Annotated in this window: 47 protein-coding genes, 1 tRNA gene and 3 pseudogenes (1 of these 51 running past the window's edge); 30 read left to right on the top strand and 21 right to left on the bottom strand. The window is 37.0% G+C overall.

Annotated elements, in window-relative coordinates:
- Window positions 1-608 carry the 5' portion of an alpha/beta fold hydrolase gene (locus A0J48_RS03575; RefSeq protein WP_200320397.1) on the bottom strand. The gene continues 253 nt to the left of window position 1, outside the view, so 608 of the gene's 861 nt are visible here — the first part of the coding sequence; its start codon is at window positions 606-608; the stop codon falls past the left edge of the window.
- 204 nt (window positions 609-812) lie between these two features.
- Here A0J48_RS03575 and A0J48_RS03570 point away from each other — a divergent pair, with 204 nt between their 5' ends.
- Together A0J48_RS03570 and A0J48_RS03565 are read left to right on the top strand one after the other, a co-directional pair.
- Window positions 813-1,973, top strand: coding sequence for a glycoside hydrolase family 10 protein (locus tag A0J48_RS03570; protein WP_200320395.1), 1,161 nt, complete (start codon window positions 813-815; stop codon window positions 1,971-1,973).
- 5 nt (window positions 1,974-1,978) lie between these two features.
- Window positions 1,979-2,398 carry a DUF2358 domain-containing protein gene (locus A0J48_RS03565; RefSeq protein WP_200320393.1) on the top strand — a complete coding sequence of 140 codons (420 nt, stop codon included), beginning with the start codon at window positions 1,979-1,981 and terminating at the stop codon, window positions 2,396-2,398.
- 485 nt (window positions 2,399-2,883) lie between these two features.
- Here A0J48_RS03565 and uvrA read toward each other — a convergent pair whose 3' ends face one another.
- Window positions 2,884-5,826, bottom strand: coding sequence for an excinuclease ABC subunit UvrA (gene uvrA, locus A0J48_RS03560; RefSeq protein WP_200320391.1), 2,943 nt, complete (start codon window positions 5,824-5,826; stop codon window positions 2,884-2,886).
- Between the two features lie 514 nt (window positions 5,827-6,340).
- Between uvrA and A0J48_RS03555 the strand changes: the two genes are divergently transcribed.
- From A0J48_RS03555 to A0J48_RS03540, 4 genes are all read left to right on the top strand, one after another.
- Window positions 6,341-6,862, top strand: a complete 522-nt coding sequence (locus A0J48_RS03555; protein WP_200320389.1) for a Csu type fimbrial protein — start codon at window positions 6,341-6,343, stop codon at window positions 6,860-6,862.
- Window positions 6,863-7,075: 213 nt separating this feature from the next.
- Complete coding sequence (locus A0J48_RS03550) at window positions 7,076-7,813, top strand: fimbrial biogenesis chaperone (RefSeq protein ID WP_200320387.1); 738 nt, start codon at window positions 7,076-7,078, stop codon at window positions 7,811-7,813.
- Window positions 7,814-7,924: 111 nt separating this feature from the next.
- On the top strand, window positions 7,925-8,545 hold the full coding sequence (locus tag A0J48_RS03545; protein ID WP_200320386.1) for a fimbria/pilus outer membrane usher protein: 621 nt from the start codon (window positions 7,925-7,927) through the stop codon (window positions 8,543-8,545).
- Complete coding sequence (locus tag A0J48_RS03540; protein WP_200320384.1) at window positions 8,526-8,879, top strand: Csu type fimbrial protein; 354 nt, start codon at window positions 8,526-8,528, stop codon at window positions 8,877-8,879. Before A0J48_RS03545 ends, A0J48_RS03540 begins: the two co-directional genes overlap by 20 nt.
- 187 nt (window positions 8,880-9,066) lie before the next feature.
- Here A0J48_RS03540 and A0J48_RS03535 read toward each other — a convergent pair whose 3' ends face one another.
- Together A0J48_RS03535 and A0J48_RS03530 are read right to left on the bottom strand one after the other, a co-directional pair.
- Window positions 9,067-10,083, bottom strand: a complete 1,017-nt coding sequence (locus A0J48_RS03535; RefSeq protein ID WP_200320433.1) for a serine/threonine protein kinase — start codon at window positions 10,081-10,083, stop codon at window positions 9,067-9,069.
- Window positions 10,084-10,231: 148 nt separating this feature from the next.
- Window positions 10,232-11,134 carry an alpha/beta fold hydrolase gene (locus A0J48_RS03530; protein ID WP_200320382.1) on the bottom strand — a complete coding sequence of 301 codons (903 nt, stop codon included), beginning with the start codon at window positions 11,132-11,134 and terminating at the stop codon, window positions 10,232-10,234.
- A gap of 192 nt (window positions 11,135-11,326) precedes the next feature.
- On the opposite strand from A0J48_RS03530, the gene A0J48_RS03525 reads away from it, so the two are divergent.
- Window positions 11,327-12,859, top strand: a complete 1,533-nt coding sequence (locus A0J48_RS03525) for an S-layer homology domain-containing protein (protein WP_200320380.1) — start codon at window positions 11,327-11,329, stop codon at window positions 12,857-12,859.
- Entirely contained in the window at window positions 12,856-13,239 is a 384-nt protein-coding gene (locus A0J48_RS26730; RefSeq protein WP_325078365.1) for an S-adenosylmethionine decarboxylase family protein, read from the top strand. The genes A0J48_RS03525 and A0J48_RS26730 overlap by 4 nt, the downstream gene beginning before the upstream one ends.
- Window positions 13,240-13,388: 149 nt before the next feature.
- Here the strand turns inward: A0J48_RS26730 and A0J48_RS03515 are convergent, their stop codons facing one another.
- From A0J48_RS03515 to A0J48_RS26725, 5 genes and pseudogenes are all read right to left on the bottom strand, one after another.
- Window positions 13,389-14,258 carry a DUF350 domain-containing protein gene (locus tag A0J48_RS03515; RefSeq protein WP_200320379.1) on the bottom strand — a complete coding sequence of 290 codons (870 nt, stop codon included), beginning with the start codon at window positions 14,256-14,258 and terminating at the stop codon, window positions 13,389-13,391.
- A gap of 12 nt (window positions 14,259-14,270) precedes the next feature.
- On the bottom strand, window positions 14,271-15,323 hold the full coding sequence (locus A0J48_RS03510; RefSeq protein WP_200320377.1) for a lipid II:glycine glycyltransferase FemX: 1,053 nt from the start codon (window positions 15,321-15,323) through the stop codon (window positions 14,271-14,273).
- Complete coding sequence (locus A0J48_RS03505; RefSeq protein ID WP_200320375.1) at window positions 15,320-16,765, bottom strand: spermine/spermidine synthase domain-containing protein; 1,446 nt, start codon at window positions 16,763-16,765, stop codon at window positions 15,320-15,322. The genes A0J48_RS03510 and A0J48_RS03505 overlap by 4 nt, the downstream gene beginning before the upstream one ends.
- Before the next feature lie 7 nt (window positions 16,766-16,772).
- Entirely contained in the window at window positions 16,773-17,423 is a 651-nt protein-coding gene (locus A0J48_RS03500; RefSeq protein ID WP_200320373.1) for a DUF4178 domain-containing protein, read from the bottom strand.
- 183 nt (window positions 17,424-17,606) lie between these two features.
- Window positions 17,607-17,723 (bottom strand): annotated as a pseudogene (locus tag A0J48_RS26725) (mechanosensitive ion channel family protein); the annotation flags it as partial.
- A gap of 96 nt (window positions 17,724-17,819) precedes the next feature.
- Between A0J48_RS26725 and A0J48_RS03495 the strand changes: the two are divergent.
- The 8 genes from A0J48_RS03495 to A0J48_RS03460 all read left to right on the top strand — a co-directional run bounded on the left by A0J48_RS03495 (window position 17,820) and on the right by A0J48_RS03460 (window position 29,529).
- Complete coding sequence (locus A0J48_RS03495) at window positions 17,820-18,737, top strand: histone deacetylase family protein (RefSeq protein ID WP_200320371.1); 918 nt, start codon at window positions 17,820-17,822, stop codon at window positions 18,735-18,737.
- A gap of 61 nt (window positions 18,738-18,798) precedes the next feature.
- A complete protein-coding gene (locus tag A0J48_RS03490; protein WP_200320369.1) occupies window positions 18,799-23,121 on the top strand; it encodes an AAA domain-containing protein in 4,323 nt (1,440 codons plus the stop codon).
- Window positions 23,102-23,950 carry a hypothetical protein gene (locus A0J48_RS03485; RefSeq protein ID WP_200320367.1) on the top strand — a complete coding sequence of 283 codons (849 nt, stop codon included), beginning with the start codon at window positions 23,102-23,104 and terminating at the stop codon, window positions 23,948-23,950. The genes A0J48_RS03490 and A0J48_RS03485 overlap by 20 nt, the downstream gene beginning before the upstream one ends.
- Before the next feature lie 164 nt (window positions 23,951-24,114).
- Complete coding sequence (gene gshA, locus A0J48_RS03480; protein ID WP_200320365.1) at window positions 24,115-25,257, top strand: glutamate--cysteine ligase; 1,143 nt, start codon at window positions 24,115-24,117, stop codon at window positions 25,255-25,257.
- 250 nt (window positions 25,258-25,507) lie between these two features.
- Window positions 25,508-25,975, top strand: a complete 468-nt coding sequence (locus A0J48_RS03475) for a tRNA (cytidine(34)-2'-O)-methyltransferase (protein WP_200320363.1) — start codon at window positions 25,508-25,510, stop codon at window positions 25,973-25,975.
- A gap of 583 nt (window positions 25,976-26,558) precedes the next feature.
- A complete protein-coding gene (locus tag A0J48_RS03470) occupies window positions 26,559-26,762 on the top strand; it encodes a hypothetical protein (RefSeq protein ID WP_200320361.1) in 204 nt (67 codons plus the stop codon).
- A 143-nt stretch (window positions 26,763-26,905) separates the two neighbouring features.
- Window positions 26,906-29,311: a peptidoglycan DD-metalloendopeptidase family protein gene (locus A0J48_RS03465; RefSeq protein ID WP_200320359.1), complete on the top strand. Its 2,406-nt coding sequence runs from the start codon at window positions 26,906-26,908 to the stop codon at window positions 29,309-29,311.
- Window positions 29,312-29,455: 144 nt separating this feature from the next.
- A tRNA-Met gene (locus A0J48_RS03460) sits at window positions 29,456-29,529 on the top strand.
- A 355-nt stretch (window positions 29,530-29,884) separates the two neighbouring features.
- Here A0J48_RS03460 and A0J48_RS03455 read toward each other — a convergent pair.
- The gene (locus A0J48_RS03455; RefSeq protein WP_200320357.1) at window positions 29,885-32,317 is read right to left on the bottom strand and encodes an exonuclease domain-containing protein; all 2,433 of its coding nucleotides are present in this window, start codon (window positions 32,315-32,317) and stop codon (window positions 29,885-29,887) included.
- A 74-nt stretch (window positions 32,318-32,391) separates the two neighbouring features.
- Window positions 32,392-34,536: an amylo-alpha-1,6-glucosidase gene (locus A0J48_RS03450; protein WP_200320355.1), complete on the bottom strand. Its 2,145-nt coding sequence runs from the start codon at window positions 34,534-34,536 to the stop codon at window positions 32,392-32,394.
- Window positions 34,537-34,872: 336 nt separating this feature from the next.
- On the opposite strand from A0J48_RS03450, the gene A0J48_RS03445 reads away from it, so the two are divergent.
- The 4 genes from A0J48_RS03445 (at window position 34,873) to A0J48_RS03430 (ending at window position 37,742) form a co-directional block, all read left to right on the top strand.
- The gene (locus A0J48_RS03445) at window positions 34,873-35,484 is read left to right on the top strand and encodes a peroxiredoxin (RefSeq protein ID WP_200320353.1); all 612 of its coding nucleotides are present in this window, start codon (window positions 34,873-34,875) and stop codon (window positions 35,482-35,484) included.
- Window positions 35,485-35,580: 96 nt separating this feature from the next.
- Window positions 35,581-36,129 (top strand): peroxiredoxin family protein, encoded by a 549-nt coding sequence (locus A0J48_RS03440; RefSeq protein ID WP_200320351.1) that lies wholly within the window; start codon window positions 35,581-35,583, stop codon window positions 36,127-36,129.
- 32 nt (window positions 36,130-36,161) lie between these two features.
- A complete protein-coding gene (locus A0J48_RS03435; RefSeq protein WP_200320350.1) occupies window positions 36,162-36,812 on the top strand; it encodes a glutathione S-transferase family protein in 651 nt (216 codons plus the stop codon).
- Between the two features lie 267 nt (window positions 36,813-37,079).
- The gene (locus A0J48_RS03430; RefSeq protein ID WP_200320348.1) at window positions 37,080-37,742 is read left to right on the top strand and encodes a glutathione S-transferase family protein; all 663 of its coding nucleotides are present in this window, start codon (window positions 37,080-37,082) and stop codon (window positions 37,740-37,742) included.
- Between the two features lie 67 nt (window positions 37,743-37,809).
- On the opposite strand, the gene A0J48_RS03425 is transcribed toward A0J48_RS03430, so the two are convergent.
- From A0J48_RS03425 to A0J48_RS03415, 3 genes are all read right to left on the bottom strand, one after another.
- Window positions 37,810-38,799, bottom strand: a complete 990-nt coding sequence (locus A0J48_RS03425; RefSeq protein WP_200320346.1) for a DnaJ C-terminal domain-containing protein — start codon at window positions 38,797-38,799, stop codon at window positions 37,810-37,812.
- Between the two features lie 526 nt (window positions 38,800-39,325).
- A complete protein-coding gene (locus A0J48_RS03420; RefSeq protein WP_200320344.1) occupies window positions 39,326-39,781 on the bottom strand; it encodes an AAA family ATPase in 456 nt (151 codons plus the stop codon).
- A gap of 144 nt (window positions 39,782-39,925) precedes the next feature.
- The gene (locus A0J48_RS03415; RefSeq protein WP_200320342.1) at window positions 39,926-41,215 is read right to left on the bottom strand and encodes a glucose-1-phosphate adenylyltransferase; all 1,290 of its coding nucleotides are present in this window, start codon (window positions 41,213-41,215) and stop codon (window positions 39,926-39,928) included.
- 306 nt (window positions 41,216-41,521) lie between these two features.
- Here A0J48_RS03415 and A0J48_RS03410 point away from each other — a divergent pair, with 306 nt between their 5' ends.
- From A0J48_RS03410 to A0J48_RS03390, 5 genes are all read left to right on the top strand, one after another.
- Complete coding sequence (locus tag A0J48_RS03410; protein ID WP_325078353.1) at window positions 41,522-41,821, top strand: type II toxin-antitoxin system HigB family toxin; 300 nt, start codon at window positions 41,522-41,524, stop codon at window positions 41,819-41,821.
- A 74-nt stretch (window positions 41,822-41,895) separates the two neighbouring features.
- Complete coding sequence (locus A0J48_RS03405; protein WP_200320338.1) at window positions 41,896-42,297, top strand: helix-turn-helix domain-containing protein; 402 nt, start codon at window positions 41,896-41,898, stop codon at window positions 42,295-42,297.
- 146 nt (window positions 42,298-42,443) lie between these two features.
- Window positions 42,444-43,592, top strand: coding sequence for an ATP-binding protein (locus tag A0J48_RS03400; RefSeq protein WP_200320336.1), 1,149 nt, complete (start codon window positions 42,444-42,446; stop codon window positions 43,590-43,592).
- A gap of 11 nt (window positions 43,593-43,603) precedes the next feature.
- Window positions 43,604-44,137, top strand: coding sequence for a DUF4276 family protein (locus A0J48_RS03395; RefSeq protein WP_200320334.1), 534 nt, complete (start codon window positions 43,604-43,606; stop codon window positions 44,135-44,137).
- Between the two features lie 222 nt (window positions 44,138-44,359).
- Entirely contained in the window at window positions 44,360-45,757 is a 1,398-nt protein-coding gene (locus A0J48_RS03390) for a glycoside hydrolase family 13 protein (RefSeq protein WP_325078390.1), read from the top strand.
- A gap of 299 nt (window positions 45,758-46,056) precedes the next feature.
- Here the strand turns inward: A0J48_RS03390 and pirA are convergent, their stop codons facing one another.
- From pirA to A0J48_RS03365, 5 genes and pseudogenes are all read right to left on the bottom strand, one after another.
- Window positions 46,057-46,281: an arginine synthesis PII-interacting regulator PirA gene (gene pirA / locus A0J48_RS03385; protein ID WP_200320437.1), complete on the bottom strand. Its 225-nt coding sequence runs from the start codon at window positions 46,279-46,281 to the stop codon at window positions 46,057-46,059.
- Window positions 46,282-46,530: 249 nt separating this feature from the next.
- Window positions 46,531-46,776 (bottom strand): HNH endonuclease, encoded by a 246-nt coding sequence (locus A0J48_RS03380; protein ID WP_200320333.1) that lies wholly within the window; start codon window positions 46,774-46,776, stop codon window positions 46,531-46,533.
- The gene (locus A0J48_RS03375; RefSeq protein WP_200320331.1) at window positions 46,776-47,960 is read right to left on the bottom strand and encodes a DUF2252 domain-containing protein; all 1,185 of its coding nucleotides are present in this window, start codon (window positions 47,958-47,960) and stop codon (window positions 46,776-46,778) included. Before A0J48_RS03375 ends, A0J48_RS03380 begins: the two co-directional genes overlap by 1 nt.
- A gap of 304 nt (window positions 47,961-48,264) precedes the next feature.
- Window positions 48,265-48,642, bottom strand: a complete 378-nt coding sequence (locus A0J48_RS03370; RefSeq protein WP_200320429.1) for a four helix bundle protein — start codon at window positions 48,640-48,642, stop codon at window positions 48,265-48,267.
- A 49-nt stretch (window positions 48,643-48,691) separates the two neighbouring features.
- A pseudogene (locus tag A0J48_RS03365) lies at window positions 48,692-49,801 on the bottom strand (RNA-guided endonuclease InsQ/TnpB family protein); the annotation flags it as partial.
- Between the two features lie 301 nt (window positions 49,802-50,102).
- Between A0J48_RS03365 and A0J48_RS03360 the strand changes: the two are divergent.
- The 3 genes from A0J48_RS03360 (at window position 50,103) to A0J48_RS03350 (ending at window position 54,697) form a co-directional block, all read left to right on the top strand.
- Complete coding sequence (locus A0J48_RS03360) at window positions 50,103-52,457, top strand: arylsulfatase (RefSeq protein ID WP_200320329.1); 2,355 nt, start codon at window positions 50,103-50,105, stop codon at window positions 52,455-52,457.
- A 271-nt stretch (window positions 52,458-52,728) separates the two neighbouring features.
- Entirely contained in the window at window positions 52,729-53,850 is a 1,122-nt protein-coding gene (locus tag A0J48_RS03355; protein WP_200320327.1) for a DUF262 domain-containing protein, read from the top strand.
- 211 nt (window positions 53,851-54,061) lie between these two features.
- Window positions 54,062-54,697, top strand: a complete 636-nt coding sequence (locus A0J48_RS03350) for an HNH endonuclease family protein (RefSeq protein ID WP_200320325.1) — start codon at window positions 54,062-54,064, stop codon at window positions 54,695-54,697.
- 62 nt (window positions 54,698-54,759) lie between these two features.
- On the opposite strand, the gene A0J48_RS03345 is transcribed toward A0J48_RS03350, so the two are convergent.
- Window positions 54,760-54,897 carry a hypothetical protein gene (locus A0J48_RS03345; protein ID WP_234300697.1) on the bottom strand — a complete coding sequence of 46 codons (138 nt, stop codon included), beginning with the start codon at window positions 54,895-54,897 and terminating at the stop codon, window positions 54,760-54,762.
- A gap of 54 nt (window positions 54,898-54,951) precedes the next feature.
- On the opposite strand from A0J48_RS03345, the pseudogene A0J48_RS03340 reads away from it, so the two are divergent.
- Window positions 54,952-55,287, top strand: a pseudogene (locus A0J48_RS03340) (helicase-related protein); the annotation flags it as partial.
- A 6-nt stretch (window positions 55,288-55,293) separates the two neighbouring features.
- A complete protein-coding gene (locus A0J48_RS03335; RefSeq protein ID WP_200320323.1) occupies window positions 55,294-56,133 on the top strand; it encodes an SWIM zinc finger family protein in 840 nt (279 codons plus the stop codon).
- Between the two features lie 528 nt (window positions 56,134-56,661).
- On the opposite strand, the gene A0J48_RS03330 is transcribed toward A0J48_RS03335, so the two are convergent.
- On the bottom strand, window positions 56,662-57,671 hold a 1,010-nt coding region (locus A0J48_RS03330), incomplete at its 5' end, for a phosphotransferase (RefSeq protein WP_234300696.1).

Raw genomic sequence — 57,671 nt, 5'->3', positions numbered from 1 at the left:
GCGCCCCGTTTGGCGGCTGCGTCTTTGTAGGCTTCTATATCTGTTGTGGTGAAGGCGTTTTTATTGAAGGCTGTACCTTGAATAGCTTTGGCTATAGCTTGATAGTCTGAGGCTTGGAGAAGCAGTTCCGGAAGTAGAGGAAGTTGAAATAAGAAGATATAATAACTGCGTAATAGTTGTTGAGGTGTACTTAAACCTTGGGCAAATTTGGCGGGATGGGGGAGGTTAAGTATAATTAGTTTTTCTACCATGTCTGGGTGAGCGTAGGCAAAATTCCATGCGATCGCACCACCCCAATCATGAGCGACTAAAATACAACTGTCGTATCCTAAACCTTTGATTACTCCTTCAATATCTTTGACAAATTCATCCATCACATAAGCAGATTGCGCTTGGGGCTTATCGCTATCGTTATAACCGCGTAAATCAAGAGCAACTACTTGATAATTTTCAGCAAAGACAGGAATGTGATGTCGCCATGAGTACCAAAATTCAGGAAACCCATGCAACATTAACATTAAAGATCCTTCTCCTTGGGTGACATAATGTAATTTAATGCCGTTGGTGGTGATGTAGGCGTGTGTCCAGGAATTTTCAATGATAGGCATAAGATTTGATGAAGTTACAACTTCTGTAATTTTTACTAAAAGTAATTATACAAAGTATTTTTAAGGAAAAAATCTATTCAAAGTTATACAAACTTGCACAAACAAGGCACAAATGGAAAAATGAAAAGCCTATAGGGCGCAATTATTTCATCATCCAAAATCCAAAATCCAAAATCTAAAATCCGAAATGGTCTTAGGGTGTAAATGAGTAAAGTAGAAATTCGTGGTGTCTGGTTAACCAGAACTGATAGTCAGGTTCTCAAGTCAAGACAAAACATTGTGGAAGCAATGGAATTTCTGGCATTGACAGGATTTAATGTGGTGTTTCCTGTGGTTTGGAATCAAGGAGTTACCTTGTATCCGAGTCCGACAATGTGGAAGATATTTGGGATAGAAATTGATTCCAGGTTCTTGGGGCGTGATCCTCTAGCAGAATTAATAGAAGCAGCGCGGCGGGTGGGATTAAAAGTCATCCCGTGGTTTGAATATGGTTTTGCTAGTTCCTACAATTTAAATGGTGGGATTTTATTACAACAAAAGCCAGAATGGGGAGCATATAATTACCAAGGTAAATTGTTAAAGAAGAATGGGTTTGAGTGGTTAAATGCTTTTGATTTTCAGGTGCAGGAATTTTTGTTAAATTTAGTTTTGGAAGTAGTTAATAATTATGATGTGGATGGTGTGCAGGGAGATGATCGTTTCCCGGCGTTCCCATCGGCAGGAGGCTATGACCCAGGAACTGTACACCGCTACCGCCAACAATTTCAAAAAAATCCACCACAAAACCACAAGGATAAACATTGGTTACAGTGGCGAGCAAATATTTTAACTGATTTTTTAGCATTGCTTTACCAAGAAGTAAAAGCAGTAAATCCTGATTTATTAGTGTCGATGTCTCCGAATATTTATGATTGGGGATTTAGGGAATATTTGCAAGATTCACCAACTTGGTTAAAACGGGGAATTGTGGATATTATTCATCCGCAAATTTATCGTCGTGATTTTCTCAGTTATAAATGTATTCTTAATAGGTTGGTTAATGAGCAGTTTACAGATGCAATGTTACCAAAACTAGCGCCAGGAATTTTGATTAAATTAGGAAAATATCGAATGAGTGCCAATTATTTATTAAAGGTGATAGAATATCATCGTCAGTTGGGAATTAATGGAGAAGTATGCTTTTTTTATGAAGGTTTGCGGGAAAATAATAATCAATTGGCAAAAGTTCTGAGAAAAGGACCTTATGCTGAGTCGGCTTTATTTCCGAATTTAGTAGATTTACAGGATATGAATGTGAGTTATCGCAGGTCTACTTCTATTTTGCAAAGATTAGAAAAACGGGTGAGAAAGTTTTTTCAGGTATAGAGTCAGTGGAAAAATTACAAACAAAACAGATTATCGAAATTCTCAAGCAAGATTTACCGACTTTGTTTGAGCAGGATATTTCATACAATATCTATTCACAGGATATCTTTTTTCGTGACCCGGTGAATAAGTTTAATGGTAAGTTTAATTATCGGATTATTTTTTGGACTTTGCGTTTTCATGGTCAGTTATTTTTTACGGAACTTGCTTTTGATTTACATGATGTGTGTGAGTCTGGGGAAAATACGATTTTAGCGACTTGGACTGTGCGGGGTGTGTTGCGTGTTCCCTGGAAAGCGCGGTTATTTTTTAATGGGTATTCGACTTATAAGTTGAATGATGAGGGGTTTATTTATGAGCATATTGATACTTGGGATAGGGAGCCTGGGGAGATTTTGCAGCAGTTTTTTAAGAAGGGGGAGTGATTGACTTTTTTGTCAGAATCAGGATGTCCAGGATTTAAGGATTTACAGGATTATTGTTACCATTAATTAGTTAAAATTAAATCCTTATAATTTTGACTAATTTTATTTAAAGCCTATTGACAGGTATTTATAAGTAAAATACGATTTCTGTATGTAAAGTGTTTTCACTTATAAATTTATGAACCAGTCTAATAATAGCGAACTTGCAAAGTCAAATGTGAAAAAATTGCTAATTTAGATGGAGTAATTACACCTGAAGAAACTCAAGTAATAGCAGCTATTCGTAAAAGGTTTAATTATCAGGTAGTTTAAGTCCTGAAATTTTTAAACAATTCTCAGAAGTGCGATCGCTGACTTGGTAACTGAATATGATAATTTCTCTTTCTTCCTTTCTTCTTTTGCGTCTTTGCGTGAGAATTTAAGATTTATGAAACGAACCGCAGAGGCACAGAGGACACAGAGGAAGAGTTTTTAAGGGTTTTGATTCAGACAACTGCCGGATATTGCTTCAACACCTGCCTCAAATATTCCCCAGTATAAGAACGCTGATTTTTGGCAACTTCTTCTGGTGTTCCGGCAACAATAATTTCTCCTCCTTTATCTCCTCCTTCTGGTCCCAAATCTATTACCCAATCAGAACAACGAATGACATCTAAATTATGTTCAATCACTAAAATCGAATTTCCTTTATCTACCAATCTTTGTAAAACATCCAATAATTTATGCACATCGTAAAAGGACAAACCTGTTGTTGGTTCATCAATTAAATAAAGTGTCTTCCCTGTTGCACGTCGAGATAATTCTGTGGCTAATTTCACCCGTTGCGCTTCACCACCGGATAAGGTTGTGGCTGGTTGTCCTAACTGCACGTAACCTAAACCAACATCAACTAAGGTTTGTAATCTGGTGACAGCTTTGGGAATGTTTTCACAAAATGCTAATGCTTCTTCAACGGTCATGTTGAGAACATCGGAAATTGATTTATCTTTATATTTAACTTGTAATGTTTCCCGGTTATATCTTGCACCTTTACAAACTTCGCACTGCACGTAAACGTCAGGTAAAAAGTTCATTTCTATGACGTTTACACCTTGTCCACTACAAGCTTCACATCTACCACCTTTGACGTTAAAAGAAAATTGTCCTGGTTTATATCCTCTGGTTTTGGCTTCGATGGTTTGGGAAAATACATCTCGAATAATGTCGAAAACTCCGGTGTAAGTTGCGGGGTTAGAACGGGGTGTTCTGCCTATGGGTGATTGGTCGATGACAATGGCTTTGTCAACGCAGTTTAAACCTTTGATTTCATCAATATCTTTGGGGAAAGGAACTCTTTTTAATAGATGATGTTGTAAAGCTGGATAAAGTAGTTCATTGATTAAGGTAGATTTTCCTGAACCAGAAACGCCGGTAACAGCAACAAGTTTACCCAAGGGAATTTCTACATCTATATTTCTCAGGTTGTTACGATGGGCGTTTTTAATTGTTAAAGTTCTACCGTTTCCTTCTCTTCTTTTTCCTGGTGTGTGAATAACTCGTCTTCCTGATAAGTAAGCACCAGTTAATGAAGCTTCGGCGTTTAATAAATCCTCTAAATTTCCCTGAGCAATGATATTTCCCCCATGAATTCCTGCACCGGGTCCAATATCAACTATATGATTGGCTGCACGAATGGTTTCTTCGTCGTGTTCTACGACTATTAATGTATTTCCTAAATCGCGTAATTTGGTTAGGGTTTTTAACAAACGTCCGTTATCTCTTTGATGCAAACCAATACTTGGTTCGTCTAAAACGTAGAGAACTCCTGTTAACCCAGAACCGATTTGTGTGGCTAATCTAATTCGTTGAGCTTCTCCACCGGATAATGTCATGGCTGGACGATCTAAGGTGAGATAATCTAAGCCGACATCTAATAAAAATTGTAATCTGGCTTTAACTTCCCTTAAAACTAAGTCAGCTATTTGCATTTGTCGGGGTGTCAATTTTAAATTTTCGATTCTTTCCCGACATTCCCGAATGGAAACGCTGGTTAAATCTAATATTCCATATTGTCCCAACTTCACGGCTAAGGCTTCTGGTTTTAATCTTTTGCCTCCACAAACTTCACAAGGTTGGTCTATTAAATATTCTTCTAATTTCTGTTTAACTAACTCCGTTCCCCCTTCATATTGTCTTTGCAAAATCGGAATCACGCCTTTAAAACTCTGCGTCCTCTGTGCCTCTGCGGTTCGTTTCTCTTCTCCATGCAAAACTATTTGTTGCTGTTCTGGTGTTAACTTACTCCACTGAGTTTGTAATTCAAACCCATAAGTTTGTCCTAAACTATATAGCAACTCTAAATAATAGGAATTTTCCTTTTCTGACCAAGGGGCGATCGCTGCATACATAGGTGAATCGGGGTTAGGTATCACCAATTCGGGAGCAAATCTTCTTAAAGTGCCAATCCCATGACAATGGGGACAAGCACCATAGGGAGAATTAAAAGAAAATAATCGTGGTGATAATTCTTCCATTACTGCCCCATGTTCTGGACAAGCAAAGTTTTCTGAAAATACCATTTCTATCGGTAATTCCTGTTCGGAAATACCTTGACTTTCTCCCCCATTTTCTATATACTTACTATGTTGTCGCTCCTGCGTTACCTTATTAGAGGTATCATTTAATACCTCAATTATGCTAATACCGTGGGATTGCTTAAGACAAGTAGTAAGAGAATCGACTAAACGTTCTTGAATTCCGTCTTTTTTAACTAACCTGTCAATAACTAGTTCTATATTATGTGTAATATTTTTATCTAACTCGATAGAATCTGAGAGTTCTAAAACCTCTCCATTTACCCTCACGCGAGCAAATCCTTGAGCAGCTAAACTAGATATGAGTTTGCGGTGAGTTCCCTTTTTCCCCCGGACGACAGGTGCCAGAATTTGGAAACGGGTACGGTCGGGAAGTGCGAAGATGCGATCGCACATCTCATCAATGGTTTGGGGTGCAATAGAGCGATCGCATTTCGGACAATGGGGTTCACCAGCGCGACCATAGAGCAACCGTAGATAATCATAAATTTCCGTGACTGTTCCCACCGTCGAACGGGGATTATGGGAAGTTGATTTTTGGTCAATGGAAATCGCGGGACTTAAACCTTCTATCGCTTCCACATCTGGTTTATCCAATTGTCCCAGAAATTGCCGTGCATAAGCACTCAGAGATTCTACATAACGCCGTTGACCTTCTGCAAAGATGGTATCAAACGCCAAAGAAGACTTACCCGAACCAGACACACCAGTAAACACAATTAACTGGTCACGGGGTAATTCCAAATCAATATTTTTCAGATTATGCTGCCTAGCGCCCCGAATGCGAATAGTATTTTGGCTATTTTGGGGATAGGGGAGGCGATCGCTTAAAGATGTTGCTAGGTGTTCTGACATATTGACAGGCTGGGGAAAGTTGCACTGTGAAACAGTTCTTAATAATACTATTTTTATTCAAGATATGCTATGAGACAGGCCAGATCATCTGCTAACAAATGATATAGGATTCCTGTATTACATCTTTCATCTTTGCGTTGAGTAGGATAGTTTGAAACGAAAATTGCATGAATATGCTGATATTTACTATATATTTATCTACGTATATTAACAGAAGATGGATGTGAAAATATTCAGTTTTTTCACGATTTGCAGACATTAAACAAAATTGTACTGTTTGAGATAGTGAAAAGGATACGTAAAAACTCTGGCTTTAAAATTGCGGTCAATAAATTACTCTCTAATCTAAAAACCTTCCAATATAGAGCATCTGGGTTTTGCATTCCCTAATGTCAAGTTAGGAAAAGTTAGGATTGAGTAAGGCTAATTTTACACCAATCAAAAGTTAAAGTTATTTTTGCAGCCTCATCACTGTAATCAAGCCTAAAATCTTAGTTGTTGGGATAAATTTACTATGTTACGTCGTTTTTCCTTAGCCTCTGCATTACTCGTTGCTGGTTCTATCGTTGCTGCAACTGCTCCCGCAATGGCTGGTACATCAACTGCTAACCTTTCTGCTTCCGCTTCTGTCACCGCCAATTGCACCATCTCTACTTCAGCTCTATCTTTTGGAGCTTATGATCCATTAAGTGGTAATGCTTCTAGTCCTTTAGATGGAACTGGAGCTGTAACAATAACTTGTACAAATGGTGCTAGTGCTGTGATTATGTTAGGTCAAGGTAGCAATGCCGATACTGGTTCTACTGATGCTGCTCCTTTACGTCGCTTGAAAGATGCTGGAACTAACTATTTATCATACTCACTGTACAAAGATGCAGGTCACGCAACGGTTTGGGGAAATACGGCAGGATCAGGTCTTTCACAAACGGGTAATGGTACAGCCCAAACTAATACTATTTATGGTAGAGTTACCAGCGGTCAAAACGTTTCCGCAGGTAGTTATACTGACACCGTAACAGCTACAGTTAGTTTCTAGTCATATATGTTTACAGTGCTATATAGGATGATAGATGCAGTTAATAGTTCCTAAGTTCAGCACTATCAATCTTTACTTATGATAATCAATTGTTTTTGTTGGGCGGGTAATTCCGCCCGCATCTTCAATTAATCAACTAAGGGAGCAAAATTCGCATTCTGCCAAAATAAAATTATGTTTGATTTCCACCAAAAAATAACCAGGTTCGTATTTTTGAGTTTACTAACTGGTCTAGGGCTAAATCAAGTACAAAAAGCTTGGGGGAGTAACTTTCAAGTAAGTCCTGTGCAAGTTTCTTTATCTAGTAAAGTTTCTAATCAAGTTCTCACTGTACATAATGATAGTAATGAACCTTTACGCTTTCAGCTAAAAACCTATGCTTGGAGTCAAGATGCTAAAGGTGAAATGCAACTCGCTGCAACAGAAGATATAGTTGCCTTTCCTGGTTTATTTCCCTTAAATCCTGGGGAACAACGCAGCGTGCGTGTGGGAACTTTAGTTCCTGTAGGTGCAGTGGAAAAAACTTACCGTATTTTCGTTGAAGAACTACCACCACCAAAAACACCGAATAAAAAAAATGAAATTCGTGTTTTGACCAAATTGGGAATTCCGATTTTTCTGCAACCTAGTCAACAGGTTATAGATGGAAAGATTGAAAATATCAATATTAGCAATAGTCATCTATATTTCCACCTGAAAAATACTGGTAATACTCACTTTGTTGCTCAAAAAATTCGGGTTAAAGGTTTGGATGGATCTGGTAAGAGTGTATTTGATCAACAGCGCAATGGTTGGTATATACTTGCTGGTATATCTCAACCCTATGCTCTGAAAATTCCTACCCAAGAATGTAACAAAACTCAAACTTTAGTGCTGGAAGTTAAAACAAATAATAAAGTTTTGACAGAAAGAAGTGAAATGCCTAAAAATGCTTGCACTGCATCAAAATAAACAACCAATTATCTAAGTTTATAAAGTGAGTTAAATCTCATGGAGGTTCAATATTTATTAAATTTTATCTGTGTATTTTTTTTAAGTTTTATTCTTGTATTTACCCCTGCAATGGCAGTACAAGACCAAAAGGCAATATTAGAACTAACTGTTAACCAGATTGCCCAAGGAGAAGTTTTTGTGATCCTTCGGGAAAAAGACATTCTGATTCGCCGTTTGGATCTAGAAAAAGTAGGTTTGAAAGGCTTCTCCGGTGTTCAGGAAACTATTAAGAATGAAATTTATGTCTCTCTGGCTTCCCTAACTTCTGGGCTGAGCTATAATTTTGACGAAAAAGCTTTAACCCTGCAAATAACAGCGCAACCTGATTTACTAGGTACTACTTCTTTACACTTAGGAAATAAGCCACCCAGCAATATTGTTTCTAGTAAAGACACTAGTGCTTTTTTAAATTATGCTTTTAATATCCCTCTAGATGGGGAAAAGTTAAATAATTATACATTTTTTGGTGAATCTGGCTTAAGTGTGAATGGCAACCTGCTCTATAGCAGTTGTTCACGGAAGACAGACGGTGATGTTGTGCGGGGCTTAACGAATTTTACCTTAGATAATCCTAAAAATTTGCAGCGCTGGGTATTTGGAGATTCCTTTGCTAATACAGGTAATTTGGGAGGTTCACTGTTTTTTGGAGGTGTGAGTATATCTAGGGAATTTGGACTTTGGTGCTTATGATGTTTTTAATAATATATCTACAACTTCTACAGGTAGCATAAATTATGATTGCTCGTCAGCAAGTCCCCCTCCCACTTCAATTACCATTGACCTAAGTCAAGGTAATGCTGCTTCTTATAATCCCCGCCAATTACGTAGTATTAATGATTCACTTAATTACAATCTTTACCTAGATGCAGCAGGACAAAATATTTGGGGAGACGGTACAAGTAATCAACACTACACAAGTTCTAATCTTACTGGAACTGTAACAATTTATGGCATTATTCCTGCTCGCCAAAATGTAAAAGTAGGAAATTATACAGACTCAATTACGACTACAATTAATTTTTAGCAAGGTTGTTTATGTAAACTGGAATAAGCTGCTGTGCAGCTAGATTGTATATTGCGATATTGAGGAAAAGTACCCTGAAACTTTCTTCACTTTTGACTTTTGACTTTTGACTTTTGACTTGCTGTTTTACATTTAAAATGCACAACAGCTTATCCCTCTTCTTTTAGAATCAGCATTAGCTGAATGTTTACAAATCCGGTTTTACTTGAGCATTAGAATTAATCGCATCACCAGGTTGAGAAATCATAAAATTCGTTCCTACAGTAACTAATATTCCTAATGTGGCTAAACCCAGCATAGCTATACTTTTTCTCTGTTGTATGAATGCAAGTAAATTATCTATTTTGTTCCCAGAATTCAGCACTCGCATCGGCTTAAGTTCCTGTAAAGCGTCCGCCGCGTTGGCATAACGACGCTTGTGATTAGATTCTACCATTTTCTTTAACCATGAGCGAAAAGCCGGACTGATATAAGGTAGTAATTGTTGAAAATTGAAGCGATAGTTAGCATCAATTAATGTACAAATATCAGCGGCATGGGTATTAGTTAATAAGCAAATTAAAGTTGTGCCTAAACTATATAAATCTGAAGCTTTTGTTAATCCCAGACCAATTTGTTCTTCGGGGGGAATAAAACCAGGAGTGCCTGTGACAAAGGTACTCAAATCAACTTCTGTATCTTGTATTTTTGCTAAACCAAAATCAACAAGATAAACATTTAATTTTTCATCAACTAAAATATTTGCTGGTTTAATATCTCGATGAATTATAGGAGGGTTTTGTTGTTGTAGATAAACTAAAATATCTAAAATTGACAAAGCAATTTGTTTGATTTCTTCAGGATGAAAGCAGCGTCTGGCAGCTAATGATGGTGCTTTTTTATATTCCTGGATTAAATAGAAAAAACCTGGTTTTTCAAAAGAATCTAGATAACGAGGGATGCGGGGATGATTCAATTGCTGCAAAAGTTGAATTTCTCGTTCATAAGCTTTCACACCAGACCAATCAGTAGTCATATTTGCAAACGAGAATTCTTTAATTACTACTTTTTGGTGAGAGTGAAGATGATGTGCTAAGTAAGTAATGCGTCCTCCTTCTCGATTATGTCCTAATTCTTGAATTACTTGATAGCCAACAGCGGTAAAATCTGGATAATTCTTCTTAAGAACTGTCTTGTCATATCCATGATTGATGTCAAACTCCATCATATATACACACAAGTTTATTTCTGTCAATCTTTAGTTAAGAAAAAATATCATTTCCCCTGCATATAAGAATTAGGTAATGGGTAATGTTTTTCTCCTATTACCTATTACCTATTACCAATGATCAATTCCAGATAGTTTTTGCGTTTCAACCTACCAATTCCACAGCTTTGTGTGCTAACCAATGAAGAATTTGAGCATTGACGATATCTGGAACTTCGTCATGGGGACAATGACCGGCATCGGGGATAGATAGGATTTTGATATCTTTGCCATTTTCACGTGCTTCTTCGTAAATTTTCGCCCCTGTAATTGGTGTCCAAGGATCATTAGCACCCCAAATTACTAATAGAGGATATTCTACTTTTGGCAATAATTCCTCTAGAGTAGGACCAGGAGGTGCAGTGAGGATGGAAGCAAAAACTTGTTGCGCTCCGGGATCACAGGATGGCGTATAAAGTATATCAACTAATTCATCTGTGACAGCATTGCGATCGCAGTATACTTGATACAATGTGCGGCGAATTTGCGATTTTTGGCGAATGCGGTTAAAAATGAATTTACCTGTGATGGGGTTAGCTACCAACTTGTGAAAAGTGGCCATGAAAATCCGCAAAACTGGGTTTAATTCATGGGGACGATGACTCAAGCCACCCGCAGAGTTAATTAACACACCACCACAGGCGATTTCTGGGTATTGGGCTAAAATCATTAAACTCAAAAGTGCGCCAATGGAATTACCAATAAATATAGCTGGTGTGTGAATATGTGCATAATAAAAATCTTGCAATAGTTCTGCCCACACTTCCATGTTATAATCTATGGCTGCTTTATCAGAACCACCAAAACCCAACAAATCCACAGCAAAGACGCGATATCCAGCATTAGCTAAAACGGGAATATTTTTGCGCCAGTGACCGATGGAAGCGCCAAAACCATGAATTAGCACCAAAGGCTGACCGCTACCCATGACAGTGTATTGAATTTTGTAATCTCGCCAAGTCCAAAGCTGTTTTTCTAATGTTTGTAAGTCCTGAGTTGTTATCGTCATTAGTTAAGATTCCTAAATTATTATTTCTTTATATTAATCCTCCTAGGATTCTAGACAAAACATTAGGGAAAAAGCTATATATGGCGTACACTATCACCTGTAAGTTTCACCTAGATCAAAACCGGAATATTTTAAGTAACTTGTTATATACTTAACATTCTAGGTGTATAAGTACGGTGTGAGATAAATACCATGATTTTAAGTAGATTAACACATTTTAAGAAAGTTGTTATTGCTGTAGTTTCTGTCATAGCGTTGTCACCAACAGATTCTACTTTGGCAGCATCAGATTTATTTGCTACAGTCGCATCAACATCTCATGGTGAGAATAAGCAGCTTTTAGCACAAAACCCTACTTCTGAAGCAGTAGACACAGATAGTACAACAACTATTGAAGGGGAAACTGTAACTACAACTACTACTTCTGTAAAAAGGGAAAAATCAGGATTTACTCTCTATATTTGGCAACCTGGAGGGACAATTTCGGAAGTAATTGCCCGTATTTCTATCAAAGGTAAGCATGGTGATAAATATTATCAAGAAAGATTTTTAGGTGATTACAAATATAAAATTAAACAGAAAGCTAAGTTTGTTAATGGTTTTAAATTGGGCGATCGCATCGTGGTCAGGTTATATGATAATAAAAACCGTTTGATTGGCTACACAGAATTTGCGTGCTTGCCCGAACATACAGCAGTAAACTTAGTTTTATCCGCCAACCCAACAGAATATCAAGTAGTTCGTGTTTTTTATGGAACTGATAACAATGAAGATAGCATTGTTGACAGAGATGCTACCATTGCCTACGACTACTTTACAGAACTGAAAAATCAAAAAGTTACCTTTCTCGAAAGTTCAGAAAATATCAACATTACTCAGTACCAAGCCGCAGGTTTTTCCAACGTGGCCAAAACCAGTGTTTATCCTGCATCTTTCAGCGAGGGAGATTTTGCTTTAGCAGGTAAAACCATCAGCATCACGGATGCTAAATTAGCAAAAGCTTTAACCGCTAATCCTGGTAGTTTGGTAGAATTGACTCAACTGAGCAAAGACTCTACATTTCCACTGAATCAGTTATTGAGTAAATATCGTTCTGTAGGAGTAGCGAAGGGTATTCAAGTTACATTTTCTGATATTTCCAAAGACTACTGGGCTAAAGATTATATTGCTGAATTGGCCGCAATGGAAATAATTGATGGTTATCCCGACGGTACATTTCGTCCTAACGCCCCAGTCACACGCGCCCAATTAGCGGCATTGTTGCAAAAGACCTTTATTAAAAGTAAAATTAGAAATGCGATCGCATTTCGAGATGTTCCTAAAGATTATTGGGCTTATGATGCTATCCGCGAAACTTACGAAATGGGCTTTTTTACCATCCTCAACAGCAAAAACTTCAATCCCTCACAAAAACTCACCCGTTTAGATGTTTTAATCACATTAGCAAAAGGATTGAATTATAAATTTACTGGTTCAACAAAAGATATTTTATCTATTTATAGTGATGCCTCCAGTATTAGAAGCGAACATCGAGATTTTATCGCCGCACTTACACAAAATGGCGTAATTGTCAATTATCCTAATATCAAATTGCTGAATGGTAAAAAGACTGCCACAAGAGCAGAAGTTTGTGCGTTATTATACAGAGCTATGGTAAGTGCTGGTGAAGCTGCTGATTTCGCTTCCAAATATACCATTCAGCCTGTTATAAAAGGTGACAGGTGACAGGTGACAGTGAGGGAATAGTGATTAAGTCACATCATTTCTCTGCAATATTACCAGTTTCTCAGACTGTTTTTAATTGGCAAAAAACAGATTTTATAGAAGTGTTAAAAAACGCTGCCAATACCGCTGGACTAACTGTAGTGGGTGAAGTGAGTTTTGCATTTCAACCCCAGGGAGTATCAGCAGTTATTTTATTAGCAGAATCTCACATAGCATTACACTTTTGGCCAGAGGAAAGTAAAGTGACAATTGATATTCATATATGCGATTATCAAAAAGATAATTTAGTAAAAGCACAACTTTTGACACAAATACTCACACAAGAAATGAGTAGTTGTGAATATCTGAATAATTGGCATTATTTCGCTATTAGTGGGTAGAAAAATTTAGATTAAAACTTAGGACTTATCCCAAATTAATATGAAGCTATGCTGCGGCAACTTGGCATCAAACCATTGCAGTAAGCACCATTAGTCTCACCCTTACACCCCTACACCCCTACACCCTTACACCCCTACACTCCTATTTCTTAAAAACACCAAGCAATTAAAAAAGAAGCCGCAATATAAGCAAAAGCTTCGATTAAACCTGCACCCACGTTAGGTATTTCTTGATTCACAATTTCCTCAGAAATTTTTACCCCAGGGACTAAAATTAAATCAGCTAACCAACGAATTCCTACTAAAGAAATCAAGCAAAATATTAGAATCAAACCATATTGAGTAAAACTAACCAGCCAATTTGTAAACTCTGCGTTAAATGCCACTCTCACAATATTACCAGTGGCAATTAATAGACCTGCTAAAGCTACACCTGCGGCGGGGTTATTGCGTTTTTCTATTTCCGCAAATACATTATATTTAGTCACACGCGGATATAGAGAACTGACTAGTACAAGTACAAATAACCCTATTAACCAACACACAAAACTCACCAACCAACCACCAGTTTCACCAGCTAAAGCCGAATTTAAAATTAAGCCATTAGCAATGTGGTTTCCTGCTTCTACATTCGCTGCACCAAGATTGCGGTCTTGAATAATTTCACGTTCACAATTGAATTGACGTAAAATAAATTTATCTCCTACCCATGCACCAGCTAACATGAATATAATTACTGTTGCACCATAGGTAACTAAATTAATAGCTTTATCTTGCCAATTAACTGCGCTTTGTCCTAAAACCCCACCCAAAGCAATCACAATACCGAAATAATACCCTACTAAAGCAATAGCAACAGCAGGATTATCTTTGACAAATAATTCTAAATTTAATTCTAAACCTCTGCGAAATAACTTTTGATAAGCAAATTGTCCTACCCAAAATAAAGCAAAACCAACTACTAATTCTATAAAAATCATACCTGCTTGATTGAAAAAGTTCATGATAATTTCATTCATTTTTACCACCTGCTATTTATCCCTTGCTAATCTTTGAAACAAGCTAATTAATGTATCTGCTAATTGGTCATAAAAGAAATAATCATGAGCGCCAATAGTTTTTATATATGAACCGCCAAACTGACTTTTAAATTGAGAAAATTTTGCATAACTATGATTAGGGTTATGGGTAAAACCATAGAAATCATAAACTTGACAACCACGAAGTTTTGCCCTTTGGATAGCTTGCCAATGTAAGCCATAATTTGCCATCACTTGTTTATGTAAGAAGCTACTACCACCATATAAATAAGTTGCAGTATGACCACAATATACTACTAAAATAGCTGCTAGTATTTCTCCATTCCAAGTAGCTAAACCAATTTCTGCCATATTTTCAGCAAATAAAGTTTGGCAAAGATTGATGAAAAAGCCGTAGGGTTCACCAAAAAACTTTTGACGTTCTACAGTTTCCCAAAATAAATCATAGAATAAAGGTATAGTTTGGGAATCATTACTAAATTCTATTTTCACTCTATAACGTTGACTAAGACGAATGTTGTAGCGCCCTTTTGGTTTCATAGATGCAAAAATTTGCTCTATATTTGGGCGTAAATCAATTAATAAAGTTTCACAAGGTAATAAATCAGCAGGTGCGCGAACAAAACTTTTTAAGTAATCAGGCTTTTCTGTCCATAGTGGTTCAATGCGGAGTGCGATCGCTCCCTGTTCTCGTGCTAAAATTTCCCCTGTATTTAACAGTAATTGCATTCCTAGTTCTGATTCCATTTCTAGTAAAATAGGGCCACCAGGAGCAATTAACAAGTTCGCTTTATTGGTATGGGGATATAAATAATAAATACACCCACCTACCAATTCATCATTTAAAAATAATCCATAGCGAAAGGTTTTATAACCTTCTAATTCCTTAAAATCAGCCCAAACTGTAGTTTGCATAAAGCAACCATGCGGTGTAGCCTTCACTAGCAAATTCCAAGCCGTAGTTTCGGAAGCTTTTAATTCTCTGACAGTTAAGGACGAATTTTTTTTACCTACTTTATTGGGGAGATAATTATTAATATTCATCGCTGACCATTTCGCATCCTATTGATGATGTTAAATAACCAATAACCACCTAAGCAAGTGAATATAAAACCGATTAATTTTCCATCTCCAGTATCATCACTGGAACTAGAACTGCTGCTACTACCATAATATGAGCCTTTAGCAAATACTGAATCTGGTGCGACTAAATTAGCCATTAATAAGGTTATAGATAACAACGCCATAAATTCAACCATTTTAGGATTTAATGTTCCTAACGGCTGATTAGAGTTAATTTTATCAGCTAAATTTTTTAATTCTCTAGCAATTTGTGGTGGTAATTCCTGCGCTCTAGCTAGTAAACTAGTCAGTAACTTTTGAACGTCTATTTCTGATAATAATTCTTGCAGATGGACTAACCAAGATGTGGTCATCTTAGAGTCATGGTAGGGATGGCGTACTGGTAAAAATTGATTGATATCTGGTGAGTCTTTTTCTGTTTCAGGAGTAGCATAAATATTTTCTATCCAAAACTTAGCTACTGATTCTAAATCAAGTGAACTAATAGATTCTATATTGGCGTTTACCTGTTCATTAATATCTAAAAAATCCAAATATTCATTAGTGCTTAAATCTAAATTTTCTGTTTGGGTGGGATAATTCAACAAATAGTAAAATAACTGTTCATTTTCCAGAGTATGAATAGTTACTTGATGACGAGATGCTGCTATTGTTTCCTCAAATATAAAGGCTGACAATAACTTTTCTCGGTTTAAATAATTTAAATGATTGGGAAAGTGAATATGTTGAATTTCTTCTCTCAAAATTTCTTGTGATGATGCCAAAAGGAAACCCCAATTACCATAACCATGTCCACGAAATGAGGGAATTTCAAGTTGTAAGGGTTTAGTGAATAAATTTATTGATAATAACGTTTGATATAAACACCAAAAAGCTGGATTATTCTGATTCGGTGAAACACCATTCACAGCAATTATTCCAGAGTTCATTAAAACACGATTAACTTCTTGAAACCATTCCTGACTATAAATTTTCGCTTCTTCAGCAGAATTGGGACAGGTAAAATCGCAAATTACTATATGATAAAAATCATCAGCCAATTCTCTAACAAATCCAAAAGCTTCTTGAATGTAGACAGTAACTTTCTCTTGTTCTAAACTGCCTAAATTATAAGGTTTAAATACTGTATTAGCTAATTCAATAACTTGTGGATTATAATCTACCAAATCTATACTTTTAACCTGCTCAAAACGTAGTACATCCCTAGCAGCTAATCCATCACCACCACCACAAATTAAAACCCGCAAATCTGTATCAGGAAATCTTTGTATTGCCAAAGATATGGCAGGAATTACTAGATGTTCATGATAAATTGCTTCATCAGCACTATCAAACTGCAAATCTCCATTGATATAAAAGGCAATACCATCATCATAATTTTCAGTAAATAAAGAAGTAGACATATAAACTTTACCCAAATAACATTAATAATATGCCAATTGACAAAAATGCAAGTGCAATTATCATCTCAATAATTAAGCCAGGAGCAAAATTCCAAAGCCGACGTTGTGAACCGACACCTTTTTGAATTTTGTTAAAATCTTGAAGTTGTACCTTTTTAGTTGAATAAATATCTAATTGTAGATTAGGCAAAGCTTCTATTGCTAAATTGATTAAATGCTCTTTATCCCAATAATCCCAAGTTATTCGAGATTTTACTTTTCCTTGAGAATCATAATCACCCTCAGTTTGTGACTCAAAATAATAGGATTTATAAAAAAGTTTCAATTCAGGATAGGGAGTATTTAATGCTTGCATTTCTTGCCATAATCTAGTTAATGGAATTAACTCTTCTTTAGAGTCTGGCAAATATAAAGTCACATTTTCTAACTGGTTAGAAATATACCAAGCTACAGAATTTTCTTCTTCGTTAGGGTCATGTTCTCGCAATAGGTAATATTCTGAACCACCTGATGATACTAACAACCATTCATCTGTTTGATATCCTTGGGGGTCTTGATAGGTGCTGTAATCTTTTATATCCCAGTCCACACCAGAATATCTCACGCGATCGCCTGGACGCAAGGCATGAAGTTGAGTTTCAATATCAACTGTATACATACAAGTTTAACCATGAGTAACTGTAACTTTCAGAACCTGCTTGAGAGATACATCACTATATAATCTATTTCTAGTTTTTCCTAAAAAATTTTAAAATCTATTTACATAACTGAACTATAGTCGTTTTTAATGTATAATTAACTACATAAAACACCATGAACTACAAAAAGACTAAGTATTAATTCATCTATTGTGCATATAAACATCTCGAACAGGAAAGGGAATTTGAATTCCTTCTTGTTGATAGCGTGTATGTAATTTTTTCACCAATAAATGTTTACCAATGCGCTGATCAAAAAATATCTACTCAAAAAATATCTGATACATTATAATTAAAAAAATACTTATTTACAGTCATTATTGAGCTAAAAAATATCGGTGTAACTCGCCTAAGCAATGGATTTACCAATTATTTATCATCCAGATTATGTTGCTCCTTTACCACCAGGACATCGCTTTCCCATGTCCAAATTCCGACAACTGTATGAATTGCTGTTAGCAGACAAGGTAGCACATCCAGAACAATTTCACATTCCCGAACGTCCACCACAAGAATTAATTGAGTTAGTCCACACACCCAATTATGTGCAAGCTTACTGCGAAGGAAAATTAGAACCAAAAGCACAGCGACGCATTGGTTTACCTTGGAGTCCAGCTTTAGTAAATCGTACCTGTGTTGCAGTAGGTGGAACAATATTAACTGCAAAATTAGCAATCAATCAAGGTTTAGCTTGTAATACTGCTGGTGGAACTCATCATGCTTTTCCTGATTATGGTTCAGGCTTTTGTATCTTTAATGATTTAGCAATTGCATCTCGCGTCATGCAAAAATTAGGACTTGCTAAAAAGATCCTAATTGTGGATTTAGATGTCCACCAAGGAGATGGAACAGCCTTGATTTTTCAAAATGACAACAGCGTTTTCACATTTTCTATGCACTGCGAAATTAACTTTCCAGGGACAAAACAAAAAAGTGATTTAGATGTACCATTACCAATAGGCATGGAAGACGATACTTACTTACAAACCTTAGCTAATTATCTACCAGATTTATTATCAGAAATTAAACCAGATATAGTATTTTATGACGCTGGAGTAGACGCGCACATAGACGATAAACTAGGCAAACTAGCATTAACAGACACAGGCATTTTTCGCCGAGAGATGCAAGTTTTAACCACCTGTGTCAGCGCAGGTTATCCCGTAGCTTGCGTCATTGGTGGAGGTTATGCAGACGATATGAAATCCCTCGTTTGGAGACATTCTCTATTACACCGAGCAGCCAGTCAAACCTACCACCAATTTCATCTTTAACTCTCAAAATTAATCACAACTCTCTCTGCGCCTCTGCGTGAGCAAAAAATCAGGAGTATCCATGCCAACTTTAACAAAAAAACAAAACTCAGAAACCTGGGGATATACCTTAATAAATTCTACAATTGATACTTTAATTAGGCATTTTGAAGGACAAGAAGCAGTTAAATTTTATCCTGATTTTCGGGAAAGAAAAGAACGCGCTCACGAATTAATTTTTGAATGTGTAGGTAAACAACCTTGTCTATTTTATATTCGTCGTCAAGGTGCGGCAAAAGAAAAAGGAGAAGAAATTTGGGATTTAACAATAGCTACAGATGAAAGTGAATTTCCATTACCAAAAAGACTCAAAGAACTAAATAAAACTCTAGGATTTAGAGCCGCAGTCAAAAAAAATGGCTCTAGCGGGTTAAAAATTCTCTCAGCTTATTTATTACAACCCTCACGGGGACAAGTTGATGCTTATGCTTTAGCATTGCCCTTGCAATTAGTTCCAAATCATCATTATCCTATTGATATTTCTCCCAAATTATTGGCACAAATAGCCAAAATGCCAATATGCGGTAATCATGTACCGACAGAAGATCAATTACAAGCATGGAAAGCATTTTTAAAAGTAGAAGAAAGAATTGCTAAAGCTAGACAATTTTGTGTATATTGTAGCAATTATAAATATAGTAAAAATAAAAAAGAAATTTCCTTTGAAATTAATATCAACTCAGCGACCCTTGATGGTTCAGAAGAGAACTTTTTAGAAATAGAGAACTTTTGGGAAAGAGTAAAACAGGCAAAAAATCAAGATATCAAATTTTCTGATTCTATTCCCACGGAAAAAAATCGGCGCAGTAGTCGTCAATTAGGAACTATTGAAAAAATTGATCCAAAACATAATCTTATAAATATCCGAATAGATCGAGATTTAGTTGAATATATAGAAACAGGAAATTATCAACTACCAAAAACAGGATATTTATTTTTTGATGCTGCTGGTGATATCAAACAGATTGAACGTAAAGAAAAAGCCTTAGAACATTTAAGACAAGGACGCACACAGAATCCCTATTTAGGTGATTTCCTATTTGACGCTTCCCAAGCTAGACCTATACAAAAAACTGTCAAACTTAAAGCCCAAGATTTGTTATTATCTTCTGCAAATTCAGGTCAAAAAGCATCTGTTGAGAAGGTACTTGCAGCCCAAGATTTAGTTTTAATTCAAGGACCACCAGGAACAGGTAAAACTACCGTAATTGCGGAAATTTGCTATCAAATTGCTTTACGAGGTGGACGCACATTAATTACTTCGCAAGCTAATTTAGCAGTTGATAACGCTTTAAGTAGGTTAGTTCATAACCCAGTTATTCGTGCAGTACGCAAAGGAAAAGCCGAAAAAGTTGGGGAAGAAGGACAAGCATTTTTAGAAGACCAAGTAATAGATAGATGGCTGGAAAATACCGCTACAGATTGCGAAAATAACCTTACTCAACGACAAGCAAATATTCAAATTCTGAGTCAATTATTAGTATCTAAACAAAGATTTGCTGAATACCTGCAAGCTGAAATTGAATTTAATCAACAACAAGCTGAATTAAAAAAAGAACAGAAAAATTTAGATACAATTTACAAAAGTCAAGAATCAGCTTACAATGAGTCATTAACTAAAAAATCTGAAATTGAATCCTTAAGCAAGGGTTTAGATAAACTGTTAAAATCTCAAGCAAATGTCAACTGGGATGCTTCAGAAATTAAAGAATTTTTACCACTTTTACAACCATATCAAGAAGCAAATCCTCAAGTAGAAAATTTCCGGGAAAATGTACGTCAAGCTATCAAATATACAGATTTACTTGGTTTTGTGCGTCCTGCGCGTGGTGCATTTGGTTTAGCAGTTTGGTTACGTGAAAATATAGCAATTGAGATTTCTGAGTTTAAACCCGCGTTGAATTATGCACATGATGCGACTATAGCTATGTCAGAATTAGCTACATTAGTAGATATTTTCAAACAAAGTTCTACATATTTACATCAATTACAAACAGAGTATCAGCAATCTTTGAATCACGGACAAAACCTGCAACCAACTATTAAAATGTGGGAAAACCGCAAAAGAGAAATTGATTATATTATTGAAGCAGTTAAAGAATGGAAAGTTACAGCTTCTGCTCATCTATATCAAGTTGTAAAAGATTGTCAACAATCTGATTTACAACTAACAGATAATATGCTAAATCTACCACTAGGTTTAGTGATGTTTGCTAATAATTTAAAATTACCACTCGTACCCAAAAATTATCAAATTAAACTACCAGAATGGGAGCAACTATTAAAAGCACTCGCTTATGAAATAGAAGGAAAATTTACTGACAGACGAGGTAAGCTGCACAATTTTAGTTATTTCTTACAACAAAATTTTAGTCAAATTCCCATAGTCTTGTCAAAAAGTGATCGCACCAAATGGCAAGAAATCTATCAACAATTTGAAGATTATCAATTACTCACATCTAAACAGCGGAAATCTCTAGTTGAAAACACCCAAACTTTTTTGATGCAACTGCAAAAAAACTATAGCAAATCCTATGAGTTTAACAACCTTGACTCTACTTTAACTCGAATTACCCAAGAATTACTAGATATTATTTTAGCAAATGCCCGTCAATGTGTTTCAAAAATTAAAACTGAAGCTGAACAACAACTTAATATTCTCCAAAAACAACAACAACAGTTAGATAAAATCCCCAAAAATGATATTACTCAAGACAAGATTCTAGAAATACAATCTCAAGTAGAAAAAGCCAGTCAAGACGCTAATTCTCAACTTGCCAAAGTTGTAGAAATATTGGAATTACTGCATAAACAATCAAAAATACCTGCCCAATTATTTAATTTAATACAACAAGATCTAACAAAACAATCAAATATTTGGGAAAATCATCCAGAATTCTCAGAACAAGTTAAAATCTGGGCAGATTGTATTCTACAACTAGAAACTTTAATTCCCTCATTAGAACCTTTTGCTGTTTTAGAGATGATTAAAGAATCTCTCAATGAGCAACTATCCAACCTCAAAAAAGAAACAAAATCTGCTTTACAGAAACTTAAAAAAATACAAACTAAGATAAATGAATTAGAGCAGCAATTACAACTACAAATACCTGATAATTTAATTCAAGAGCGCAAGTGGTGGGAAGTGACATGGCAAGAAATACCTGATAAATTCAAGCCGCAAATTTCAGAAAATGATTTACTAAATCTAGGAAATTTAAATATATTTAAAAATCAATTTGATATTTGGCAACAACAACTGCAAAACGAAGAAAATTATCTTCATAAATATCAAAACTTTGTCCAAGATTGGATTACAAAACTACGTCAACCTTCAGAACGTGATAGCAAAGATTTAAGACAAATTTATTTAGATAATGCTAACGTTGTCGGTATCACCTGTGTTCAAGCAGCAAATTACAATTTTTCCGAAGAATTTAAATCTTTTGATGTAGTCATTATTGATGAAGTTAGTAAATGTACACCACCAGAATTACTAATACCAGCTTTGAAGGGTAAAAAATTAGTCATGGTAGGAGACCACAAACAATTACCACCCATGCTCGATACTAGCACAGTGGAAGAAGTTGTAGAAACAATGGGTCATACCAAAGAAGAAATGCAATTTTTAGAAGAATCATTATTTAAAAGTCAATTTGAAACTGCTGATTCTAGCATTAAACAAATGCTCAATACTCAATATCGAATGCACCCCAACATCATGGGAGCAATCAATCAATTTTATGATGGTAAATTAGAATGTGGTATTTTAGAAGCTGATACTAAACGCGCTCATTATCTAGCAGGGGAAATCATTAAACCAGAACATCATTTAATTTGGGTAAAAACGCCCAGAGAAAATGTATTTCAAGAAGAACGTTTGGGGACTTCATTTTTTAATCTTAAAGAAATTGATGTCATAGAAAGAATATGTCAGCAATTTGAAAATGCTTGGAGTTCTAAAGTTGCTAATGGTGAACCAAAAAAGGAAATAGCTGTCATTACATTTTATGGCGCTCAATTGAGAAAAATTGATGAGCGTTTACAATCTCACCTTTTCCCCTCTTTGCAAATTAGAACAGGTACAGTTGACAGATTTCAAGGCATGGAAAGACCAGCTGTAATTGTCAGTATGGTGCGTAATAATCCTCAAGGAGATGTGGGATTTGCTAAAAAACCAGAACGGGTAAATGTGGCTTTTTCACGCGCTCAAGAATTGCTAGTAATTGTCGGTTGTCACGATTTATTTACTAGTAAACCCGGTGTAGTTGGTGGTATGTACACAGAAGTTGCAAATATTGTTAATCGTCATGGAGGTTTTGTTGATGTTTCATACTTCAGTTAATAGACCTATTGATAATCAACTCAAAAATATAGTTAAAAAAATCGAAACGGACAATCCTAATTTCTCAGTTTTAGCCGCCCGTCAATTTCGCTATAGTTTACGTCAAAATACTGTAGAATTAACTATCAAAGAACCACGTCAGTTTAACGTGCTTGAGGAATTTATCATTCGTGCCGGAATTGAATTTAATCCTCCACCAACAGCCGATGAATTAGCATCTGTACTTGGGCTAGATTCTGTGTTTGTCAAAAGTACAATTTCTAATCTTCAGACATTACAAACTTTGGTGGTAAAATCACCCATTACAGTAACTGAAGAAGGACGTTTATTTTATGAGCGAGGAACAGTACCTCAGCCACCTTATACAATTCAAATTTATGCTACTTCTGACTCTTTAGATGGAAAAATATATTTTCAATCTGAATCTTTAAATGATAATGCTTCAAGCAATTTACCAGATTTAGCAACATTTGTAAATTTGGAATCTAAAAATCAACAAATTTCTTCTTTATCACTGGAAAACATTCAACAAATGATTCAGGATTCAGGTTTGACAATTCATGTACCGGAAGCAGGAAAATTAGTGACTGCTTTTAAAGTAATACCACCAACTCAAACATTTTGGAAAACAATATCCCTATTTGTAATATTTAATGCGAAGGAAGATAAGTTAAATATTCAAATTCGCAGGAAAAATCTAACTTTAGACACAGCATCAAATCTGCTAAATTACCTATTTAATGAAGGTAGAATTTACTTAGAATCATTATTTGATTTATCAGCAGAAACCATAAATTTTGCCACAGAAGCAATCCGAAAAAATTCGTAATTTGTAAATTCTCAGTTGTTAGTGGTAACAGGCATTAGATAACATATTATTCACCCCATAACTCCATCACCCCAGCCCCGCTGCTCCCCAATTCCAATTCCTGATGCAAAAAATCGTCTAATTCGATACAATTTATGGAAATAAGGAGAGCCGAGGAGAAAAAGGTGGTCTTAACAAAAGGCTTTGAAATTGAGATGTATACTGGCACGCCTCAAGGTGAAATTGTCGGACTCTCCGACCAAATCGTTGCAGATTTGCAGGGATTTATGCGGGAGCCAGATAGCCGCAACGTAGAATACATAACCAACCCATCCACTAACTACGAAAATCAATTGTGTGGCTTACTGCGTCCTAGACAGCAGTTACGTAAATATTTGCAACAATTAAATAATTACACATTAATACCAGGAAGTACCCTATCCTTGGGTGGGAGCGATCGCTTTCAACGTTCTGACCCCAATAACCCCTACCATGACTACATTGAGCAAACCTACGGCACAAAAGTAGTCACCGCCAGCGTACATATTAATGTTGGCATCAGCGACCCGGAAATATTAATGCGTGCCTGTCGAGTCATCCGTCTCGAAGCACCTTTATTCCTTGCCCTGAGTGCCTCATCACCATTCTTAAATGGTCAAGCCACTGGCTATCATTCCACCCGCTGGGGACTCTTTCCCCAAACCCCCAATCATGTACCCCTATTTACCAGTCATGCCCATCATATTCAATGGGTAGAAGAACAGCTAGAAGCCGGAACAATGCAAAACGTCCGGCACTTGTGGACATCAGTCAGACCAAATGGCGATCGCCGTCCATACAATTTAAATCGTCTAGAACTGCGAATTTGTGATTTAGTCACAGACCCCATTTCCCTATTAGCAATTACCGCCCTGCTGGAAGCGCGATTATTACAAATTATCGACAGCCCCAACATCGACCCCCTCACCCAAAGCAGTTTCTCACCGGAAGAACTAATTACCCTAACTGCTAAAAATGAAATGGCCGCAGCCACATCCAGCCTGGATGCCCAATTGCAACATTGGCAAGATGGTAGTACCATAATCGCCAGAGACTGGATCGCCCAACTATATCAAGAAGTTTGGGGCATAGCCAAACAACAAGGCTTCAGTTGTTTCCTTTCCCCCTTACACAAAATTCTCCGCGAAGGTAACGAAGCCCAACAATGGTTACACCTACACAAAATTGGTGTGGATGCCCAGCGTGTCATTAACCAGGCGATTATTGCCACCCACGAACGGGAACAGGAACTAGAAAGCAAATTATTGTGTTCCTCTGTAGTCGCTTAAAATCAAGCCAACAGGCAAGAAAGCAGGAGATCAGAGGAGAATAGACCTCTTGCTTTTTGCCCTATTCCCTATTCCCTAATTTGAGTTTTAAAAATCTAATCAATGGTAAATAAGTAGTCATTATTAACAAAACCTATATATAATCACTATCTATCTTTGGATACAATTCCTCTAATATCCTCAATCAGCCATTTATTTGCTGCTTCCTTACTAGTTGTTTAATTTTTAATTTTTAATTTTTTATTGTTATATGCCCCAGATAGTCCTAGTTAACCCGCAAATTCCCCCAAATACAGGCAATATAGCTCGTACTTGTGCCGCTACAGGGACAGAATTACATTTAGTTGGTCCTTTAGGCTTTGAAATTAGCGATCGCTACCTCAAAAGAGCAGGTTTAGATTATTGGCCTTATGTCAAACTTCATTATCATGAATCTATTGAAGCATTTCAAATCATACATCAACAACGTGGTGGTAGATTATTAGGCTTTAGTGTTCGGGGCAGTTTTAACTATATCAATTATCAGTTTCAAGCTGATGATTGGCTATTATACGGCAGCGAAACTACAGGCTTACCAGAAAATGTTCTCAGTACCTGTAACTCCACCCTTTATATACCTATGCACGAACCTGGCGTTCGCAGCTTGAATTTATCCGTCAGTGTGGCTGTTAGCTTGTTTGAATGTCGTCGTCAGTTAGGCTATTTAACGGGAGTCTAGGGGAAGAAAAATGTAAATTCAGTCAATCGCCAACTGACGTTAAAGATGCTTAGGTATAAAAACTCATCCAGCAATCGTGGACACAGAAGAACCGCTTCAAAGCAAAGAACATAAAACATATTGCCGATGAATTAGTTGCAAATTTTCATCACAAAGTCTTACACCACAAGCGTTTTCTTGCTGACTGCTGACCGCTGATAGCTGATAGCTTCTATAAGTACGATTACGTATATAAATCAACTGAAAACTTAAGGAATAATACTTTCGTCCTCTCAGTAAAAAGAACCGGATTACTCAGCCAACAGACATATAAGAAATTTGTATATTAACTTTGATTCCAAGGCCATTGTCAATGATAGATTTTAGTGAATTCAAATTCTATCTAGTCAACAGATAAAATCAACCAAAGCATTTACAGGAAAGCATCTTAGCTATCTGTATCATGAGACACAATCACCAGACACAAAAAGTCGTTAGTGATTTGTACGGTTGTTTTTTGAGGAAGAAACAACGTAAAGTCTGCTGTTGATAAGACTGATTGGATAAAAAAACCTAGAAAATATCTAAAGTAGGAACATCGTTTTTGTCAGAAGTCGCAGCAGAACAAATGCTAACAGCCATAGTGGACTCAGCAAAGCTATCATATTTGTCTAGTCCCTGGCAGAACAAAGCAATTATCGGCACAGATAACTGTCAAGAGCGAACAATCCTGAATTTTATGAGGAGTGGTGACAGACAAGTCAGTACCAAAATTTTAAGGTTTACTAACAAGTATGAACTTGTCTAAATCAGAGAAGCAGGTTAATCTTGCCTAAGTATCTCTGGTGAATGTGATCTTGATATATCGTTTGATGTGATCTCAATCATGGATTAATATCCAACTGAAAAATCAAGGTCTATTAAGCGAAGCGTGATCATAGGAGGTCGTCTTTGAAACGAGCATTGAAAAAGAGAGTAAAGGCTGTGTTGAACAATACCCCCAACAGCGATGCTGCCCCGGTTGAGCAGTTGAATGAGACAAATCACAAAGCAAGCCGCCGGGCCACAACCCAAGCCGCAATGATTGGCTTGGCAATCTCAATGGGCGCAACCAGCCTTTTGGTGACTCGACAAAGCGATCAAGCCCAAGCAGCTGTTCCTGTTGGTAGTCAAAAAGCAGCCTCAACTATTCCTGCTGTTTCTGACACTGAGATAAAATTTGTCGCCACAAAGCTGGAGTCCCAAGCCGTCTCTTCAGCGAGCGTGCCTGAAAATCCTGTCATCGTGGAACCAACAGCAGTTTCGCAAGTGCCTGGGCTTGAAGCTAAATGGCCAGTTACAGCTACAGAAGTGGCTGTGCAAATTCCTACATCAGAAGCTGACAAAAACGCTATCTACTTACAACCTCAAGTAGAACAGGGATTGAATAGCAACTCGCTTCAATCCAGATTACAACCAGGCAACCAATTACCTGAAACAAGAGTACAACAACTTTCTAGCAATCAAAGTATTGCTGGCACTCAACCCACAGCCGTAACTGTGGCAACAGGAAACACAGTCAATAATGACGTTGATGCACAACTGAAAGCGCAGCAAGAGTTTGCACTAAATCGCTTACAGGAAAAATCGAACCGTTTAAGAAATAGTCTGGCGGAGTTGCGGTCTGAGGAGACCCAAAACGTATCATCAAATCGGATTGAGGTAGCACAACCAACCACTGTAGCTGATAACACTTTGCCAGCACAGTCAGAAGATGCAACAGAAGGCAGCCAAGCCAACCTAATATCCAGGTTAAAAGGAGAAAAGCAAACAAGTGCGCCAATGCAGAAGCTAACCACATCTGCACCAACCGCACCCAAACTAATTGCCCAATCACTTGGGACAACTTACGAAGTTAGACCTGGAGACACATTAGCGGAGATTGCTAGTCAATACGGTACTTCAGTCTCAGAAATAGTCAAAGCTAATAACCTGACAGATCCCAATCAACTGCAAATTAGTCAACAACTGATTATTCCTACTGCTAGAGCAGAACGGAACAGTTACAACCAATCAACCTTAGCAGTTCAGCCTCCTTTCGTCCAGCCTAGCAGCAAGAACACTGTTGCTAGTTCTACAGTTACCAGTTCTACAGTTGCTAGTTCTTTGGTCAGTCAACCTGATTTAGATGCCAATCTACCTCAAGTTTCACAGTCACCAGTAGTAACAAACAACAGCAGTGCTGCTATTTCTATTCCAGTAGTTAAGGATAATCAACTTCAGGTTAATACTCCTGCTACTACCAGTAGTGTCACCATTCCTGTACCTTCTGTACCACTAGCTCAGGATAATCAGCTTCAGACAAGAGAAAATGACCTTACTTCACCTATCTCTTATGGTGTGGGTGGTGAGAATCAACTAAACAATCGTGTCACCAAAATCCCAACCAATCAAAAAGAACCTCAAAAGGTAGCTAGGGTCAAAGGTAACGAACGTCTCCGCAGCTTACAAACAGAAATTGAAAGACTACGCGAAAAATATCGCGCTCAAGAGTCTGGTGTAACTGTACAAACAGTAAATACAGCAGATGAAGCACCTGTACCCGTTGTAGTTGAAACTGGCAAGGAATTTGCTCCTGCTAGAGTTAATTCCCAACGTAATGCAGTGGCAATTCCTGTACCTACACCTGTATTACCCAGTTACAGCGAAAAACCTGTTAAGCCCCAATTCCAAATGCGTGCTGCTCGTCCCATGAACGAGCCAATGAACCCAGAATTCCTGCCAAATCAGACCAATTCGGCTGGTAATTCCTATCGCAATAACCCATCTGGCATTAGGTTACAAGTTCCTGCTGCTGGTACTAATGCTACTGACTCTTTGGGTAAAATGCGCGGAACCAGAGTGTCTCCCGCATTACCACCTTTAGCAGCAGTTGACTTATATCTGCCTAAAGCAGTTGATCAGAATACTAATCCCCCATCTACTTCTTCTGCATCTTACATTTGGCCAGCAAAAGGTGTTCTCACTTCTGGCTACGGCTGGCGTTGGGGCAGAATGCATAGAGGTATTGATATTGCTAACGGCGTTGGTACACCTATTTACGCTTCAGCCGCTGGTAGGGTAGAAAAAGCAGGCTGGAATAACGGTGGCTATGGTAACTTAGTGGAAATCCGCCATTCTGATGGTAGCATGACCCGCTATGCTCACAACAGCCGCATTTTAGTGCAAGTAGGGCAAGAAGTGGAACAAGGACAAACTATTGCTGCTATGGGTAGCACTGGTTTTAGTACCGGTCCTCACAGCCATTTTGAAGTTCATCCAGCAGGTAAGGGTGCCGTTAACCCCATTGCTTTCTTACCATCACAGGCACGTCTATAACTGCCTAGCTGTGAGTTAATTCAGTAACTGCCTGATCCGTTGAGGGAGAATTGCTCCCTCTTTTATTTTGGAAAAAATTTTTGATTTGGCAATTGCCACAGGCAAAATTGTATGCTATCTTAATAGAAGTTGATAAAACAACACGGCTCAGTAGCTCAGTTGGTTAGAGTACGGGACTCATAAGCCTGGGGTCGTCAGTTCAATTCTGACCTGAGCCATTCTTAAAATTCATGGGTAATTAACCGCAGATGCACGCGGATGAACACAGATGATTGATCTGTGTTTTGTTTTATGTGGGACTAGTAACAACACTGCACAGTTAGTTATCTAAAAGTTGTCAGTTTCCTTGGGGAAAGGTGAAAGGGTAAATGGTAAGTAGTCGTGCAAAATAAATTTCATAGTTAGGAGAGAGAACTCTTAACAGGGAACAGGGAACAGGTAAGGAATACAAACATTTTTGTTTTCAATCAATATGTGTAATTAATTTTGCTTGGGTACTTAAAGGTTTTTTCAACCTTTTCTCCTTCTCCTTTTCCGACAAAACCCTACAAGTATTGTTACCTAATGGGGATTTTATTGTTTGGGTGAAAGAAACCCAAATTTGGTAAAAATCCAGTGATACCATTCTTGATGAGTAGTAACAAAAGTTAAAGCTGATTCCAAATCTATATCTAAATCTTTGTTATAAATACTGATAATTAGATCATAAATCAAATCGAAAAGAATTCTATCTTGTTTATTGAATAAAATAAAATTACCGTTAGCACTATTTTCTAATTGTTTTATTCTTTCCTTTCCGACTTTACCACTAATCTCTGGTTGACGTTCATCTCTAATTAAATCAAACGTGCTTTGAGGATTGTTAATAACTAAGTCATTGAAATTACTAATTCGATTAGTAAAGGGAGTACCACTGATTTCTAGGAAAGCAATCACATGAGATTTAGTTCCTCTTTCTATGACAATATGTTCTGGTAATACCTTTCTCCCAAAACGATATTGTGTTAATTTGAATGACTGAATATGAGCTAAAGCTTCAGCAATATTCCTCACTTTACCAATATCATCACCATCGCTAATAATGGTTGCATGATGATATTTCTGTTCTAATTCGGTGCGATGTTGTTTGAGATATTCAATTATTGGATTTTCAAAACTGCTAGAGTTGAGATTTTCACTTGGTGAATAATTTGCGAAATTTGATAATTTTTCCTGTAAGTTGCTCAAATCAGCAGATTGAGATAATTGATTACCTTGAATCAATCGGTTCAGCACTTCTATAATTGTATTTTGCTTTCGTTGCAAAAATTTTAATTGTTGTTCTATTTTTTCATTTTGATCTAATTCTCTAATCGCTTTTCTTTCATCTGGTAAAGGAATATTATTCACTTTCAAATCATAGTATTTCGCTGCACGGTTTAAAGCAGCACGAATGGGTTTTCTACTTAAAATATCCTCTAAATCTTCAGATGCAAATAACTGTTCTAAAGAAATATTTACAACTTGCATTTTCACCTTGAGAATAGATTTAACTTCTGCTTCTGTAGGTTGACGTAAAGAGACTTGATATTGAGATACTCTGCCAATAATAGATTGATCAAATATTGCTTGAAATTTTTCCCATCTATCAGGAAATAAATTCAAGATAATTAAACTATTAGGAACATGAGTAAAAATTTCTTTAATTGCTTCTCCAAAATTAAATAAAATATCTTGGTTGTGTGGTAGTCCTAAACCTTCCAATTGATCAAAAATAATAATTAAAGGTTCATCCAAACTAGATAATTTACCTAACACAGAAATAGCTTCTAAAGAAAATGCTTCTTTACTAATTTCCTCACTCCAATTTGGTAAATCTACTTTTTCTGCTTCTTCATCAGTTAAAATATTTCCTGCTAACCAACGAGTAGTAATATTTCTATATTTATAATCTGTATAGCGGCAATATTTTACCATTCCTTTAATAATAGACAAAGCAAAAGTTCCCGCAGAATAATTGTTCATCCACCATTCACTAATAGTCTTTTCTATATATTCCCAATATTCCCGTTTACGTTGAGTAGCTTCTTTCCCAAGAGCGTTAAAATTATTATCTTCTAAATCATATAAAGCTTTTAAAATATCTATATCTTTCTGTTTAACGTCTCTATCATTAAGACTAACTATTTTCCGAAAAGTGTTAATAATTAAAGCATCTAGTTGAGGTAAATTTCCTGCTTTTTCAACTAGGGATTCTAAACTCCTGCCATATATATGATAAAGTACGGATTTAGCATCATTAGGTTGACGAATAAATAGTAATCTATTACTTGATAATCTCTCATGAGCAAGTCGCATCATTAAATGAGTTTTACCTGTTCCTGGTTCTCCAATTACAACAACTCCTTTACTCTGATGATTAGCATCTAATTTGATGTTATTTAAAGCAGTTTGTAAAATCTGGAATTCTCGGTGATAAGTATCAGCATAATCTGGATGATGTTGAAAAGGAGTATCAACGCGACTGCTGCTAAAAGGATTAGGTTGTTTTTTAAGATGTTCTAACATAATCCTTTTATAAAGATGATAAGTAAATGTGGCATCATAACGAGCAGTATGAGCCATATTAGGAATAAAATATTGATTATGATCTTTAAGATTAAAGTATTTACACAGATATTCTAAAGAATAACTTTCTAAATTCGGAAAACAGTCTTTAGCTAAAATCCAAGTACAATCAAATTGTAATTTTTGTTGTAAATTTTGCCAAGATAAACCAACTTTTTGAAAACTGCGCTTGAGGATTTCTATATCATGTTCTGCATAGTGACAGATGATTTTTTTATCTTCAACAATAGTCAAAAATTCTGTTAGTAAAGTTTTGAGACTTTTGAGATTTAAAACATTTTGAAAACCATGATAATTACCATCACAAAAACCTTCATAAATGACCAAACCTTGACTATCAACAATAGCTAATTCCGTTAAAGTTGGGTTGCCCTCAGTATCTAAAATAACAAAATCCATACCAACTTACTTTTAGGTATTTTTTTAATGCTTGTGATAATTACATCATAAGATATAAAATACTCAGTAAGCAATTAAACAAACGATGATCTAAAATGCCGTATCACCTCAGCAACAGACCAAGCTTGAGCGATCGCACCTCTGGAAAGATGCGGTGCATCACCATCAAAAATTTCTGAAATTGAACCCAAACAACCATCAGATAAAAAATGATTTAAAAGTGGTTTCCAGTCAAAAGGTATAGGTACTTCTGGGTAAAAACGCTCCCAAGCCCGAACATAAGCGCCAATTAACCAACACCAAACAGTACCTTGATGATAAGCGCGATCGCGTTTTTGTGGACTACCTTCACATTTGCCTATATATTCTGGATCATGTGGATCAAGACTTCGTAAACCGTAAGGAGTCAACAATTTAGAAGTAGCTACATCCAAAATTTGACGACCTTGCTGTGAAGAAAAACCGCAATGATGCAAAGATAAAGCTAAAACAGCATTGGGGCGAATTTGCGAATTCCGGCGATCATCAGGTTCAATCACATCATATAAATAACCCAATTGCTGATTCCAGAATTTTTGCAAGGATACTTTTACTGTTTCTGCTTGCTGATTGTAGCGTTGCGCTTGCTTAGTTAAACGTACAGAATTGTCTTGATCTATTTGACTTAAACGTTTTGACCATTGACTTAACCAACATAAAGCCGAATACCACAGAGCATTAATTTCTACGGCTTTACCGCGACGGGGTGTAACAGGTAATCCTCCCACCAGTGCATCCATCCAAGTCAAGGCCACACCATTAGCATCCCAAGAAATTAGCTCATCAGTAGCATCTATTTGAATATTGTAGCGAGTACCGCCAATAAACGCTTTGTGAATTTGCTGCACAACTGGAAACTGCTCTACCAAAAACTGCCAATCTTGAGTAGCTTCTAAATAAAGTCCTAAAGTTTCAATCCACCATAAAGCAGCATCAATACTGTTGTAAAAAGGTTCGTTATCAACATCGGGAAAAGCATTGGGTATGAGTCCGTAACGACAGTAACGCCCAAAAGTTTTTAACAGCCCTTTTGCAATTTCAAAGCGTCCTGTAACTAAGGTCAATCCCGGTAAAGCAATTAAGGTATCTCTCCCCCAATCACCAAACCAGTGATATCCCGCAATTACCGTCGGGCCTGCTATGGAATCACGATAGACGATAAATTGATCACTGGCTTTAAGTAGTTGTTGATGAAGAGGTGACAGGTGACAGGTGACAGGTGACAGGGAAGAAGAGGGTGTAGGGTGTTGGGTGTAGGGTGTGGGGTGCGGGGTGTGGGGTAAGAATTTTTTCCCCATCTCCCCTGCTTCTTCTACTCCCCAACCAAAAATCTGAGCTAGTCTTTCTTGTTCTGCTTCTATTGCTTCTGCAAAGCTTTCAGAAGAAAAAATCACTTGTTGGGAGTCGGGTAAACCTACTTTTGCTTCCAGAGTGAGAATATCTCCTGGTTGAAGATTCGCTGTTAAATAACCGGGACTATAAAGGTCTTGGCGATCGCCTAAACCTCGTTTTGTTTCTTCGGGTAAAGCATAATTCCAGTACCATAATCCATCAGCTTGATACTCTCCTTGTGTCCAGCGTAGATACCAAGGTGTACCAAATTGACCTGCATTGTTCGCTTGTATACAAACTAGCCGTTCTCCAACTAGTTGGGAAAACTTGATTTTTTCATTGCCAGTTTGTTGATGATGAAAATGGCGATCGCCTATCAACAACCTCAACCTGAAAATCGCTTGTTCCTCACCCTCATAGCGATACTGAATTAAAATACTTTGGGTATTGGGCATTGGTAATTTATTCTCCCCATCTCCCCATCTCCCCATCTCCCCACCTTCTCTGAGCAAACCATTTGGCATCACCAAACTTCTAGATAGCTGCCAGTTATCCTCACCCCAAACCCATTTGGGAACTGGGTTAATATCAAAATGGCGCAGCAGCTTATAACCTGTTGGTTCAATTTCACCACTCCCCCAAACATTTGTTCCCAGTGCGATCGCTTTTCCCCTGATTTCTAAACTTGCTTCTAAGTGGGAGAGCAGTAATTTCCGTCCTGAAGGTGGATTTTGAGCGGCAAATAACCACCCATGATATGTCCTTGTATGGACATCCGAAACTGTACCACTGGCAAAACCACCTAAGCCATTGGTTAGTAACCATTCTCTAGTATCTAAATCAGTCATTTGATTTTGGATTTTAGATTTTAGATTTGGGAGATGTCTAATGGGTATGAAAGGATTTTGGATTTTGGATTGTTTTGAGCAACTTCCATCTTAAATCTAAAATTTTCCTTCCCTATCACCTGTCACCTGTCACCTGTCACCTGTCACCTGTCACCTATTCCCTATTCCCTATTCCCTGTTAATGGAATGATCGGTTATCAGTTACTCAAAATCGTAATGAGTATGATATAGTCGTAACAGATCGTAACTAAACTGTGACAAGCGTGAATGGGTAAGGTTTATCTAACCCAGATTCCCACGCGAAAAATGGATATAAGATGAAGGAGAACTAGGTTAATGACAATCACTTACGGAACTGAAGGAAGCCTTCGTGTTGGTCAACAGGCTCCCGATTTTACAGCAACAGCTGTACTAGATCAGGAATTTAAGACAATCAAACTTTCCGACTATCGCGGTAAGTATGTCGTCCTATTTTTCTACCCCTTAGACTTTACCTTTGTTTGCCCCACCGAGATCACAGCATTTAGCGATCGCTACGAAGAATTCAAGCAGCTTAACACAGAAATCCTAGGTGTTTCCGTGGATAGCGAATTTTCCCATCTGGCTTGGATTCAAACAGATCGTAAATCTGGTGGTGTTGGCGATTTAAATTATCCCCTAGTTTCCGACATCAAAAAAGAAATTAGCGCCGCTTACAACGTTCTCGACCCCGCTGCTGGTATTGCTTTGCGTGGTTTATTTATCATTGATAAAGATGGTGTTATTCAACACGCCACCATCAACAACCTAGCTTTTGGTCGCAGCGTTGAAGAAACATTGCGTACCCTACAAGCTATTCAGCACGTTCAATCTCACCCTGACGAAGTTTGTCCTGCTGGTTGGCAACCTGGAGAAAAAACAATGGTTCCCGATCCAGTGAAGTCCAAAGTTTACTTCGCAGCAGTCTAGGAAGATGGGGAGATGGGGAGATGGGGAGATAGGGAGAATAACTTTCTGCCTGTTCCCTGTTCCCTGTTTCCATTAACTTTTAATTTTTAATTATTTATGCTTACTTCAACAGATTTTACAGGTCTATTTAATGAGCGATTCTTCCGCAACATTTTACCAAAACCTGCATTAGATGAATTCAGGTTAGGTATAGGAACGCCCGATTTTAAATTATCAGATATTACCAATAATCGCACAATTAAATTATCAGATTATCGTGGTAAACAACCTGTGTTGCTGGCATTTACTCGCATTTTTACAGAAAAACAATATTGTCCATTTTGCTATCCCCATATTAAAGCTTTAAATGAAAATTATGAGGAATTTACAAATCGGGGCATAGAAGTTTTGATGATTACTAGCACCGATAAAAAGCAAAGCCAAATAGTTGTCCAAGATTTAGGCTTAAAAATGCCTTTATTAAGTGACCCTAGCTGTTATGTTTTTAGAACATATCAAACAGGACAGGCTTTAGGAGCGCCTTTACCAGCGCAGTTTGTATTAGATCAAGATGGTAAATTACTCTACAGACATTTATTTTCATTTTTAGACCACAATGCAACTATAGAGAGATTGTTAGAACAATTCAATACAGATAAAGTGTAAAATCGGCATTAAGTTTATATTGAGGTTGCTTCATGATTACACTTTATCATGCGCCGATTTCTCCAAACTCCCGCCGAGTCTGGATTACACTGATAGAAAAAGGGGCGGATTTTGAACTGGTAGAAGTTAAATTAAATGGAGAACAGTTTAAACCAGAATTTTTAGATATTAACCCTTTCCATCACATTCCAGCTTTAGTCGATGACGGTTTTAATGTAGTAGAATCTTTAGCAATTTTGGATTATTTAGAAGCCAAATATCCAACTCCGGCAATGTTACCAAAAGCAGCCAAAGATTTAGCAACTGTGCGAATGGTAGAAATGGTTAGTGTGAATGAGTTACTACCTGCTATTACACCATTGATGTCTGTAATTTTCGATTTACCGGGCAAAAATCCAGAAGCAATTGAACAATCTAAGGTAAAAATTAGTACAACCCTGAATTTTTTCGAGAACCTGCTTGATGAACGTCCATACTTTGGCAGTGAGAACTTAACTTTAGCTGATGTTGTAGCGGGAAGTATAGTACCTTGGTTGCCGAAAGGGGGTATTTCCTTAGATGACTATCCAAAATTGATAGCTTGGTGCGATCGCCTAGTTGTACGTCCAGCATGGCAAACTACCCAAGCCACACCAGAATTGATAGCAGGTTTCCGAAAACTTTTAATGGCAAGAATGTCATAGCCAGATTAGATCATAATACTGATTGATTAAGAGGGAAGGGTAAAGGAGAAAAGAACAAGCCTTTATTCTCAACCCTCAACTCAGTAACCTCTCGATCAACCAGCATATTTAAAAAGTTTCTGTACAAATTGAGATGATCAATTAATCCTTTATTAAGGTTTGAGCGATTATGTAAATTTTTGTCATAGTATTCAATATTTTTGACGATAAGACGTATACAATCACAAGCGATAAATACAGCGATAACTACAGGTATAAATTTTCAGCATGATCACACTTTATCATTGGCCAATTTCTGGAAGCTCCCGACCAGTTTGGATTACACTGATAGAAAAAGGATTAGAATTTGAACTGGTAGAAATTGAACTGAATAATGAAGAGCAATTTAAACCAGAATTTTTAGCAATTAACCCTTTTCATCATATTCCAGTTTTGGTAGATGACGGTTTGACTATAGTTGAGTCCTTGGCAATTTTGGATTATTTAGAAGCTAAATATCCAACCCCGGCAATGTTACCCAAAGATGCCAAAGATTTAGCGATTGTGCGAATGGTACAACACATTTACGTCAATGAAATATTACCAACCAAGATGCCGCTGATGTCAGTAATGTTCGATTTACCAAAAAAAAATCCAGAAGCAATTGAGCAAGCGAAGATAAAAGTTATTACAGCATTGAAGTTTTTTGAGAATCTACTTGATGATCGTCCATTCTTTGGCAGTAATCATTTAACTTTAGCTGATGTTGTAGTGGGGTCTATCATACCTTCGGTGCCAAAAACAGGTATTTCCTTGGATGAATATCCAAAATTAACAGCTTGGTGCGATCGCTTGGTTGTACGTCCAGCATGGCAAACTACCCAAGCGACATCAGAGATGATAGAAATTTATCACAAGCTGTTAATAAAAAGAATTGGGATAGCAAACTAATATCCCTGACTTCTAGAAAAAGTGAGGGATATTGTTGTGAATAAAAAATTGGGCAGTTACGAAATATTTATAATTTAACTTGTGCCAAATGACTGCGGGGGTTGTAGGTACGGATAGCCCGGAGTTTTTCATAATATTCTCGCTCCTGTGGGGTGAGATCTTTTGGAGGTGCGATCGCCACCTTCACCATTTGATCACCGCGTCCGCCTTTAGCGAGAGGCCAACCCTTACCACGCAAACGCAGAGACTGACCGGAACGTACTCCCGCAGGTAGTTTCACATTCACATTTCCATCGGGTGTAGGTACATCAATTGCAGCACCCAAAGTAGCTTCATCAGGAGTAATTAGCACTTCACAAACGAGATTATCACCCTCAATTTGGAAAAAAGAATGGGGTTGGAGTTCCACCTTTAAATACAAATCTCCCCGTTGTTGAGTATTATGGTTAATTTGACCTTTGCCCCGTACCCGCAAACGAGTACCTGTTTTTGCACCTGCGGGGATACGAACATCTATAGTTTCGTTACCTAAACTAAAGCGTTTTTGCACCCCTGCAAATGCTTCAGCAAAAGTTAAGCTAATCACAGCCTCGCTATCTTGGGCAGCACCAGCACCTGCATTTTGAAAACCAAAATCGTTAAAACCACCAAAACCGTCACCCGGTCTACCTGTAGAAGTGCGATAAGAGTAACCTGGTTTGCCAGTACGAGGTCCTGCACCCCCAAATAATTCATTGATGAAATCATTAAAACTGCCGTATTGACTGAAGTCAAAACCGCCCATATCTACCCCAGCACCACCAGGGAAGCCACCTTCTCCCACCTGCTTCCAATATTGACCGTATTGGTCATATTTTTTGCGTTTATCTGGGTCAGATAGAACTTCATAAGCTTCGTTAACTTCCTTAAATTTTGCCTCTGCTTGCTTATTCCCTGGGTTAACATCGGGATGGAACTTACGGGCTAGTTTACGAAAAGCTTGTTTAATTTCTTCTGGACTGGCAGTTTTACTAATTCCTAAAATTGAGTAATAGTCTTTAAAGTCAGTTGCAGCCATCTACCAGCCTCCTATAGAAATTTAGGTTATGTTTTTTTCTAAGATTTGAGATTTACTGTTTGCCCGGTCTAATGCCAAACAACAAGATTATGCTATTAAATTAGCAAAAAATATCAAAAATCAAGTGTGGTTGTCGCTCATAGTGCCAGCGAAATTCCCGTACTCGCCCTTCGGGAAGTCAAAAGTCAAAAGTCAAAAGTCAAAAGTCAAAATTAAATAGGGGATGCTGATAGCGGAGCGTGGCGTAAGCCATATAAATGCAAAACCATGATAAATTAAGGGATTCAGGCTGATAAAAAAGAAAATAGGTGCAAGGTTTTTAAAACTAGGAGTGGAAAAATCGAGCATTTTGAAGGTGAAATCTCAAAAATTTGTTGCTAACAGATAGCCCTTTCCTCTTGCCTCTTGCCTCTTGCCTCTTGCCTGCCCCCACGAGAAGACTTTTATGCCTAACGGCACGCTATGCGAACAGCAAACCCTAAATAACTCTTTTCCTCGTGCCTCCCCATTTCCCCATTTCCCCACCTTACTTGTAAAGTATGTCGTCTAGTCCTTCTTGTATGCTAGGAGGAGCGTCACGGAGTTGGCGGTGCATTCGCAAAATAACTTCGTCAGGAACTTGTCTTGTGCGCTTTTTATTACGTGCTAAACAGAGCCAAACGGGAGTTTTCACCCATAGTCCAGTAATGTGAGTAAAACCACAATCACGAGCTAATTCTATTATTTCCCGACGATGTTTTCTTTGGGCATTGGTGGCATCAAAAATGGTAGGGATACTAGCGATAGTAGCTTGTTTAAATTGGGTTTCTACTTGTTGCCAAATCAAGAACCAAGGGCCTTGAGTTGCTTGGGAACCAAAGAGTTGCCCCCGGATGGCATCTGTAGAAATTAGTTGCATCTGGGGGCATTCTGTCAGTAATTGTTTTGCCAATGTTGACTTGCCACTACCAGGAAGACCTATCAGCAAAAGTAGTTTAGTCATTGGGAATGAGGTGACAGGTGACAGGTGACAGGTGACAGTTAATAGGGAATAGGGACTAGGGGAATATAAATAACCCAATTACCAATTACCAATTACCAATCACCACTGACAACTGACAACTGACAACTGACAACTGACAACTGACTAAATGATTGTGCCATCGGGAATTACAGCATTTTTCAGAACAACTACAATTCCACTACGAATGTAGAAACCTTGTTTTTCCCGTTCAGCTTCTTGGACGTTATCTTTGTTGATAATTTTCACATCGTGACCGATGCGGGCATTTTTATCAACGATAGCTCGGCGAATGATGGTGTCTGTACCAATACCTACAGGGATGTCACCTTGTTCTAAGCTACATTGGCGTTCAACAGATGGTTGATAAAAGTCTGCACCCATGAGTAGGGATTCTTCAATTACACAGCCTGATTCAATCCGCGATCGCACTCCCAAAACTGAATGTTGAATGCGGCAGTTTTTCAAAATACAACCTTCGCCAATCATTGATTCTGTAATATCGCAATTCAACAATTTAGAAGGAGGTAAATAACGAGCGCGAGTATAAATTGGTGCTGCTTCATCGTAGAAGCTAAAGGGTGGCATTGGTTGTTGAGTCAGGGCTAAATTAGCCTCATAAAAAGCCTCAATTGTTCCAATATCTTCCCAGTAGTCATCAAATAAGAAAGCTTGAACGTTGTGATCCTTAGCGGCATCAGGAATAATTTCTTTACCAAAATCAGTCCGTTCTAAAGATTCTTTCAACAGTTTGATCAAAACATCTTTTTTAAAGACATATATCCCCATCGAGGCGATGTAGGGTTGTAATTGTGCCTGTTCTTTTGTTAACCCCAATACGGTGGTATCAACACGCATTTTCGCTAAAGCTTCACCTTTGGGCTTTTCGCTAAAATCAATTACCCTACCAGCGTTGTCGATTTTCATCAAACCGAAATCGGAAGCACGGCGATCATCAATGGGAATTACAGAAAGTGTAATATCAGCATTGGTGTCTCTGTGACGCTGGATAAACTGACGGTAATCCATACGGTAGAGGTGATCACCGGAAAGAATTAGAAATTCGTCTACATCCCAATCTTGCAACATCCAAATGTACTGACGCACAGCATCGGCTGTACCTTGGAACCAGTTGGGGTTTTCTGGTGTTTGCTGTGCAGCTAAAACTTCCACAAACCCATCACTAAAGCCGCTGAAGTTATAAGCACGGGCGATATGGCGATTCAGAGAGGCTGAGTTGAATTGTGTCAGAACGTATATTTTAAAGATTTCTGAATTAATGCAGTTGCTAACAGGGATATCTATTAAGCGATATTTCCCAGCTACAGGTACTGCGGGTTTTGCGCGGAGTTTGGTTAGCGGATAAAGCCGTGTACCCGCACCCCCACCAAGAATGATTGCTAAAACTTTTTTCACAAAATTTCTCCAGACTGCCTTTCAACTCTCACCTACAGTTTAGGACTCTATGTGGCAGCTGATAAGGGGGGATCAAAGAATCTTGGGGAGGAATTTTTGAGATAGGGGTTAGGTACGGAAAGTAGAACTAATGTATTAATAATAGTAGAAACTGGGAAAGGGGGGTGGATGGGGTGCAATTAGCATTCGTGCTTTAACCCAATCCTGAAAAAACTATCTTTGAAGAGTTGACTTTATGTTCTCAATATGTGAACATAAAATTATTCCATCTATTCAAAGTCTATGAGGTTAATTAAAAGACAAAATGTGATAGAAGATGCTAAAAAATTTCCTCAAGATATACAAAACGCTGTAAAAGCCTGGTGTAAGGTTGTTAAAGACTCTGAATGGCAACACTTAGAGGATATCCGCAAAAGTTATGATCGTTCTGTAGACAAAGTAGAAAATTTTTTAGTTTTTAATATTAAATCTTATCGTTTAATTGTCGGTTTTAACTTTAAGGCTCAAATTATTTATTACAAATATCTTCTCACCCATGATGAATATGAAACTAATAAATGGAAAGATGATCCTTTATTTAAAAAACCATCTCAAAAAGATACTTAATTAAGTTAATGAAGGGGAGTTATTCCCAAGCTCCAAAATGTACAAACATTGATTAATTAAAAGGTGATTGAAGTATGACTATCACACTAGACAGAAAAACCTACGGTTCTCTTTTAGAAGAATACCAACCTAAAGTTATTACTTCCGAAGCAGAGTATAATATTGCCATTGAATCTATCGAGAAGTTGATGGCATCGGGAGACGAACTTTCGCCAGAGGAAACTTCTCTATTAGAATTGCTTTCTATTCTTGTAGAAATGTATGAAGATTCCCAATTTCCTTTAGAATCAGCATCTCCCCAAGAAATTCTCTTACATCTGATGGATGCACGAGGACTTAAACAAGCAGATTTAGTTGAAGTTATAGGTTCAAAGGGTGTCGTTTCAGAAATTGTTAATGGTAAAAGATCCATTAGTAAAGCACAAGCTAAAGCTTTAGGAGAGTTTTTCCATGTTTCTGCGGCACTTTTTATTTAAGTTTCCTCTGATTTAGTGAATGTAAATCTTTTTTCTCAAATCAACATCAGGGCTAATTTTTTCCTATAAGATGAGAGTTAGTATGATTGCTAAGGGGATATAATCAGCCCTGATTACCTTAATGAATTGTAACAAATAAAAAATATATGAGACTAGACTTTGTAGAATATTGTGAAGATGAAGGTAAGCCTAGTGAGTGGCGTTTAGATGGTTGTCAATTAGGTAATGTAAATTTAATTGTTGGTAAAAATGCCTCTGGTAAATCTAGAATACTTAACGCTATTAACTTGATATCAATATTGTTGTCTCGTGATGTATCTATTACTCCTGATAGCAAATTGAATGAGTGGATATTAACCTTCGATTCTCATGATCAGGAAAATCAAAAAATTTACAAATTAACACTCGATAATAGTCAGGTGGTTCAAGAGAGTTTTACTATTGGCTCTAAGATTTATCTAGATAGAAAAGAATCGGGTGAGGGTAAAGTTTGGGCTGAAAAATTAGGACAAGATATTGATTTTCAAACTCCCCGTGATGGAGTTGCTGCTTTCAAACGGAGAGATTCTATTCAACATCCTTTTTTTGAAGAGCTTTATAATTGGGCAAATTCCTTGAGATACTATCAATTTGGTACATATTTAGGTAAAAATTATTTTAACTTTTCTAACGCTAATAAAGACAATATAGAATTAAAAGATCAAGATAGAGTAGTTGATATATTAAATTTAGGAAAACGAGAAATAGGAGCAGATTTTATTAAAGCGATAAAATCAGATATGTCAGCTATTGGTTACAGTATATCGGCTATTGAGACAGAATTTGATAAAAAAAATAAGTTTTACACACAAGATATTAAATCACAATATCTTTATGTTCAAGAAAGCGATTTAAAAGCTAAAACAGAACAAGGATTAATTTCCCAAGGAATGTTTAGAGCATTATCTTTAATAATTCAAGTCAACTATTCACTGTTAGCTAAAAAAACCAGTTGTATTTTAATAGATGATATTGGTGAAGGACTAGATTTTGAAAGATCATCAGCGATGATTAAATTACTTATTAATAAAGCACAAACTGGATTAGTTCAGTTAATTATGACCACCAATGACAGCTTTATTATGAATGGTGTTCCTTTGGATTATTGGTCAGTTATTGAGAGGAAACCAGGATTAGCGAAATTGCATAATATACATAATTCCCAGCAGATATTTGAAGATTTTAAATTTATTGGTTTAAATAATTTTGATTTTTTTGAAACTCAATTTTACTTAAAAGGATTTGGCAATGAGTAGAATATAGAAGAGTGAAAAAATTAGCTATTTTTGTGGAGGGGAAAACAGAACAAATTTTTGTAGAAAAATTACTTCAGGAAATTGCTGATAAAAATAGCATTGCGATAGAAATAATTTCAGTAAATGCTAATCAAAACGGCAAAAATATTTCTACAATTAAGGCGGCTGTTGTTACTTCCGCAACAAAATTTTATGTTTTAATTTATAACTCGTCTGGACACAAAAATGTAGGTTCAGATATGAGAAAACAGTATAGTAAGCTAATTACATCTGGCTATGAGAGAGTTATTGGATTAAGAGATGTTGATCCAACACCCATACATCAAAAGTCTAAGCTGCAACATGATTTAGATTTACTCTTACCAAAAGGGGTAATTCCTATAAATATAGTTCTTGCTGTCATGGAAATAGAAGCATGGTTTTTAGCAGAATATAATCATTTTCTTAAATTGGATAGCAGTTTAACACCAGATAGAATTGAGGAAATGTTTGGTTTTAATCCTCAAACTGATGATATGGAAGCAAGTATTGAAACCTTCGGATGATATCAAAAACATCTATAATTACGTAGGAAAAGGTTACGATAAGAAGGAAAAACAATTGAATAGATTAGCAGCTAACTTAGATTATGAATTTATCTATATTAAACTTGTCAATAGTGTACCTAGTTTGGGAGATTTTATTAGATATATTGACAATTTCATAATTTATTAGTAGATATGCAGATTCACACACAAGACTAGGTTAAACAAGCGGTTTTTTACCAAATATTCCCCGACAGGTTCGCTAAAAGCAAACAACCCCATCAACGATTATTGAATAATGCAAAATGGGAAGATTGGGATGCTTCCCCCACACTTCAAGGTTATAAAGGTGGCGATTTATGGGGGATTTTAGAACAATTAGACTATATTCAAAATTTAGGAATTAACGCTATTTACTTTACACCCATTTTTCAATCAGCTTGTAATCACCGCTATCACACCCATGATTATTATCAAGTTGATCCATTATTGGGAGGGAACGAAGCTTTTAAAGAGTTGCTAGATGCAGCACATCAACGTAATATTAAAGTAGTTCTCGATGGGGTTTTTAATCATGCGAGTCGGGGGATATTCTTTTTTCACGACATCTTAGAAAATGGACCTCATTCACCTTGGGTAGATTGGTTTAAAATTGAAGGTTGGCCACTTGCACCATACACGGGTGATGCACCTGCAAATTATGAAAGTTGGGCAGGAATTCGTTCTTTACCTGTATTTAATCATGATAATCCGGAAGTGCGGGAATATATTATGGAAATTGCCGAATATTGGATTAATTTCGGTATTGATGGTTGGCGTTTAGATGTACCTTTTGAAATTAAAACTCCCGGTTTTTGGCAAGAATTTAGAAGCAGAGTAAAAGCAATAAATCCTGATGCTTATATTGTGGGGGAAGTGTGGACAGATTCCCGTGAATGGTTGGATGGAACGCAATTTGATGGGGTAATGAATTATCTATTGACTGGGCCAACTATTGCTTTTACTGCGGGAAACCGTGTAGATTTAGAACAGGTCAAAGGACGTGCTTATGAAACCTATCCACCATTATTTGCTGCTGAATATGCGGAAAAAATAGATGAGTTATTAAAGCTTTATCCTTGGGAAATTCAACTCACACAACTTAATTTATTAGCAAGTCACGATACAGCGAGATTAATTACCATTGCAGGTGGTGATATTGCAAGTGTAGAATTAGCAACTTTACTATTATTAACTTTCCCAGGTGCGCCGAGCATATATTATGGTGATGAAGTGGGTTTACCGGGTGGTTTAGATCCTGATTGTCGTCGTGGTTTTCCGTTAGCAGCTAATTGGAATTTAGAAATTCTTGATCTTCACAAACAATTAATTTCTTTACGTCATAAATACGAATCTCTGCGGATTGGTAAGTATCACGTTATTTATGCAGAAACAACGCTGTATGTGTTTGCGCGAACTTTGGGAAATGAAGAGTTAATTATTGCAGTGAATGTGGGTAATGAGTCAGTTACAGCTAATTTTGATTGTATTCAATTACAACATCAACCACAAACATTAGTGTATGGAAAAGGAGAAATAAAATGGAATAGTAAGAATGTTGATTTTGATATTCCTGCGCGAAGTGGGTGCATTTTTTGTTAAAGATGTAATCCGTCATTACCTTTAAAAAAGGGGGAGAAAGTTCTCAAAATTACCTCTTAATCATCTGTAACTCAAGAAGTTGAAATCTGCTGTATCAGCAATAAAAAACCCTGGTGAAACTGACCAGGGTTATTAGGAGAAATAAGAATGAAGATAAAATAATACAGCAGATTTCATTGCTATGAGGTACAAATTTTAATAATAAAACTCTTGTGGGATGGGCATCTTGCCTGCCAAGAGTGTACCTCATAACACCGGGAAGTGCTGTATACATAGCGCAGCTAAAAATTTTAGCTGTTTTAAAGTTTTTTCATGAAGGGGCTTAAAAATCCGAAAAACCCTATTTTTGTGCTAGAAGATGGGTCATTTTGGCTGTATTGCATCATTTCTGCTTCTAACAGACGTACTAGATTTTCGTCCATTTTTGTTCTAGCTATCTGCAAGCGATATTCTAGGCTTTTTTGCATATTTGCTTTATGGGTTTTTGAGGCTTCTTCAGATGCTTGAATTCTATTTACATTCATACTTAGTGTTTAAACAAAAGATTGTAGACGTAATTAATTTAATTTGACTAGTTAATATGTATATCTCAAATTAAATGAGAAGGATATTGTCATAATTGCGGTTTTTTTTTAATACTTTAATCAGTGAAAACGCGACTATATATCAGCTATGCCTATCCGTAAAGTTGAAATATACGTAGGTGTAATCATTGGGAATATAGCTGCGCTAAATTAACAGCGAACACACTATTAAAACTATTGGTACATTGGTTAAAAGTCGAAATGTCGGTGAAACCGATGGTCAATTTTATTTGTTTTACTTTTATTACAAGTTAAACAGAGAGTTTGTAAATTGCTGATATCGTTTTTTCCACCACGAGACAAAGGGATAATATGATCAATGCTGAGGTTAGTTTCTGGGGAAGTTTTACCGCAGCTTTGACACTGATATTTATCCCTTTGATAAACATAGGTTCTCACTTCAGGAGGGATGGGAATGCGTGGAGTTTTATTCATTATGATTGACAGAATTCCTGAAAATCTTGGTTAACTTTTTCTGCATAATTGCGTGCATATTCTATAATAGAATTATGCCATTCGGAAGATTGAGCAAAATCAATTAATTCATCTGCAATTGCAGAACCTTGTCTTCCACTACTGCGTAGTTGATCCCAAGCAGTCACCTGGGCCATTGTTTGAATTAACTTTTCTAACCGTCCTATTTTTCCATCCCAAGCTTGCAAACTGACTTTATCTTGTTCTGGTTGCAACTCCCGTAAGACATAGGATTTTTCACCATCATTTATCGCTTCTAATAAAGCAGGTGGAGTTCCTTGAAAGCGTTTTTGAATTGCAACAACCCTTGCACCTGGAGTTTCCCATTGTGGTTGAGAAACTTTTACATAAGGTTGTAAAGAACTGGGATGAGTTTCTTTGAAATCTAGTAAATAATTACCGTCAGGAGAACCAGTACCTTCTACCAAAATTAGATAACGTTCTAAACCTAAACTACCATTACCCGCTATGCGTTTTTGAACGTCTATAATTTGATAAAAATCGGGATTTTGATTTGTGGTATGATGCCAATGTAGAATTAATTTTTTCACCTTTTCTTGTTCGGCTTCTTCAGCTACCATAATACGTTTTTTCTCAACATCTAACCACCGCTTACCATTCTTTTCTTTGGTGTATTTATCTAAAAACTTAGGACGTTCTCGTTTTTGTAAACTTTCTAATAAATCCTTAACTAAACCTTTAGCAGTTTCCTTTTCTACAGTTCTAGGTTTTCCTTCAGCTAGGGTTGCGGTATAGGTGTTTAAATAAATCTCGCTTAAATGTAGAGATTCTGCATCATTAATACCCACAGCATGAGAACCAACAATAATACTAGTGATAAATCTGACTAAATCATAAGTACAAGGTGCGAGAACAGATTCATCAAAATCATTAATATCAAAATAAACTAAACGATTATCACCTTTATAACTACCGAAGTTTTCTAGATGTAAATCACCACATATCCAAGTTAGAGGTGCAGAGTTGAGAGATGAATCTTGAGGTAAATCTTCATAGAATAAATGACAAGTTCCGCGAAAGAAGGAAAATGGATCTGTAGAGAGTTTTTTGTATTTTAACTGTAATAATTCTGGATCTCTTCCGTGGTTGAATTTGTCGATTCTGGTTTTGATGTTGTTTGACATATATGGATGTTGTTTGAATCAGGATTTTCTGGATTTTCTGGATTTACAGGATAATCGTATTTTTGTCTGAATCAGGATTTACAGGATTTGAGGATTTACAGGATGTGGTTGGATGTTTAAATTTGGGGATTTGTTGATTGTCTAATTTTAGCATATTTTTTATATTGTTTTATTGTAGCGAACTGCAAACATCCAGAGATAAAACTGCAAACAAGGCATTTTTGAAACCACATTATGGGTCTTGTCAGATTTTGGTGATCTGGATTAGGGGAAGGCAGAAGAAAGGAAGGAAGAAGTAGTAAATTCAAGCTTTCAGTTTGTTTAAACTGGCAACTAATATACTTTGCATTTCCTCAACTTCATTTAATAGGGGTGTAAAAAGATTTTTGTCGGCTAAATCTACTTCTTTAGCAATGATTAATTGCGTGTCCAGTTCCCTTAAAGAGCCTAATGCAATATGTAAAAACTGTATGTATTCTGGCTTTGAACGCCTACCATAACCTTCAGCTATATTGGATGCTACAGATACAGAAGAACGTCGGATTTGGCTAGTTAAACCATACAATTCTGATTGAGGAAATAGTTTGGTCAATTTATAACAATTGATGGCAAGTTGAACTGCCCTTTGCCAGATAAACTGATTTCTGTAACTGTTTGCAGTTTTATCTCTGGATGTTTGCAGTTCGCTACACCTAGTTTCGACTTCGCTCAACTGCCTAGTTTGTTTAAACAAGATTTAAAATATTTATTGCTGCGTTCACGTCTCTTTGCAACTCACATCCACAACTACATTTATGAGTGCGAGTTGAAAGAGATTTTTTCACAATTGCACCACAATTACTGCATTTTTGTGATGTGTAATGTGGAGTAACAGCAACAACAATACTGTTGAATTTAGTAGCAAAATATTCTAACCATTGACGAAAAGTAGACCAAGCCGCATCATTAATTGACTTAGCAAGACAATGATTTTTTACCATGTTCTTAACTTTTAAATCTTCATAGGCGACTAAGGCGTTAGCCTTGCATACGTTACGCGCTGTTCTTTTAGCGTGTTCATGACGTTGCCTACTTACTTTTAAATGTTTCCGAGCATATCTTTGTCTGGCTTTACGTCTTTGGTTCTTACCTTTCTCTTTGGTATAGATTCGACGTTGAGCGTGTTTGATGGATTTTTCTGCTTTTCTGAGAAATCTGGGATTAGGTTCATGATGTCCATTAGAGTCAGAGTAAAAATACTCTAAACCCACATCTAAACCAATTTCACCATCAGCTATTCTAGGTTCTTGTTTAACTTCTGTGTCTACACAGAATTGAACATAGAAACCATCAGCACGCTTAACAATTCTAACTCGTTTGATTAACTTGATAGGATATGTGTGAATATCCCATTTACCCAATAGTTTAAGTTCACCAATACCTTTTTTATCAGTAAAAGTAATACGTCTTTTTGTCGGATGTAATGTCCATCCAGATGTTTTATATTCAACTGAACGATTATCTTTTTGAAATTTAGGATATCCTTTACTTCGACTGCGCTCAGTACAAGCTTTACCTACGACTTTCTGTTTACAGTTGTCGTAAAATCTCTGAATTGCTTGCCATGCTCTTTCTGTGGCAGATTGACAAGCCATTGAATTTAATTATTCCACAAAACTAAACTCTTTTCTTAGTGCTGTTGAGTAGTTATTTAATGCAATTCTGTTAACTTTTGCTTCTTTTGGGCTATCCATCCAGAAGCGAATAGCTTTATTTCTGACAAACTGAGTTGTCCTGATTGCTTCTTCCATAGCTTGTTTTTGACGTTGGTTGCATTTGGTTTTGTACTCTAACACCAGCACTACTTAATCACCTCCTTGATGTTTTTATAAAATAGCTATTATACACTATCTATAGTTAAAGTGACTGAGCGGTAAACCGATCAACTGGCTTTCATCCCTTGCCTAAAGGACGGTTAAGTTTTGGAGCGTGGCGGACTTAACCTCAAGGGTTTTTTTGCTTTCATTGTTAGTTTGCATTCACACAGTTAGTTTTCTCGGTATGGTAATTCAGTCCATGAATTTATAAATTACCCCCTCCTCAAGAGGATATAAGATTTCGGGGCTTTTGTTAGAAATTAAATATTCTCAAGAGTTTAGATTTATGTCTCTGCGTGAATACAAACCCGGAACCACCTTCCCCGGTGTCATCGGTCGGACAGTTGATAAATCCAGTCCAGCTTGGCCAGAACCATTGCGGGCAAAAGAAGGTACACCAAACGTTCTATTTATCGTTTTCGATGATACAGGATTTGGACAATTTGGAAGTTACGGAAGTCCCATCAAAACACCCAACCTAGACGCATTAGCCGCCAATGGCTTACGCTACAACAATTTACATACAACGGCACTGTGTTCTCCTACCCGTTCTTGTCTGCTGACTGGACGCAATCACCATTCCAACGCCATGTCCTGCATTACAGAAGGGTCTACGGGTTATCCCGGAGGTAATGGGAATATTCCCTTTGAGAATGGGTTTCTCTCAGAGATATTACTCCAGAAGGGTTACAACACCTATGCGTTAGGAAAATGGCATTTAACCCCCTCAGACCAACTTTCAGCCGCAGGACCCTATGATCGCTGGCCTCTTGGTCGCGGTTTTGAACGTTTTTATGGCTTTTTGGGCGGAGAAACCCACCAGTATTATCCAGATTTGGTTTATGATAACCACACCGTTAAACCAGAAAAGACCCCCGCAGAAGGCTATCATTTAACCGAAGATTTAGCAGACAAAGCCATTAGCTTTATCGCTGATGCCAAGCAGGTTGCCCCAAATAAGCCTTTCTTCATGTATTTCTGCCCTGGTGCGATGCACGCTCCCCATCATGTGCCAAAAGAATGGGCTGATGCCTACGCTGGACAATTTGATGATGGTTGGGAAGCTTACAGGGAAAAGGTTTTTGCTCGTCAGCAGGAAATGGGGATTGTCCCCGCAGATGCCGAACTTTCTCGCCATGATCCCGATGTCCCGCACTGGGATACTCTCTCAGCCGCAGAAAAACAGCTTTATGCCCGGATGATGGAAGTATATGCTGGTTTTTTAACCCATACTGACTACCATATCGGTCGTTTACTCGATTTCCTCAAATCTATTGGTGAGTTCGAGAATACTGTTATTATGGTGATTTCGGACAATGGCGCAAGTTCAGAAGGGGGACCAACTGGTTCAGTAAATGAGAACCTGTTTTTTAACAATGTTCCAGAATCCCTAGAGGAAAATCTCAAAGCATTGGATAAACTAGGCAGTGCCGAAACCTTTAACCATTATGCTTGGGGCTGGACTTGGGCAGGGAATACGCCTTTTAGGCGTTGGAAACGGGAAACCTATCGGGGGGGAATTAGCGACCCTTTAATCGTGCATTGGAGTCAAGGCATTGAGGCCAAAGGTGAAATCCGTACTCAGTACGCTCATGCTATTGACCTTGTGCCGACGGTGCTGGAATTACTGGAAATTGCCCCACCAACAACGATTAAGGGTGTGACTCAATCCCCTATTGAAGGTGTCAGTTTTGCCCATACTTTTAATCATAGTACCGCACCTACTAAGCATATTACCCAGTATTTTGAGATGATGGGACATCGTTCTCTTTACTATGATGGTTGGCGGGCGGTTTGTCCTTGGCCTGGTCCTTCATTTACAGAAGCGGGGCAGTTTTTTGGTGAGGCGATTTCGGCGGAAACTCTGACAGACTTGGATACTCATCATTGGGAACTGTATCACGTTGCCTCAGATTTTGCGGAAAATCACAATATTGCGGCTGATAATCGTCCTAAGTTGATTGAGATGATTGCTACTTGGTATGTTGAGGCTGGTAAGTATAATGTGTTGCCTGTGGATGGACGTGGTACGCAACGACTGGCGGAAGAACGCCCACAAATTACTGTCAATCGTAGCCGCTATGTTTACTATCCTGATACTCAAGCGATTCCAGCCGGTAGTGCGGTGAGGGTGTTAAATCGTCCCCACAGTATTACGGCTGATGTGGAGATTCCCACAGGTGGTGCAGAAGGGGTATTACTGGCTCATGGGGGTAATGATAGTGGCTATTCTTTCTATGTCCAAAATGGCAAACTGCACTGGGTTCATAATTATGTCGGGCGATTCCTATATCATGTTGAATCTGGGTCATCTGTGCCGACAGGTCGTCATCAGTTGCGCTTTGAGTTTAAAGTCACGGGTCAACCAGATTTAGCCAAGGGGAAAGGAACGCCAGGACGCGCTCAACTTTATATTGATGAGAAATTGGTCGGGCAGATTGATGTGCCTGTAACTACTCCTTTAGCACTAGGTTTAACCAGTGGTATCACCTGTGGAATTGCCCCTGGTGCGCCTGTAACACCTGATTATGAACCGCCTTTTAAGTTTACGGGTAAGATTTACTGTGTGATTGTTGATGTTAGTGGCGATTTGATTCAAGATCGGGAAGCTGAAATGCGGACTATTATGGCGCGACAGTAAGGATTAAATTGAACTTCCCCCGTGATGATGTAATAACTATAAGATGTATGCGATCGCTTATTGAGAAAGGAAAGGATGAGCGATCGCTTTGCCACCATTCCTTATGTGACGCTTACAGCAATGCTTCGCCCAAGATACAGGCATAAGTAGAAGGGGCTTTGTAACATTACAAATTCATTAAACGGTTTGTAATAATTACGCATTTTTTTTGAATAGCTGAAGTATTATATATGATGATAAGTACCCTGAAACAAAAATAGACTTGACCTATATGTCCTCGTACACGCTTGATACTGGCAAGAAGTATATCAAAGATGTTTTTTCTGCTGATAGCTTTTATAACGTACCTGAATATCAACGCCCATATGTTTGGGGTAAACATCAAGTAGTTATTTTACTTGATGATATTCGTAAAGCTATGGAAAGGGACAGAGAGAAAGAGTATTTTTTGGGTTGCATGGTTTGGAATACTAAGCAATCAAAGGAAGGAGATTTCGTTTATACTTCTCAAGATATACTGGACGGTCAGCAAAGATTTATCACTCTTTATCTTTTACAGGCAGTAATAAGAGATTTATCAAAAAGTAAGGATTTACAGAACAAAATTCGGACTCGAATGAGACAAGAGAAGGATGAATTTGATGGTATTCCAGAAAGAAATAGAATTGAATTTGAAATAAGAAAAGACAAAGAGTTTTTAGAAGAATACGTACTAAAAAAGAATGGTACAAAAGATTTTGAAAGTCTTAGATTAATTTCTCAAGATAGAGACAATGATGTTTCTGTTAAAAACATGGCAGTGGCAATTTTAGAGTTGCACAATTGGTTTCAAGAACTTTCTAGTGAGGAAGTTGATATACAACAATACTTGAAGGACTTTTATGCTTATCTTTGCACAAAAGTTCTAATTATATATTTGTCAACCCCTAATAATCTTGATGATGCTTATAATTTATTTACTGTGTTGAATAGTCGAGGTCTTCAACTACAAGCAAGCGAGATTTTTAGAGCGCAAAATTTAAGACATATCAAAGATGAAGGCAACCGAAAAGAAGTTGCTGAGAAGTGGGAGAAATATGAAAGTGCAGTTGATCAACCATATAACTCATTTGATGAATTCCTGTGGGCTATAGTTTTTATAACGATGAAGTATAGAAGTGATGACAATCAAAGTCTGAACAAAGCTTTCGAGTTTATGTATGGAAGAAATATGTTAACTAAAGGCGAGGGAACTTTTGAAGTCATTGGTCGTTATGCTAAACATTTGCAAGCTATTACTAGTAACGATATTTGTTATAATGAAGTTGGAAACTTTTTTGTAAACCTTAATTACATACTTACAAAAACTTATGGAAATGCTTATGTTGCTCCTCTAACAATACTGCTCGGTTAAGGATTTTCGTAGGTTGGGTTGAACAAAGTGAAACCCAACAAACCCTTGTCAATGTTGGGTTTCGTTCCTCAACCCAACCTACGCGATTTTATTTTTTGTGCTTCACCGACAAGTAATGGCTCCTCTAATGCATTATAGGGTGTGTTTCAAAGAGTTTAGAATCTATGATTTTTTAATTAAGTTAGATCACCTTTGCTCATTTTATTGGTTAATGGGTAAAGTTAATCTTCAGTCAAGAATCTTTATTATTTTAAGGAAAATGGAGGAAATTTCAAAGCAAGGCGGTAATTTGAAAGAACTAGCATCCCAGTTTCTTGATTCTCCTGTCCTAAAATATGAATATCAAGATGAAAAAGCTTCTACTGCTGTTGATATTGCATCTTTCTTGGATATTCTTGATAATGAAAAATGGGGTGAATATGCAGGACAGAGAATTAATAAAACTCGTTATTTATTGTTAAAAATTGATCTTTTATCTAGCAATCTTAACTCTAAGATTTACTTTGATAGTAGTACCTCATCAGTAGAGCATTTAATGCCTAGAAAGTTAGGAATAACATCTAATATTACTGAACTTGATCATAAAAAATGGGTTCATAGGCTAGGAAACATAGTTTTAGTAGATAGAAAGAAGAATTCATCATTGAGCAATAAAGAGTTTGCTGATAAAAAAACTAAATATAAAGGTTCTATAGAAAATCGAGCAAATACTAATTACATATTCATGACATATCATGAATGGAATATCGAAATAGTTAGAGAAAATCACTATCGAGTTTTTGATTTGTTGAAGACATACTACTTGGGTAATTCTTTTGAAACAGTTAAGCATCTATTAAAACAATAGAAATTCACCGATAAACAATGCGAGGGAAAGTTATTGATTAAATTGATTCAAATCGCTATACTTTAGCTGGCAATTTTTCCCATCAAACTGTCAAAAGTATTGGTTTTGATTAAACCATTTTCTACTAATATTCGAGGTACAGCTACCAATTGCACCGGCTGAACATAAGCCTGTTGTTCGTAAGCTGGTAAAATGACCAAAGTTCCTGACGATGGATATTGATAAAGTTTTTAATACTCATCTTCTATAAATATACAAAAGCATCTGTGTTTATTTTATCATTAAAAGCAGGTGGTGTAGGGATTACTTTAACTAAAGCTAATCACGTTTTTCATTTTGATAGATGGTGGAATCCTGCTGTTGAAAATCAAGCCACAGATAGAGCTTTTCGGATTGGACAGAAAAAGAATGTGTTTGTACATAAATTTGTGGCGATTGGTACTTTAGAAGAGAAAATTGACCAAATGATAGAAGATAAGAAAAAACTGTCTGCATCTGTGGTTGGCAATGATGAATCTTGGTTAACGGAGTTAGATAACGAGGCTTTTAAACAACTGATTGCTTTAAATAAAAGTGCAATTTTGGAGTAAAATATTATGGCTAAGTTTAGTCGGACATGGTGGGGAGATAGGTTTATTAAAGCATTAGAAAATTTTACTGATGATGGTCGCTTGCAACGAGGTCGTTCCTATGCAAGTAATGGTAAAGTTCTGAATTTTGAAATCGCACAAAATCACATTACTGCTAGAGTTAGGGGTTCTGTTAATCCTTACTTTGGTGTATATAAAGAACCGACTTACAATATTTCCATTGAAATTAAATCAATTCCTAAAAGCAATTGGAATGAAGTTATTGACAAGCTATCATCTAAAGCTAGTATTGTTTCTAGATTGCTGCTGAATGAAGTCCCAGAGAATATTGAAGATACTTTTAAACAATTGGGATTAAATTTATTGCCCCATAGCAGTAAGGACTTTCAAACTAAATGTTCCTGTCCAGATTATGCTAATCCCTGTAAACATATTGCTGGGGTTTATTATTTAGTTGCGTCTCAATTGGATAATAATCCATTTCTCTTATTTGAATTGCGGGGGTTATCAAAGGAGGAACTTCAGAATAAACTAGCTAAATCTAATTTAGGTAAAGCACTTTCACAGGAATTAAATACTCAAGAAGTTGGTTTAGAATCTTCAACATCGTTTTATACTAAGTTGGAAAAACAATCTGTTGATGAAAAGCCAAGTGTGAGAGAATTTTGGTTAGGAACAAAGCGTTTACCGCAAACTATAGAAGTGCCAAGTTCTAGTGGTGTTTCGGCAATTCTCGTCAAGAAACAGGGCGATTTTCCGGCTTTTTGGCATAAAGATAATTCGTTTATTGAAACAATGGAGGAATTTTATCAACGGGTGAAAACGAAAAATCAAAATTTAATTTAGTTTTAGCAGCATAAACTGTTTTTGGTGCAGCAAGTGTGGACAAATACCATATAGAGATACGTACTCTTTCTTAAAAAAATGTCCACAAATTGTGGACAAAAATCGAAGTTCTGATCAGTTTCATGATTTTTTATCTCCACAAAATCACTGTGTGCATAATTTTTGGTATGGTTAAATAATTTCTGTAAATTGCCAATAAATGAGGTATGGACACTGGTAAGCTATTAAATATTTAAGTTGCACATTGAGGCAAGCAGGGGGCTATAAATATCAAAAATAAACTCCCTATTAGCAATAATAAAACTCAAACAGTTGAAGAAGGCAGAAGTACGTTCGCGTAGCGTCCCGTAGGGAGGGCAGCTATGCTGAAGGCGTTAAGAAGGGGATTCAAACCCCTCCTTAACGAAGACCAGTAAATCAAAGATTTACTGGGGGTCTTAAACCCAAATGGGCAAAGCATAGAGGCTGTTGTTTTCATATCAAATTAATCCCTTCTGCCTCCTGCCTTGCCCGAAGGGCAGATAAAACTTATACTTGGCAACGTAATAGAATTTGTTGTCCTAATCTTTCAATAATCTGTTGTTGTTCTAATGGCTTATTACTTACCCAACTCAATAAGTAATATAGCTGAAATAAAGGACGTAATTGCCAGTATGTAGGGTCAACGGCCTTTTGTATCTGATAAGCATTCCAAAAACTAGATAAGACTGCATTGTTGTTAGTCTCTAGTTGTAATTCATACCCTGCTAAAACAAAGCGTTGGTCTGTGAAATAATGGTCTTCGATATCTACTACTCCTGTTAGTTGCCAACCTGTTGAGGTAAGAACGATCATTCCTTGCACTCCATCAACATGGGAAAGTACAAACTCTGATGGGTCAGTCCAAAAGGCTAAATAGTGGGCGATTGCTTGTAATATAGTTGTTTTTTGGACAGCGATCGCCTGATGCTGACAAGCATCATCTAAATTTTGATGTAATGTGGTAAAAAAAGCTTCACGCCACGAAAGTAAATGCGGTATTGCCAAGTCTACCCAGCCGTCATAGGAGCGTGTAATATTATGAATAACTCCCAGGTGCATACCAAGAAATTGCTGCAAGGTAGATTGTTGTTCTTCAGAAATTATCTTGATGGCAATATTTACTTCCTGACCTGGAAGGTATTCCATTAATTGACAATAAAATGGGATGTCAGCACTAGGAGTATGTGAGGCATAAAGGTGCGGAAGTGGTATTTGATATTGCTGAAGATATTTGTATACTGCGTTAAAGCTAGATATACAGCTACCATATACACGGTTTTGCAGCGAATCATCTAATGCAAAGTCGGCAGGAGTAAGTTTGGCAATACATAAAAGTCTTTTTTCAGCTAATACAACTTCGATGAGGTAGACAAAACTACCACTGTGTCCAGGTGATTTATCAACAATGGTCCGAATTATTCCGTTTAAATAAGTATTAACAAGATATTGAAGCATCTGAAAATGTTCATTTGATAAAGATGCATAATTCATAATTTTAAAGGCAAATTTTTTGAAAT

Source organism: Sphaerospermopsis aphanizomenoides BCCUSP55, from assembly GCF_001586785.1.
GTDB lineage: Bacteria > Cyanobacteriota > Cyanobacteriia > Cyanobacteriales > Nostocaceae > Sphaerospermopsis_A > Sphaerospermopsis_A aphanizomenoides_A.
This window is presented reverse-complemented; position numbering and strand designations above follow the sequence as displayed.

What these genes read in the sequence shown, in the direction of transcription:
- A0J48_RS03355 (WP_200320327.1), top strand. Translation starts at nt 52,729, where the DNA reads ATGTCCTCGTACACGCTTGATACTGGCAAGAAGTATATCAAAGATGTT.
- A0J48_RS03445 (WP_200320353.1), top strand. Translation starts at nt 34,873, where the DNA reads ATGACAATCACTTACGGAACTGAAGGAAGCCTTCGTGTTGGTCAACAG.
- uvrA (WP_200320391.1), bottom strand. Translation starts at nt 5,826, where the DNA reads ATGTCAGAACACCTAGCAACATCTTTAAGCGATCGCCTCCCCTATCCC.
- A0J48_RS03505 (WP_200320375.1), bottom strand. Translation starts at nt 16,765, where the DNA reads ATGTCTACTTCTTTATTTACTGAAAATTATGATGATGGTATTGCCTTT.
- A0J48_RS03335 (WP_200320323.1), top strand. Translation starts at nt 55,294, where the DNA reads ATGGCTAAGTTTAGTCGGACATGGTGGGGAGATAGGTTTATTAAAGCA.
- A0J48_RS03455 (WP_200320357.1), bottom strand. Translation starts at nt 32,317, where the DNA reads ATGGATTTTGTTATTTTAGATACTGAGGGCAACCCAACTTTAACGGAA.
- A0J48_RS03360 (WP_200320329.1), top strand. Translation starts at nt 50,103, where the DNA reads ATGTCTCTGCGTGAATACAAACCCGGAACCACCTTCCCCGGTGTCATC.
- A0J48_RS03430 (WP_200320348.1), top strand. Translation starts at nt 37,080, where the DNA reads ATGATCACACTTTATCATTGGCCAATTTCTGGAAGCTCCCGACCAGTT.
- A0J48_RS03380 (WP_200320333.1), bottom strand. Translation starts at nt 46,776, where the DNA reads ATGAATAAAACTCCACGCATTCCCATCCCTCCTGAAGTGAGAACCTAT.
- A0J48_RS03420 (WP_200320344.1), bottom strand. Translation starts at nt 39,781, where the DNA reads ATGACTAAACTACTTTTGCTGATAGGTCTTCCTGGTAGTGGCAAGTCA.
- A0J48_RS03530 (WP_200320382.1), bottom strand. Translation starts at nt 11,134, where the DNA reads ATGACGATAACAACTCAGGACTTACAAACATTAGAAAAACAGCTTTGG.
- A0J48_RS03400 (WP_200320336.1), top strand. Translation starts at nt 42,444, where the DNA reads ATGAGACTAGACTTTGTAGAATATTGTGAAGATGAAGGTAAGCCTAGT.
- A0J48_RS03570 (WP_200320395.1), top strand. Translation starts at nt 813, where the DNA reads ATGAGTAAAGTAGAAATTCGTGGTGTCTGGTTAACCAGAACTGATAGT.
- A0J48_RS03375 (WP_200320331.1), bottom strand. Translation starts at nt 47,960, where the DNA reads ATGTCAAACAACATCAAAACCAGAATCGACAAATTCAACCACGGAAGA.
- A0J48_RS03440 (WP_200320351.1), top strand. Translation starts at nt 35,581, where the DNA reads ATGCTTACTTCAACAGATTTTACAGGTCTATTTAATGAGCGATTCTTC.
- A0J48_RS03450 (WP_200320355.1), bottom strand. Translation starts at nt 34,536, where the DNA reads ATGACTGATTTAGATACTAGAGAATGGTTACTAACCAATGGCTTAGGT.
- A0J48_RS03535 (WP_200320433.1), bottom strand. Translation starts at nt 10,083, where the DNA reads ATGGAGTTTGACATCAATCATGGATATGACAAGACAGTTCTTAAGAAG.
- A0J48_RS03425 (WP_200320346.1), bottom strand. Translation starts at nt 38,799, where the DNA reads ATGGCTGCAACTGACTTTAAAGACTATTACTCAATTTTAGGAATTAGT.
- A0J48_RS03495 (WP_200320371.1), top strand. Translation starts at nt 17,820, where the DNA reads ATGGATTTACCAATTATTTATCATCCAGATTATGTTGCTCCTTTACCA.
- A0J48_RS03475 (WP_200320363.1), top strand. Translation starts at nt 25,508, where the DNA reads ATGCCCCAGATAGTCCTAGTTAACCCGCAAATTCCCCCAAATACAGGC.
- A0J48_RS03555 (WP_200320389.1), top strand. Translation starts at nt 6,341, where the DNA reads ATGTTACGTCGTTTTTCCTTAGCCTCTGCATTACTCGTTGCTGGTTCT.
- A0J48_RS03515 (WP_200320379.1), bottom strand. Translation starts at nt 14,258, where the DNA reads ATGAATGAAATTATCATGAACTTTTTCAATCAAGCAGGTATGATTTTT.
- A0J48_RS03350 (WP_200320325.1), top strand. Translation starts at nt 54,062, where the DNA reads ATGGGTAAAGTTAATCTTCAGTCAAGAATCTTTATTATTTTAAGGAAA.
- A0J48_RS03500 (WP_200320373.1), bottom strand. Translation starts at nt 17,423, where the DNA reads ATGTATACAGTTGATATTGAAACTCAACTTCATGCCTTGCGTCCAGGC.
- A0J48_RS03485 (WP_200320367.1), top strand. Translation starts at nt 23,102, where the DNA reads ATGTTTCATACTTCAGTTAATAGACCTATTGATAATCAACTCAAAAAT.
- A0J48_RS03545 (WP_200320386.1), top strand. Translation starts at nt 7,925, where the DNA reads ATGGCAGTACAAGACCAAAAGGCAATATTAGAACTAACTGTTAACCAG.
- A0J48_RS03490 (WP_200320369.1), top strand. Translation starts at nt 18,799, where the DNA reads ATGCCAACTTTAACAAAAAAACAAAACTCAGAAACCTGGGGATATACC.
- pirA (WP_200320437.1), bottom strand. Translation starts at nt 46,281, where the DNA reads ATGAATGTAAATAGAATTCAAGCATCTGAAGAAGCCTCAAAAACCCAT.
- A0J48_RS03525 (WP_200320380.1), top strand. Translation starts at nt 11,327, where the DNA reads ATGATTTTAAGTAGATTAACACATTTTAAGAAAGTTGTTATTGCTGTA.
- A0J48_RS03405 (WP_200320338.1), top strand. Translation starts at nt 41,896, where the DNA reads ATGACTATCACACTAGACAGAAAAACCTACGGTTCTCTTTTAGAAGAA.
- A0J48_RS03435 (WP_200320350.1), top strand. Translation starts at nt 36,162, where the DNA reads ATGATTACACTTTATCATGCGCCGATTTCTCCAAACTCCCGCCGAGTC.
- A0J48_RS03510 (WP_200320377.1), bottom strand. Translation starts at nt 15,323, where the DNA reads ATGAATATTAATAATTATCTCCCCAATAAAGTAGGTAAAAAAAATTCG.